Consider the following 55411-nt stretch of genomic DNA (forward strand, 5'->3'; position numbering starts at 1 on the left):
CTACGACGGGCCGTACCGGGACGAGGTGGTCCGCTCCCTGATCACCCTCAAGGCCCTCACCTACGAACCCACCGGCGGGATCGTCGCGGCCGCCACCACCTCGCTCCCCGAGGAGATCGGCGGGGTGCGCAACTGGGACTACCGCCACTGCTGGCTGCGCGACTCCACCCTCACCCTCGGCGCCCTGCTGGCCTGCGGCTACCAGCAGGAGGCCGAGGCCTGGCGCGACTGGCTGCTGCGCGCGGTCGCCGGCGACCCGGCGGACCTGCGGATCATGTACGGCCTGGCCGGTGAACGGCGCCTGCCCGAGTACGAACTGCCGTGGCTGGCCGGCTACGAGAACTCCCGCCCCGTCCGCATCGGCAACGACGCCATCCAGCAGAGGCAGCTCGACGTGTACGGCGAGGTCATGGACTCCGTGACCCTGTCCCGGCGTTCGGGGCTGCCCGCGAAGCCCCAGATGTGGCGGATGCAGTGCACCCTGATGGAGTACCTGCGGTCGGTGTGGCGCGAGCCCGACGAGGGGCTGTGGGAGGTGCGCGGGCCGCGCCGGCACTTCACGCACTCCAAGGTGATGTCCTGGGCGGCCGCCGACCGGGCGGTGCGCACCCTGGAGGACGACCCGGAGCTGTCCGGCGACCTCGACGGCTGGCGCGCGCTGCGGGACGAGATCCACCACGAGGTCTGCGCCCGCGGCTACGACGCCGAACGCAACACGTTCACCCAGTCGTACGGCTCCCGCGAACTCGACGCGTCGCTGCTGCTCATCCCCCGGATGGGCTTCCTGCCGGCGGACGACCCCCGGGTCGTCGGCACCGTCGACGCGATCCGTGAGGAGCTGTGCCACGACGGGTTCGTGCGCCGCTACAGCGCCGACCACCTCTCCTCGACGGCGTCCGTGGACGGGCTGCCGGGCAGCGAGGGCACGTTCCTGGTGTGTTCGTTCTGGCTCGCCGACGCCCTGCATCTGACCGGCCGCACGAAGGAGGCCCGCGAGCTGTTCGAGCGGCTGCTGGGGCTCACCAACGACGTGGGGCTGCTCGCCGAGGAGTACGACCCGGTCGCGGGCCGCCAGCTGGGGAACTTCCCGCAGGCGTTCAGCCATGTCGGTCTGGTGGGCACCGCCCTCGCCCTGTTCGACGGCGACGAGGCAGGATAGGGCCATGGATCTTGGGCTGAAGGACCGTGTCTACATCGTCACCGGCGCGACCCGCGGGCTGGGCAACGCGGCGGCGCGGGAACTCGTCGCCGACGGCGCGAAGGTGGTCGTGACCGGCCGCGAGGAGGAAAGCGTGGTCGAGGCGGCGGCCGCGCTCGGGCCGAACGCGGTGGGGGTGGCCGCCGACAACGCCGACCCGGAGACCGCCGGCCGTCTCATCGCCGTCGCCCGCGAGCGGTTCGGGCGGTTCGACGGTGTCCTCGTCAGCGTGGGCGGGCCCGCGCCCGGTTTCGTCGCGGACAACACGGACGAACAGTGGACCGCCGCGTTCGAGTCGGTTTTCCTGGGCGCGGTCCGGCTGGCGCGGGCCGCCGCCGAGGAGCTGGGCGAGGGCGGTGTCATCGGGTTCGTGCTGTCCGGGTCGGTGCACGAACCGATCCCCGGTCTGACGATCTCCAACGGTCTGCGGCCGGGTCTGGCCGGCTTCGCCAAGTCGCTCGCTGACGAGCTGGGGCCGCGCGGGATCCGGGTCGTGGGACTGCTGCCGGCCCGGATCGACACGGACCGGGTGCGGGAGCTGGACGGGATGTCGGCCGACCCGGAGGCCACGCGCGCCGCGCACGAGTCGCGGATCCCGCTGCGGCGGTACGGGCGGCCGGAGGAGTTCGGGCGGACGGCGGCGTTCCTGCTTTCCCCGGCCGCGTCCTATCTGACGGGCCTCATGCTGCCGGTCGACGGCGGCATGCGGCACGGCTTCTGACTCCTCGCCGGGGTCTCGGTTCGTCGGGGTTTCGGTGACATGCGGGGCTTCGTCAGCTCACGCGTTCCGCTCGGTGTTTGACCCCGCGCAGTCTGACCTCCGCCGGCAGCGCCGCCAGGCCCGCCGAGTCCCTGGCGTGCGCCACGGCCTCGGTGGTCAGGCGGTGCAGGGTGTCGGCGGGGTGCGCGTGGGGTTGGAGGCGGGCGCGGAGCCGGGCCTCGGGGGCGTTGCGGCGGCCGGTGAGATGGGCGTGGGCCCGTTCGACGCCGTCCAGCCGGGCGGCCTCCGTGGTCAGGACGCCCTCCAGGGCGCGGCCCCGCAGCAGCGCGCCCTCGCCGTCGCCGGTGTCGACGAGGACCTCGGTGAGCCGGTGACGGCGCAGTACGGCGGTCAGCCACCACAGGGCGAGCAGCACCAGCAGGGCGAGCACCGCGATGACGGTGGGCCACCACCAGCCCTCGCCGCGCCACCGGGTGCGCTCGGCCTGGCTGAGCAGCACGTCGTGCCGCCCGTCGTGGATCCACCAGGACGGGGGTTCCAGACCGAGCCCGACGGCGAGTACGGCGCCGCCGATCACGAGGAGCACCAGGCCGATGATCCCGAGCAGCACCCTGTTCACGGTCCGCAGCATGGTGTCACCCCTTCCGGCCGGGGCGCCGTACGTGCACGGACAGGGCGGGCGGCCGGGCGAGGCCCAGGCCCCGGATGCCGTCGGTGAGCGTGGCGTCGAGGTCGGCCCGGACCTCGTCGAGTTCCCGGAAGTGGGACACCGCGCGGACGTCGACCCTCTTCCGGCCGACACGGACCCGTACGGACTGCACTCCCGACACCTCCATGGCCCGGTCGCGCAGCACCAGCGCGGCGGCGGGCCGGTGCAGGCCCGCCCGGACGTGGGGGTCGAGGCGGCGCATCGGCAGCACGTCCCGCAGACCGGGGGTGGCGGCCAGCAGGAGCAGCCAGAGGCCGAGGACGGCGGCGACCCCGGCGCCGGTCAGCACCCAGACGTCGTCGAGGGGGCGCTCGGCGAGTTCCCTGGCCAGGGAGCGGCGCCAGGCCATGGCGGGCCGGTCGGCGCGAACGGCGGCGATGTCGTACAGGAGGAGGCCCGCGCCCGCCAGGAGCAGCAGGGCGAGGATGCCGGCGGGGACACGGCGCGCGGACCAGAAGCGCCGGTCGCCCCCGTGCCCGTCCTCGACGGCGGTCGGCGGGTCGTAGGCGGCGGCCGACGCGGACTGATCCGGTCCGTCCGGCCCCTGGCCGGGGGGTGTCTCGTCGGTCTTCTCGATGACGGGCAGGCGTTGCGTGCTGCCGTCGGAGCTCCGGGGTTCGCTCATCGCGTCCTCCCCTGTGCCGCGTCGTGTGCGTGCGCCAGGTGCAGCCGTTCGACCTGGACGGCCACGTCCGATACGTGCATTCCCGCCAACGTCCCTACCCGCTCCATGACGTGGCGACGCACCGCAGCGCATTGGCCACCGATGTCGGAGGGGTAAGGGAGTTCGAGGGCGACGCGGACGCGCGCGGTCTCACGATGGACGACGACCGTCGCGTTGGGGGGCGCGGAGTCCGGCGGCGGTGCTCCCAGTGCCTCGCGCGCCGCCTGGCCGGCGATCTTCGCGACGACGCGGTCGGCGATGCGGGTCGCGCCGCGTTCCGCGGGCGCGACGGGCGTCCCCGTGGCGCGGCCGCTGTCGGCGAGGGTCATCGGCGTCGGTCGTCACGCGGACGGAAGAGGTCGCCGAGGTCCAGGTCCCCCTCCAGGAACCGGCCGACGACGAAGCCGACGGCGCCCAGCGCCGCCACCAACACAAAGGCACCGAATCCGCCGAAGTATCCGGCGAAGGCCAGCGCCATCCCGGCGATCATGCCGATCAGGGCCAGACTCATGCTGTACTCCTAGGGGGTCGGACGCTCCTGTCACTGCAGCCGGGTCTCCGACTCCTCCTCCTCGTCCTCCGGCAGCTTCACGTCGCTGACGGCGATGTTGACCTCGACGACCTCCAGGCCCGTCATCCGCTCGACGGCGGCGATGACGTTCTCGCGCACGGCGTGGGTGACATCGGAGATGGACACGCCGTAGTCGACGACGATCTCCAGGTCCAGGGCGGTCTGCACCTCGCCGACCTCGGCGTTCACTCCCCGGGTGACGGCTTTCGAGCCGCCGGGCACCCGGTCGCGGACGGCGCCGAAGGTCCGGGACATCCCGCTGCCCATGGTGTGTACACCGAGTACGTCGCGTGCCGCGAGTCCGGCGATCTTCTCGACGACGCCGTCGGCGATGGTCGTGCGCCCCCGCGTCGCCGGGTCGCCGCCGCCGCGCCGTACGGCCTTGCGGCCACCGGTCTGTCCGGGCGCCGGGTCCTTGGTGGTGTCGGGGCCCTCCGTCCGGTTCCGCTCCGTGATGTCGCTCATGGCGCACGTTCCTTCCAGTTGTCCTCCTTGCCCACATTAAGCCGGGTTGCGGCACCTTGCGCCGGGAATGCGGCAGTCTGGAGGAATGACGGCGGAGGGCTGGACCAACGCGGTACGACAGCAGCTGGGCCTGGGCCGGGTGCTCCCCCTGGGCGGCCCGCATGACGGCGCGTGGATCACGGAGGCGGCGGCCGAAGCGGTGCTGCGGCGCGCGACGGCCTCGATGCGCGGGGTGCGCCTCGGGAGCCTGCGGATCGCGCTCGCCGAGCCGGCCGAGGCGCAGACCCCGGCCGTTCCCGCTCCTCCGAGCGCCCTCCCGCCGGGCCCCCTGCGGGTCACCGCGGACTTCCTCGCCTCGGCGGTGCCGCCGGCCGAGCCGTTCCCCGTGACGGCGGCCCGGCTGCGGGCGGGTCTCGCCGAGGCCGCGGTGGAACGGCTGGGTCTCGCGGTGGCGGAGATCGATCTGCGGATGACGGATCTGCTGGGGGCCGACGAGCCCGGCGGTCCACCCCCGCCGGCCGCACCCGCGACGGCCGTGCCGCCCGATGACCGTGCTCCCGGCCGACCGGTTCCGCCGGATGACGGCGAGGAGTCCCGGGTGACCGCCGCGGCTCTGGGCGTTCCGGGGGTGAGTCGTCTGACCGGCGCCCTCGGCGGTCCGGGGCGGGCGGTCCACATCGACACCGGGCCCGCGCTGCCCCGCCGTCATGTCCGCGTCGAACTGGCGGTGACGGTGACGGAGGGCAGACGGGCCGCGGACGTCGCACGCGAGGTCCGCGCGAGGGTGGGCGGGGCACTTCCCGACCACCCGTCGGTGGCGGTCCTCGTCACGGCGGTCGAGTGAGTCGCTCCCTCTACGGCCAGTCGGGCTCTCTACGGCCAGTACGGGCGAGTCGCCCTCTTCGGTGGCCGAGTCGGCCACCGCTTCGGCGGCGCGTGGGTCGCCGTTACTCCGCGACGCCGGCGAGGTCCCGCAGGCGGCGGGCCTGGGCGGCCCGCTCGGCGGCGCGCTGCTCCTCGTAGTCCCGGCCGGCGGCGTCGCGCAGCAGCGCCTTGGTCTCGACGACCGCGTCGCGCGGCGCGGCGACGAGCGCGGCGACCAGGTCGCGTACCGCGTCGTCCAGTTGGTCGGCGGGCACGGCGAGGTTGGCCAGGCCGATGCGCTGGGCCTCCTCCGCCTGGACGAAGCGTCCGGTGAGGCAGATCTCCAGTGCGCGGCCGTAGCCGACGAGGCTCACCAGCGGATGCGTGCCGGTGAGGTCGGGCACGAGGCCCAGGCTGGTCTCGAGCATGGCGAACTGCACGTCGTCCGCGACAACGCGCAGGTCACAGGCGAGCGCGAGCTGGAAACCCGCGCCCACGGCATGTCCTTGCACAGCGGCGACGGACACGATGTCGTTCCGCCGCCACCAGGTGAAGGCCTCCTGGTATTCGGCGATGGTCGCGTCGAGCGCGGCGTCGTCACGACGCGCGAGGTCGATGAACGACGGTTCGCCCTCGATGCCCTCGGGAGTGAACATCTGCCGGTTGAGCCCGGCGGAGAACGACTTGCCCTCGGCCCGCAGCAGGACAACGCGGACGGAGCCCGGCACCGACCGCCCGGCCTCGGCGAGCGCCCGCCACAGAGCGGGGCTCTGTGCGTTGCGCTTGGCCGGGTTGGTCAGGGTCACCGTGGCGATCGCGTCGTCGACGGTGAGCCGTACGCCGTCCTTGTCGAGCAGCGGTTCGAGCGAAGCCATGGGGCGCCTCCGATGGGTGCGGTCAGCAGAGCAGAGCTAAGTGACTGCACAGTAACCACCCGGCCGATCAGACGACCGACCGGGTGGCCACCATCGAAGCCGATGGGCCGCCCGGCGTCAGGCCGACGCGGCCTTCTTGCCGCGCGTCGCGCCGCCACGCCCTCGAAGCGTGACGCCCGACTCGCTGAGCATCCGGTGTACGAAGCCATACGAGCGGCCGGTTTCCTCGGCCAGCGCCCGAATGCTCGCACCGGAGTCGTACTTCTTCTTCAGGTCTGCCGCGAGCTTGTCGCGCGCGGCGCCGGTAACCCGGCTGCCCTTCTTCAGAGTCTCGGCCACCCGGTCCTCCTCATGGGAAGTGCGCTCTGGTCTCCTCATGATCACCCCTCTGGCGCGTGATGGCCACCCATTCGGCAAGGTCCGTGGGACAAGCTTGTGACGACAGGAGCACGTCCCCACGAGCGGAACCTGTCATTCCGCACGGGCTTGTCCGTACGGCCGAACGAGTGGATTCGCGAAGTGGCAGGTCAGAGACGCGCGACGGCCGAGCCCTGCACACAGCGGGGCTCGGCCGCGAGATTCATGTACGACACACCCCGGTACGAGGAGATCTCACACAGATGATGGATCACCGATGGGCCGAATGATCCATAGGCCGTTGATCAACGGTTCGGCCGGACCTTCGGCACGGCCAACCGGTCAGGCGAGTGCCACCAGGTCGGCGTAGTCGGCGCCCCACAGGTCCTCGACACCGTCCGGCAGGAGGATGATCCGCTCCGGCTGGAGCGCCTCCACCGCGCCCTCGTCGTGGGTGACGAGGACGACCGCGCCCTTGTAGGTGCGCAGCGCCCCGAGGATCTCCTCACGGCTGGCGGGGTCGAGGTTGTTGGTGGGCTCGTCCAGCAGCAGGACGTTCGCCGACGACACCACCAGGGTGGCGAGGGCGAGCCGGGTCTTCTCACCGCCGGAGAGGACACCGGCGGGCTTGTCGACGTCGTCGCCGGAGAACAGGAACGAGCCGAGCACCTTGCGGACCTCGACGAGGTCCATGTCGGGGGCGGCGGAGCGCATGTTCTCCAGGACCGTGCGGTCCGGGTCGAGGGTCTCGTGCTCCTGCGCGTAGTAACCGAGCTTGAGGCCGTGGCCCTCGATGACCTCACCGGTGTCGGGCTTCTCCACGCCGCCGAGCAGACGCAGCAGCGTGGTCTTCCCGGCGCCGTTGAGGCCGAGGATGACGACGCGGGAGCCCTTGTCGATGGCGAGGTCGACGTCGGTGAAGATCTCCAGCGAGCCGTACGACTTCGACAGGCCCTCGGCGGTGAGCGGGGTCTTGCCGCAGGGCGCGGGCTCGGGGAAGCGGAGCTTGGCGACCTTGTCCTGCATGCGCACCGCTTCGAGGCCGGCGAGGAGCTTGTCGGCCCGCTTGGCCATGTTCTGCGCGGCGACGGTCTTGGTCGCCTTCGCGCGCATCTTGTCGGCCTGCGAGTGCAGCGCGGCGGCCTTCTTCTCGGCGTTGGCGCGCTCGCGCTTGCGACGCTTCTCGTCGGCCTCGCGCTGCTGCTGGTAGAGCTTCCAGCCCATGTTGTAGACGTCGATCTGGGCGCGGTTGGCGTCCAGGTAGAACACCTTGTTCACGACGGTCTCGACCAGGTCGACGTCGTGGCTGATGACGATGAACCCGCCGCGGTAGCTCTTGAGGTAGTCCCGCAGCCAGACGATCGAGTCGGCGTCGAGGTGGTTGGTCGGCTCGTCGAGCAGCAGGGTGTCCGCGTCGGAGAACAGGATGCGGGCCAGCTCGATACGGCGGCGCTGACCGCCGGAGAGGGTGTGCAGGGGCTGGCCCAGCACCCGGTCGGGCAGGTTGAGCGCGGCGGCGATGGTGGCGGCCTCGGCCTCGGCGGCGTACCCGCCCTTGGTGAGGAACTCCGTCTCCTGGCGTTCGTACTGCTTGAGGGCCTTCTCGCGGGTGGAGCCCTTGCCGCTGGCGATGCGCTGCTCGTTGTCCCGCATCTTGCGGATCAGGACGTCGAGGCCGCGGGCGGACAGGATGCGGTCGCGGGCCAGGACGTCGAGGTCGCCGGTGCGGGGGTCCTGCGGGAGGTAGCCGACCTCGCCGGAGCGGGTGACGGTGCCGGCGGCGGGGATGCCGTCACCGGCGAGGACCTTGGTGAGGGTGGTCTTGCCGGCGCCGTTGCGGCCGACCAGGCCGATGCGGTCGCCCTTGGCGACGCGGAAGGTGGCGGACTCGATGAGGACGCGGGCACCGGCGCGCAGCTCGATACCGGAGGCGGAGATCACGGACAGACTCCAGGGGCGGACTTGGGGTGGCGGGTGGGCGGCTGAGGACGTTCCCGCCGTCTAATGCGCGAGGAGAATGGCCATGGGCCGATTCTAACGGGGGGCTGCAAGCGGTTTTCCGCCCGCGTCCCAAGGGATCACGTGGTCTCGGTCACCGCCCGCGCCCGGTCGGCGCCGCCCGACGGCCGTCGGCCGGCGGGGCGTTGTCGGTGCCGGGTGCGAAACTGGGCAGCGGTGTGCGTTCCGGGCGACAGAGAGGTCGTGATCGGTATGGCGGGCAAGAGCGAGGGACGTCCCAGCATCTGTCCGACACTGCTGTACACGGACGCGAAGGCGGCCGTCGCACAGCTCACGGCGGGGCTGGGCTTCACGGAGCTGTCGGTGTACGAGGGCGAGGACGGCACGGTCCACCACGCCGAGCTGGCACAGGGCGACGGTGTGGTGATGCTCGGCTCCCGGGGCACCGGCAGCGCCTTCGACGCGGCGATGAAGGGCGCGGGCCCCGCCGGGGTGTACGTCGTGGTGGACGACGTGGACGCCCACCACCGCCGGGCCGTGGAGCACGGGGTGGAGATCCTCATGCCCCCGACGGACCAGGACTACGGCTCACGGGACTACATGGCCCGGGACATCGAGGGCAACGTGTGGAGCTTCGGCACGTACGCCCCCGAGCTGGGCGGCTGACACCCGGCCGGGCCGGGCGGGGTGTCGCGCTCCGCTCCGGCCCGACCGCCTCCGGACCCGGCTCGGCGTCAGCCGCTTCGGGCCCGGCCCGGACGAACGCGGCTGAGCCGAGGCCGGGCCGGCCTCCGCTCTGCGTAGATCAGCCCCTGCGTCGGCGCAGCCGTCGTGCCGGCCTGACCAAGCGACCTCCGCCCCGTTCTCCGCTCGGCGACTTCGGCCTCGCCACCGGCGCCGCCGGACTTCGGGCCCGGCCTAGGTTCAGCTGCCTCCGGTGTGTACCTGGAAGGCGGCGCGGCGGACGGCCTTGGCGAGGGCCGGGTCGGGGTGGGCGGCGGCGAGCGCGACCAGCACCTGGACGGTGCGGGGGTGGCCGACCGCGCGCACCTCGTCGAGCAGCGCGGGGACGGTGGCCTGCACGGCGGACTCCAGGTGCCGGACGAGCAGCGGGGCCTCGCCGTGGTCGGCGACGGCGGCCGCGGTGTCCACCCAGAGCCAGGTCGCCTCCTCACGGGTGAGCACCTCGTGGGCGTCCTCGGGGTCGGCGCCGTCGTGCTCGGCGAGCCAGAGCAGGGCGTAGGGCCGCAGCGGTGTCTCGTCGGCGACGGTACGCACATCGGGCTCGGCGGGGGCGCCGACGACGCGCAGCGCCTCGAAGGCGAGGCCCCGGATGAGGGCGTCCTCGCCGCGGGCGGCGTCGATGAGTTCGGTGACGGCGGCGCCGACCGTGCGCGCGGCGAGCCAGGCCCGGTACTCGGCGCGGGCCGCGTTCGGGCGGAGCTGGGCGCAGCCGCGGAGCATGTCCTCGGCGGAGACCTCGATGTTGCCGGCGGGGCTCTGCGCGGCGACGCAGATCTGCTCCAGCTTCACCCACACCGCCCAGCTGCCGAGCGGGGTGAGCGTGGCCTGGCCGTCGCCGTAGGTGAGGGCGCCGACGGAGGCGATGGCCCGCAGGGCCCAGTCGAGGAGCGGGCCGAGCGGGGTGTCCTCCGCACCGGCCTCCGCGGCGGGCTCGGCACCCGGCTCGGGCTGCGGGCCGTAGGGGATCTCGCAGCGCTCGGTGCGCAGTTCCGTGACTCTCTGCTCCAGGAGGTCGAGGAGCTGCTCCACGGGAACCGGCCCGGCGGAGAGCTGGAGGAACGACAGCACCTGCGGCATCGCCGAGACGACCTCGGCGACGGCGGCGGGCTCACGGACCCCGGGCTCGGGATGGGCGAGGGACCAGGCGTCGAAGAGGGCCACCCAACCGCGCAGTACGGCACTGTCGTCGCGGTGCCAGGCGCGCAGCCGCCAGCCGGGGCGCGCGCTGTCGCCGTGTACCTCGACGAGCCCTGCCAGGCGTGCCGTGTCCCAGTCGTGGCGGACCTGATCCGGGGTCAGCCCGAGGTCGGCGGCGGCCCGTTCGGCGGTCGCGTCGGAGAGGGTGCCCTTGCCGTCGGAGCCGGCGCCCTCGCGGCCGGGCCGCAGGGCGGCGTCGGCCCAGCGGGCGACACGGGCCGCGTCCGCCAGGACGGTGCGGGCCATCCGGGCCAGTTCCGCGGGCGGCGGGGTGCCCTCCGGGGGCCGGGGGGCCGGTCGGCGGCGCTGGGTCACTGCTGCTCGGGGAGCGGCGGCCAGGGTTCGCGGGCTGACGAGTCGGAGCCTGGAGTCGCGCGGATTACGGGACGTCACGGGGGGCAGTCTTCCGGTTGACGGTCCGAAAACCCAAACGGAATGTCACAGCGGGCGACAGGGGTGGCCAACGCACGGGCTCCGCAGGGGCGTGACGCCGGTGGGGAGCGCCAGGGTCGGACGCTAAGCGGAATGTGGCGTACCTGTCTGCGAGGGGCCCCTCGGCGGGGCGTCGGGACGGGGCACCGGGAGGGGGCGAGGCGGGACCCCTCCCGCCTACATCAGCGGTGTCAGGAAGCGGCGCAGGGTCTCCTCGTAGTGGGCCGGGTCGGCGTTCCACATGGCGGCGTGGGGGGCCTGGCGTACGGCGCTCAGGGTGACCCGGCCGGGGTGGCGGGCGGCGAGTCGGCGGGAGGCGTCCCAGGGGGCGACGACGTCGTCCGGGCCGTGGAAGATCAGTGCCGGTACCGGGAAGCGCGCCGGTTCGACCGCCGCAGCGGCACCCAGTCCCGTGCGACCTTGGGCGGCGCGGACGGCGAGGGGCAGCAGGGCGCCCGGGGTGCGGCGGGCGGCGGCGAGGGCGCGCAGGGTGGCCGTCCAGTCCAGGACCGGCGAGTCCAGGACGAGCCCGGCGACGCGGTCGCGCAGCCCGGAGCGGACGGCGGCGCGCAGCACCATGGTGGCGCCGGTGGACCAGCCGTACAGGACGACTTTCTCCGCGCCGAACCGAACGGCGTGGTGGATGGCCGCGTCGACGTCGCGCCACTCGGTCTCCCCGAGGTGGCTCAGACCGTCCGGGGGGCGGGGTGCGCCGACGTCGCCGCGGTAGGCGAGGTCGAGCACCGGGAAGCCGTGGCGGTGCAGGAAGCCCATGACGTTCATGGGCTGTTCGCGGGTGGCGCCCAGGCCGTGCACGGCGATCACCCAGATGCTCCGGGCCCCGGGCACGAACCAGGCGGGCAGGGTGCCCAGCTCGCCGGGCACCTCGACATCGGTGTGGTCGAGGCCGAGGGCGGTGCGCGGGTCGCCGATGTGGGTGTTGGGGGTGAGCCACACCTTGTCGCCCGGCTCCAGGGTGCCGTCGCTGACGCGTTCCAGGCGGCGCACGACCGTGTCGGGGGCGTGCGGCACGCCGTTCACGACGGCGCCGACGACCGCGTGGGCGCCGGCGCCGGTGAGGCCGTAGGTACCGGGGCGCTGGGAGGCGAAGGCCCTGGTCAGGGTGATCCGGCCGGCCGCGGTGGAGTGCACGGTCAGTCGGGGCTCCGTGGGCAGTGGTCTGCCCGACGTGGTCCTCAGCGCGGCATCGCTGGCCAGTCGGCCGGCGGCGACACTGGCCGCCCCGGCCGCGAACGCGACCCCGACGGCCGCGGCTGCTGCTCTCACTGCACGCACGCATCCAGTGTCCTGGCCGACCCCGTCCGCGGCCAGTGGGCGTGACCCCGGAGCCACCGGCCGGGTGGTGGCCGACCGGATGCTCCGGAGGCCCGCCGCTACGTCGGCTGGCCGTATCCCCGCAGCCGCTCCCCCGCCTCCGCCAGCTGGTCCGGGGTGAGCAGGTGCGGGCTCAGGCCGGGCACCGTGGAGGCCGTCAGCCAGACCCTGCACATCCATTCGAGCTGGGCGGTGCGGTCGAAGGCCTCGGAGAGACTCCGTCCGTAGGCGATCGTGCCGTGGTTCTGGAGCAGACAGGCCGTGCGTCCCGTCAGGGCGCGGAGCATGTTGTCGGCCAGCTCACGGGTGCCGTAGGTCGCGTAGGGGGCGACGCGGACCTGTCCGCCGAGGGCGCCGGACATGTAGTGGATCAGGGGCAGCTCCTCGACGAGGGTCGAGACGGCGGTCGCGTGGACGGCGTGGGTGTGGACCACGGCACGGGCGTCGGTCGTGGTGTGGATCGCCAGGTGCATGGGCAGTTCGCTCGTCGGCCGGAGGGTGCCCAGGCTCTGGCGGCCCGCGAGGTCGACGCCGGTCACGTCGTCGGGGGTGAGGCGGTCGTAGGGGACGCCCGTCGGGGTGACCAGGACGGTGTCGCCGACGCGTACGGAGACATTGCCGGACGTGCCGACGACCAGACCGTCGGCCACCGTCCGGCGGGCCGTGGCGACCAGTTCGTCCCAGGCCCGCGCGATGTCGTCGGCGACCGCGTCGCCGGCAGCCGCCTCGGGCGGCCCGCCCTCCCTGTGCCGTGATTGCCCACCCGCGTCCCGCGGATCCCGCGCGCTCCACCTCTGCTCAGCCATGCCGCGATCCTGCCAGGAGGCCCGCCCGGCTCGGCTTCGCATACAACCCGTACGGCAAGTGGAGGGAGACCGGTCCCGCCGCGTGACCGGAATCCGTTCACCGGCTCCGCGGGGCCGGCGGGCGGGCGTTCACCCGGCGCCGGCGCGGATCACGCTCGGAGGCCAGGGCTCCGTTTCAGTTCGAGGGGATCGGGGAAGGCGCGCCCTCGGCCCGCCCGAGGACGCCTCCGTCGACACAAGCGGAACCTCGACAACCCGATCGCTACACCCATCGGTACTCCCGAGTTCATCTTCCGTTCACCCAGGTTGCCTACGGTCCATGTGCCACTGACATCCAAAAGAAGCTCGGGTAAATGGAAAACTTCTCGCTGATCCTCGCGATCGTGGTCATCACCGCGCTCGCGTTCGATTTTACGAACGGTTTCCACGACACCGCCAACGCGATGGCCACCACCATCTCGACCGGCGCCATGAAGCCCAAGGTCGCGGTGGCCATGTCCGCCGTGCTCAACCTTGTCGGCGCGTTCCTTTCCATCGAGGTCGCCAACACCATTTCCAAGGGGCTCGTCGACGAGTCCGGGATCCAGCCAGAGGTCATCTTCGCGGCGCTCGTGGGCGCCATCCTCTGGAACCTGCTGACCTGGCTGGTGGGGCTCCCCTCCAGCTCCTCGCACGCCCTGATGGGCGGCCTGATCGGCGCCACGATCGCCTCGGTCGGCACGGGCGCCGTGCACGGGGACGTGCTCGTCACCAAGGTGCTGATCCCCGCCGTCGCGGCCCCCCTGGTCGCCGGCATCGCGGCGATGTTCGCCACGCGGCTGACGTACAAGCTCGGGAAGCACACGAGCGAGAAGGCCGCCGGCAAGGGCTACCGCGCCGGTCAGATCGCCTCCGCCGGTCTGGTCTCGCTGGCCCACGGCACGAACGACGCCCAGAAGACGATGGGCATCATCACCCTGGCCCTGGTCGCCGGCGGCGCTCTCGCGCCGGACTCCGACCCGCCGGTCTGGGTCATCGTCTCCGCCGGTCTGGCCATCGCCCTCGGCACCTACCTGGGCGGCTGGCGCATCATCCGCACCATGGGCAAGGGCCTGACCGACCTCCAGCCGCAGCAGGGCTTCGCCGCCCAGACCAGCGCGGCCACGGTCATCCTGGCCTCCTCGCACCTGGGCTTCTCCCTCTCCACCACGCACTCGGTCTCCGGTGCGGTCATGGGCGCGGGCCTGGGCCGCAAGGGCGGCGTGGTGCGCTGGTCCACCGCCACCCGGATGTTCGTGGCGTGGGGCCTGACCCTGCCGGCCGCGGCGCTCGTCGCCGCGCTCGCCGAGTGGGTGACGTCCCACGGCACGTGGGGCACGGCCGTCGTCGCGGTCTTCCTCATCGCCTCCAGCGCCGCGATCTGGGTGATCTCGCGCCGCGAGGTGGTCGACCACACCAACGTGAACGACGCCGAGGAGCCCCCCGGCGTGGTGACCACGGCCATCGCCGCGGTGACCCCGCCGCCGACCGTCGCCGTGGCCGAGGAACTCGCGGCGACGATCCCGGCCCCCGCGGCCGTGACGGCCGGCGCCGAGACCCCGACCGGCCCCTCCGCCCCCACACCGGCCGTCTGAGCCGGCGCCCCTAGGAAGACACCACCATGCACATCGACTGGGCAGCACTCGGCTCCGTCTTCGGAGTCAGCCTCGTGGTCACCGTGGCCCTCGTCGGCCTGTTCACCCTGGGGATCGTCGGCCTCTCCAAGCGGGAGACGGCGACCGCCTCCGGCGGCTCGGCCGCCCTCGCCACGACAACGGCGTACGCCTGCTTCGCGGCGTGCGCGGCGGCGGTGGGCTACGGGATCTACCTGATCATGGCCTGAGTTCACGGGCCCCCACCTCCCGCAGGACACCACGACGACCCCCTGTGCCGGTCACCTCGGCGCAGGGGGTTCGTCGTCCTCGTTCACGGCGTCCGGTGACCGGGGTTCAGGCCCCACCAGAGGCCCGCTCCCGTGGCGACGAGGGTCGTCACCGCCATCCAGACGACGGCCCGCGCCTCCGCCCCCGGCACCCACAGCGCGGCGAGGGCGCCGACGCCGACGGCGAGCACCCCCGCCACGGTGCTGAACAGCACCAGCGGGGCGGCGGCCGCCACCAGCGTCCGCCGGTCCCACCAGGCCCCCGCGCGCGCCTGCGCGGCCGTCTCGGTCCGGTCTTCCATCGCGTGCACCTCCCGTCCCCCGGACGGGCCTTCACGAGCCGTCCGCTCCCGGGTCCCCGAGCTCCGCCAGAAAACCACAGCACGCCGTGTGACGGAAGAAGCGCAGAGCGTTCTGATACCTGTTCGAGCACACACAGGGCCGGGGGGCCGGGAATGAGCACGGAAAGCGCCGATTCGGGCGACTGACGCCGTTTCAGCGATGTGGGGCTCAGCACACCGCTGCGCCGCAGGTCAACAGCAAGTTGACGGGTCTTCCGGGGCCGTGGTGGACTGCCGGGGCCATCCACGACGGCAGGAGAGGAAGCCGGTGCGAGTCCGGCGCGGTCCCGCCACTGTCACCGGGGAAGACCCTTCCCCGGGAGCCAGGAACTCTCGTCGTCGGTCTCGTCGAACCAGGGCGTGGACACCCTGAGTGAGGACATATCGCCATGCGCGGCTGCCATGTGAGACTCAGCATCCGGTCCTTGCCCGACCCCGCGATCGGCTGAACGCGTGCGTGCCGATCGCGTCTTCGCGTACGGCGCCACCGCCGGACTCCTCGGTGACCTGTTGCTCGGCGATCCCCGCCGAGGGCATCCCGTCGCCGTGTTCGGACGGGCCGCGGGCGCCGTGGAGCGGGTGTTGTGGCGGGACCACCGAGGGTGGGGCGCGCTGCACACCGTGGTGTGCGCCGGAGGCGCCGTGGCGCTGGGGGCGGTGGCCGCCGCTGCGGCACGGCCGTCCCGTGCGGCGTCCGTCGCGCTGACCGGCGCGGCCACCTGGGCCGTCGTCGGGGGCACCTCCCTCGCGCGGGAGGCCCGCACCGTCGGGCGGGCGTTGGAGGCCGGCGACGTCGAGGCCGCGCGGGCGCGGCTGCCGCATCTGTGCGGACGGGACCCGCAGGCGCTGGACGCGGACGGGATCGCCCGGGCCGTGGTCGAGTCCGTCGCCGAGAACACCTCGGACGCCGTGGTCGGGGCGCTGGTGTGGGGGGCGTTGGGCGGTGTGCCCGGCCTGCTCGGGTTCCGCGCCGTCAACACGCTGGACGCCATGGTGGGGCACAAGTCGGCGCGTCACCGGCGGTTCGGGTGGGCGTCCGCCCGCCTCGACGACGTGGCTGGCTGGCCGGGGGCCCGGCTCACCGCCCTGCTGGCCGCCGCGGCCGGCGGGGACGCCCGGGGGGCCGTACGGGCCTGGCGGGCGGACGCGCGGAAGCATCCGAGCCCCAACGCGGGGCCCGTGGAGGCGTCGTTCGCCGGGGCGCTCGGCGTCCGACTGGGAGGCACGTTGTCGTACGGGGGGCGGGTCGAGCACCGGCCCGTGCTGAACACGGAAGGGCGGGCCGTCGCCGTGGGGGACATCGAGCGGGCCGTGCGGCTGTCGCGGCGCGTGAACTGGCTTGCGCTCGGCGTCAGCGCGGGCGCGTCACTGCTGCGGGACCGCGTCGGGCGGGGCCCGGCACGGAAGTCGACCACGGGCCGCTCCCGGCGGTCGAAGGGGGCGTCATGACGGGCGGCGGACTGCTGGTCGCCGGCACCACCTCCGACGCCGGCAAGAGCGTCGTCACCGCCGGGATCTGCCGGTGGCTGGTCCGACAGGGCGTCAAGGTCGCGCCGTTCAAGGCGCAGAACATGTCCCTCAACTCGTTCGTGACGAGGGAGGGCGCCGAGATCGGGCGCGCCCAGGCCATGCAGGCGCAGGCCTGCCGGGTGGAGCCGACGGCGCTGATGAACCCGGTGCTGCTCAAGCCCGGCGGGGAGCAGAGCAGTCAGGTCGTGCTGCTCGGCAAGCCGGTCGGGGAGCTGAGCGCACGGGGCTACCACGGGGGACGGCAGCAGCGGCTGCTGGGCACCGTGCTCGACTGTCTTGCCGAGTTGCGGGGCACGTATGACGCGGTGATCTGTGAAGGGGCCGGGAGTCCCGCCGAGATCAATCTCCGGCGGACCGACATCGTCAACATGGGGATCGCCCGCAACGCCGGGCTCCCCGTGGTCGTCGTCGGCGACATCGACCGCGGTGGTGTGTTCGCCTCGTTCTTCGGGACGGTGGCGCTGCTGTCGCCCGAGGACCAGGCGCACATCGCCGGGTTCCTCGTCAACAAGTTCCGCGGGGACGTCTCCCTGCTGGAGCCGGGGCTCGACATGCTGCACGGGCTGACGGGGCGTCGGACGTACGGGGTGCTGCCGTTCCGGCACGGTCTCGGCATCGACGAGGAGGACGGCCTGCGGGTGTCCCTGCGCGGAACGGTCCGCGAGTCGAACGTGTCGCCGCCCGTCGGCGAGGACGTGCTGCGGGTCGCCGTCTGCGCGATCCCCCTCATGTCGAACTTCACCGACGTGGACGCGCTCGCCGCCGAACCCGGTGTCGTGGTGCGGTTCGTGGACCGGCCCGAGGAACTGGCCGACGCGGACCTGGTCGTCGTGCCGGGCACCCGGGGCACCGTACGGGCGCTGGACTGGCTGCGCGAGCGGGGTCTCGCCGACGCGCTGCGGAGCAGGGCCGCCGAGCACCGGCCCGTGCTCGGCGTCTGCGGCGGCTTCCAGGTCCTCGGCGAGCACATCGAGGACGACGTCGAGAGCCGCCGGGGACAGGTGGACGGGCTCGGCATCCTGCCCGTACGGGTGCGGTTCGCGCGGGAGAAGACCCTCACCCGGCCGGAGGGCGAGGCCCTCGGGGAGCACGTCACGGGGTACGAGATCCACCACGGGGTCGCCGAGGTCGACGGCGGTGAGCCCTTCCTGGACGGGTGCCGGGTCGGCCAGACCTGGGGCACGCACTGGCACGGGTCGCTGGAGTCGGACGGGTTCCGGCGGGCCTTCCTGCGCGAGGTGGCGGCCGCCGCGGGCCGTCGTTTCGTGCCGGCCGCCGACACGTCGTTCGCGGCGCTGCGCGAGGAGCAGCTGGACCGGCTCGGCGATCTGATCGAGGAACACGCGGACACGGACGCGCTGTGGCGGCTCATCGAGTCGGGCGCGCCGCAAGGACTGCCTTTCATTCCACCGGGAGCGCCCGCATGAGCACTGGCACTGTGTTGTTGTTGTCGACCGCCGACACGGATCTGCTGGCGGCCCGGGCCGCCTCCGGCGCCTCGTACCGGATCGGCAACCCGACCCGCGTCGACGTGAGAGAGGAACTGCCCGCTCTGCTCGACGGCGCGGACATCGCCGTCGTACGGCTGCTGGGCGGCAAGCGGGCCTGGGAGGACGGGCTCGCCGCGCTGAAGGCCGCCGGGATCCCGACCGTGCTGCTCGGCGGTGAGGCCGTGCCGGACGCCGAGCTGATGGCCGAGTCGTCAGTGCCGGCCGGTGTGGTCGCGGAGGCGCTCAAGTACCTCGTCGAGGGCGGGCCCGACAACCTCACCGAGCTGGCCCGGTTCCTGTCCGACACCGTGCTGCTGACCGGCGAGGGGTTCGTCGAACCGCGGAAGATGCCCGAGTACGGACCGCACGGGGAGCGGCCCTTCGTCGAGGGGCGCCCCACGGTCGGGGTGCTCTTCTACCGGGCGCACGAGCTGAGCGGCAACACCGCGTTCGTGGACACGCTGTGCGACGCGATCGTGGCGAAGGGCGCCAACGCCCTTCCCGTGTACTGCGGTTCCCTGCGCGGCGCCGACGCCGGGCTGTACGAGCTGCTCGCGAGGGCGGACGCGCTGGTCGCCACCGTCCTCGCCGCCGGCGGTACGCACGCCTCCGAGGCGTCGGCCGGCGGCGACGAGGAGGCATGGGACATCGGCGCGCTCGCCGAGCTGAACATCCCCGTCCTCCAGGGCCTGTGCCTGACCTCGTCGCACGCCGCGTGGGACGAGTCGGACGCCGCCCTCTCCCCCATGGACGCGGCGATGCAGGTCGCGATCCCCGAGTTCGACGGACGGCTCATCACGGTGCCGTTCTCGTTCAAGGAGCAGGGGCCGGACGACGTGCCGGTGTACGTCGCCGACCCCGAGCGGGCCGCGCGGGTCGCCGGGATCGCCGTGCGGCACGCGGCGTTGAAGCACAAGCCGAACGCGGAGAAGAAGCTCGCGCTGGTCTTCACCGCCTACCCGACCAAGCACTCGCGGGTCGGCAACGCGGTGGGCCTCGACACGCCCGCCTCGGCGGTACGGGTCCTCGACGCCCTCAAGGCGGCCGGGTACGGGGTCACCGCGTATCCCGACAACGGCGACGAGCTGATCCACCGGCTCATCGAGGCCGGCGGCCACGACGTGGAGTGGCTGACGGAGGAGCAGCTGGCGTCCGCGCCCGCGCGGGTGCCGCTCGCCGACTACCGGGCGTGGTTCGACAAGCTGGACCCGGAGCTGCGGGACGGCATGCTCGAGGCGTGGGGCGAGCCGCCGGGCTCGCTGTACGTGGACGGGGACGACATCGTGCTCGCCTCCCTCCAGTTCGGGAACGTCGTCGTGATGATCCAGCCGCCGCGCGGCTTCGGGGAGAACCCGATCGCGATCTACCACGACCCGGACATGCCGCCGTCGCACCACTACATGGCCGCCTACCGGTGGCTGGAGAACAGTTTCGGCGCCGACGCGATCGTGCACATGGGCAAGCACGGCACGATGGAGTGGCTGCCGGGGAAGGGCCTCGGGCTGAGTGGGGGCTGTGCCCCGGACGCCGTGCTCGGCGATCTCCCCCTCGCCTACCCGTTCATCGTCAACGACCCCGGCGAGGGCACCCAGGCCAAGCGGCGCGGGCACGCCACCGTCGTGGACCACCTCGTGCCGCCGATGGCGCGCGCCGACACCTACGGCGACCTGGCGAAGCTGGAGCAGCTGCTCGACGAGTACGCGCTGGTGTCCGACCTGGACCCGGCGAAGGCGCCGGCCGTGCGGGCGCAGATCTGGACGCTGGTGAAGGCGGCCGAGCTCCACCACGACCTGCATGTGGACGAGCAGCCGGGCGACGACGACTTCGACGAGTTCGTCATGCACATCGACGGCTACCTCTGTGAGATCAAGGACGTGCAGATCCGCGACGGTCTGCACATCCTCGGCGGCGGCCCGGTCGGTGAGCCGCGCGTCAACCTGGTGCTGGCGGTGCTGCGCGCCGCGCAGGTGTGGGGCGGGCAGGCGAACGCGCTGCCGGGCCTACGGGCGGCGCTGGCGACCCACTTCGGCCTGGTCGAGAAGGAGTTGCTGGCCGAGCCGGGCGCGCCGGTGAAGGTGCCGGTCGAGCTGAGCGACCTGGTGGACGGCCCCGCCCGTACCGCCGCCGACGCCGTCGACCTCCTTGAGCAGCTGTGCCGGCGGGTCGCCGAGGGCATGGAGGCACGGGACTGGGACGTCACCGTGGTCCCGGCGCTCGTGCGCGGTGTGCTCGGCACCGAACTGCCGGAGGCCGTCGCGGTGCTGGAGTTCGCGTGCAGGGAGGTCGTGCCGCGGCTCGCCCGCACCACCGACGAGATCGGGCACATCCTCAAGGCCCTCGACGGCGGTTACGTCCCGGCGGGTCCGTCCGGTTCGCCGACGCGCGGCCTGGTCAACGTGCTGCCGACGGGCCGCAACTTCTACTCCGTCGACCCCAAGGCCATCCCGTCCCGGCTCAGCTGGGAGGTCGGACAGTCGCTCGCCGACTCGCTGGTGCAGCGGTACCTGGCCGACACCGGGGAGTACCCCAAGTCCGTCGGGCTCACGGTGTGGGGCACGTCCGCGATGCGCACCCAGGGCGACGACATCGCCGAGATCCTGGCGCTGCTGGGCTGCCGGCCGGTGTGGGACGACGCGTCGCGCCGCGTCACCGGGTTCGACATCGTGCCGCTCGCGGAGCTGGGGCGGCCGCGCATCGACGTCACGGTGCGCATCTCCGGTTTCTTCCGGGACGCGTTCCCGCACGTCGTCGGGTTGATCGACGACGCGGTACGGGCCGTCGCCGAGCTGGACGAACCGGCCGAGCAGAACTTCGTGAAGGCGCACGCCGACGAGGACACCGCCGAGCACGGCGACCGGCGGCGGGCGACGGCCCGGGTGTTCGGCTCCAAGCCGGGCGCGTACGGCGCCGGGCTGCTGCCGCTGATCGACGCGCGGAACTGGCGCAGCGACGCCGACCTCGCCGAGGTGTACGCCGTCTGGGGCGGCTACGCGTACGGGCGCGGCCTCGACGGGCGGGCGGCGCGCGGGGACATGGAGACGGCGTTCAAGCGGATCGCGGTGGCGGCGAAGAACGTCGACACCCGCGAGCACGACCTCGTCGACGCCGACGACTACTTCCAGTACCACGGCGGCATGGTCGCCATGGTGCGCCATCTGACGGGCGCGAGCCCCGAGGCGTACGTCGGCGACTCCGCGACACCGGACCAGGTCAAGACGCGCACGCTCGGCGAGGAGACGCACCGGGTGTTCCGCGCCCGCGTGGTCAACCCGCGCTGGATGGCGGCCATGCGGCGCCACGGCTACAAGGGCGCCTTCGAGATGGCGGCGACCGTCGACTACCTCTTCGGGTACGACGCGACGGCCGGGGTCGTCGACGACTGGATGTACGAGAAGCTCAGCGCGGAGTACGTCTTCGACGCGGAGAACCGGGACTTCATGAAGAAGTCCAACCCGTGGGCGCTGCGCGGGATCACCGAGCGGCTCCTGGAGGCCGCCGACCGCGGCCTGTGGGCCGAGCCGGACGCCGACACGCTGGAACGGCTGCGGGCCACCTACCTGGAGCTGGAAGGCGATCTGGAGGGCGAGGACAAGTGAGTGTTCCGTTTCCGTTCACGGCCGTCGTCGGGCAGGACGACCTGCGGCTCGCGCTGCTGCTGAACGCCGTGTCCCCGGCGGTCGGCGGGGTGCTGGTGCGTGGCGAGAAGGGCACCGCGAAGAGCACCGCCGTGCGGGCGCTGTCGGCGCTGCTGCCGGAGGTGGACGTCGTCGCCGGGTGCCGTTTCTCGTGCGACCCCGCCAAGCCGGACGCGGCGTGCCCGGACGGGCCGCACGAGCCGGGGCCGGGCACCAGCCGCCCCTCCCGGATGGTCGAGCTGCCCGTCGGCGCCTCCGAAGACCGGCTCGTCGGTGCCCTCGACATCGAGCGGGCGCTCGCGGAGGGCGTGAAGGCGTTCGAGCCGGGCCTCCTCGCCGACGCGCACCGGGGGATCCTCTACGTCGACGAGGTCAACCTCCTCCACGACCACCTCGTCGACCTGCTGCTGGACGCGGCGGCGATGGGTGCCTCGTACGTGGAGCGCGAAGGTGTCTCCGTACGGCACGCGGCGCGTTTCCTGCTCGTCGGCACCATGAACCCTGAGGAGGGCGAGCTGCGGCCGCAGCTCCTCGACCGGTTCGGGCTGACCGTCGAGGTGGCCGCCTCGCGGGAGCCCGACCAGCGGGTGGAGGTCGTCCGGCGGCGGCTCGCCTACGACGACGACCCGGCCGGGTTCGCGGCCCGCTGGGCGGACGAGGAGGCGGCGGTACGGCAACGGATCGTCGCCGCGCGGGAGTTGCTGCCGTCGGTGCGGCTCGGGGACGGGGCGCTGCGGCAGATCGCGGCGACCTGCGCCGCCTTCGAGGTCGACGGTATGCGGGCCGACATCGTGATGGCCCGGACGGCGACCGCGCTGGCCGCGTGGGCCGGGCGGACCGACGTGCTCGCGGAGGACGTGCGGCAGGCGGCGCTGCTCGCGCTGCCGCACCGGCGGCGCCGCAACCCGTTCGACGCGCCGGGCCTGGACGAGGACAAGCTCGACGAGACGCTGGAGGAGTTCGGCCCCTCGTCCGAGGACGAGGACCCGGACCCGGATCCCGGCCCGGACGGGCCCGGTGGTGGCGGGCAGCCGCCGTCGTCGGACCCGGAGGGGCCGCAGGGCGGGGACACCGGAGCGCGGCCCGAGGCCGGGGAGGGCGGGGCGCCGCAGCCCTCCGGGGCGGGCGCGGGCGAGCAGTCCGCCGTCCGGGCCGCCGAACCCTTCCGGACGAAGGTGCTGAGCGTGCCGGGCCTCGGTGAGGGCGCCGCCGGGCGGCGCTCACGGGCCCGGACCGAGCAGGGGCGCACCACGGGGGCGCGTCGGCCGCGGGGCACGCTGACCAAGCTGCACCTGGCCGCCACGGTCCAGGCCGCGGCGCCGCACCAGCGGGCGCGCGGGCGGTCCGGGCCGGGGCTCGTCGTCCGGCGTGACGATCTGCGGCAGGCGACCCGTGAGGGGCGTGAGGGGAACCTCGTGCTGTTCGTGGTGGACGCCTCCGGGTCGATGGCGGCGCGGCAGCGGATGAGCGCCGTGAAGGGCGCCGTGCTGTCGCTGCTGCTGGACGCGTACCAGCGGCGGGACAAGGTGGGGCTGGTGACGTTCCGCGGGTCGGCGGCGGAGGTGGCGCTGCCTCCGACGTCGTCGGTGGACGCGGCGGCGGCCCGGCTGGAGTCGCTGCCCACGGGTGGGCGGACGCCGCTCGCCGCCGGGTTGCTGCGGGCCCACGAGGTCCTGCGCGTGGAGCGGCTGCGGGACCCGGCGCGGCGCGCGCTGGTCGTCGTGGTGACCGACGGGCGGGCCACGGGCGGGCCGGAGCCGGTGGCGCTGGCGGGGCGGGCGGCCCGGCTGTTCGCGGCCGAGGGCGTCGCCTCCGCGGTGGTGGACTGCGAGTCGGGGCCGGTGCGGCTGGGGCTCGCCGGGCAGCTCGCGGGTGAGCTGGGTGGTACGGCCGTGACGCTGGACGAGTTGCGGGCGGACTCCATCGCCGGGCTGGTCAGGGATGTGCAGGGGACGTCGAGGAGGGCCGCGTAATGCCGCAGGGACAGCCGAGTGTGGTGCCGGACGACGGGCTGACGACACGGCAGCGGCGCAACCGGCCGCTCGTCGTCGTGCACACCGGCATCGGCAAGGGCAAGTCCACCGCCGCGTTCGGGCTGGCGCTGCGGGCCTGGAACCAGGGCTGGCCGATCGGAGTGTTCCAGTTCGTCAAGTCGGCGAAGTGGAAGGTCGGCGAGGAGAACGCGCTGCGGGTGCTGGGCGCCAGCGGTGAGGGCGGCTCCGTCGACTGGCACAAGATGGGCGAGGGCTGGTCCTGGGTCCAGCGCGACGCGCAGATGGACAACGAGGAGAAGGCCCGCGAGGGCTGGGAGCAGGTCAAGCGGGACCTGGCGGCCGAGACGTACAAGCTGTACGTGCTCGACGAGTTCGCGTACCCCATGCACTGGGGGTGGGTCGACACCGACGAGGTCATCGCCGTGCTGCGCGACCGGCCGGGGACCCAGCACGTGGTCATCACCGGGCGGAACGCGCCGGAGAAGCTGATCGACTTCGCGGACCTCGTGACCGACATGTCGAAGGTGAAGCACCCCATGGACGCGGGCCAGAAGGGCCAGCGGGGCATCGAGTGGTGAGGCCGTCGTGAACTCCTCGTCGTCCGTCCCCCGGCTGGTCGTCGCCGCGCCCTCCTCGGGCAGCGGCAAGACCACCGTCGCCACGGGGTTGATGGCCGCGCTCACCGCGCGGGGGCTCGCCGTGTCCCCGCACAAGGTGGGGCCGGACTACATCGACCCCGGGTACCACGCCCTCGCCAGCGGGCGGGTGGGGCGCAACCTCGACGCGTACCTGTGCGGGCCGGAGCTGATCGCGCCGCTGTTCGCCCACGGGACGCGGGGGTGCGACCTCGCCGTCGTCGAGGGCGTGATGGGGATGTACGACGGAGCCGCCGGCGAGGGCGAGCTGGCGTCCACCGCGCACGTGGCCAAGCTGCTGCGGGCGCCGGTGGTGCTGGTCGTCGACGCGTCGTCGCAGTCGCGGTCGGTGGCGGCGCTGGTGCACGGGTTCGCGTCCTGGGACCCCGAGGTGCGGGTCGGGGGCGTGATCCTCAACAAGGTCGCGTCGGACCGGCACGAGGAGTTGCTGCGGGAGGCGCTGGACTCGGCCGGCGTTCCGGTGCTGGGTGTGCTGCGGCGGGTTGCCCAGGTGGACACGCCGTCCCGCCATCTGGGGCTGGTGCCGGTCGCCGAGCGGCGGTCGGCCGCGGTGGAGGCTGTGGCGGCGATGGGGGCGCAGGTGGCCGCCGGATGCGACCTGGAGTCGTTGGTGGCGCTGGCGCGGAGCGCGGGGGCGCTGCCGGGCCCGGCGTGGGACGCGGCGGAGGCCCTGGCTTCCTCGCCCCCGCCGCCCTCGCCCGTCCCGTCCTCGGCCCCGGTCGTCGCCGTCGCCGGCGGGCCCGCGTTCACCTTCTCCTACGCCGAGCACGCCGAGCTGCTCACGGCCGCCGGGGCCGAGGTCGTGACCTTCGACCCGCTGCGCGACGAGCGGCTGCCCGAGGGGACCCGGGGGCTGGTCGTCGGGGGCGGGTTCCCCGAGGTGTACGGCGCCGAGCTGTCCGCCAACGAGGCGCTGCGCAAGGAGGTCGCCGAGCTGGCGCTGGGCGGGGCGCCCGTGGCGGCGGAGTGCGCGGGGCTGCTGTATCTGTGCCGGGAGCTGGACGGGCGCCCCATGTGCGGGGTGCTCGACGCCACGGCCCGGATGGACGCGCGGCTGACGCTCGGTTACCGGGACGCCGTGGCCCTCGGCGACAGTGTGCTGGCGCCCGCGGGGACGCGGATGCGGGGCCACGAGTTCCACCGGACGGTCGTCGAACCGGGCGCCGGGCCCGCTCCCGCGTGGGGGATCCGCGGCGCTCAGCGGCGGGTCGAAGGTTATGTACAGCGCGGTGTGCACGCGAGCTATCTGCACACGCACTGGGCGTCCGAGCCCGGTGTCGCCCGTCGGTTCGTGGAGAGGTGCCGGACGTCATGAGCAGCAGGCTGATCGGAGTGGGGGTCGGCCCCGGTGACCCGGAGCTGGTGACCGTCAAGGGCGTCAACGCGCTGCGGGACGCCGACGTCGTCGTCGTACCCGTCATGGACACCGGGGAGCGGGGGCGCGCCGAGGCGACCGTACTGCACTACGTGGGCGCGGAGAAGATCGTCCGGGTCGTGTTCGCGCTCAACGAGCGGACCGACCGGGGGCGGCGCGAGGCCGCCTGGGACGCCGCCGGGGAGCGGGTCGCCGAGCTGCTGAAGGCGCACTCCGCCGTCGCGTTCGCCACCATCGGCGACCCCAATGTGTACTCGACGTTCACCTATCTCGCCCACACCATCGGCGAGCTGGTGCCGGGGACCGTCATCGAGACGGTGCCCGGGATCACCGCGATGCAGGACCTCGCCGCGCGCTCCGGTGCCGTGCTGACGGAGGGGACGGAGCCGCTCACGCTGGTGCCCGTGACGGCGGGGTCGGCCGTGCTGAAGGACGCCCTCGGCGGGCCGGGGACCGTGGTGGCCTACAAGTTCGGGCGGCAGGCGCAGGCCGTCGTCGAGGCGCTGCGGGAGACCGGGCGGCTCCAGGACGCCGTGTGGGGGTCCGCGCTGGGCCTTCCCGAGGAGTCCATCCAGGCCGCCGACGCGCTCGACGGCGGCCCCCTGCCGTACCTGTCCACGCTGATCGCGCCCGCCCCGCGCGACGGCGGGCGCGGCGGCAAGCTGTGAGCGGAGCCCTCGGGTCCGGCCGCCGCTCACTCGGCCACGCCCACCACCACCCAGATGAACGCCGCCCCGGCGATCGTGCACAGCAGTGTGGAGCGCGCCGGGTGCGCGTGATGGGCCTCGGGGAGGATCTCGGCGGCCGCCAGGTACAGCAGAGCGCCGCCGAAGAAGCCGAGGTAGCAGCCGAGCGGGCCCTCGGGGATCGTGAACAGCAGCGTGGAGGCGGCGCCCAGGACCGGCGCCACCGCGTCCGCGACGAGCATGGTGATCGCCCGGCGGCGGGCGTTGCCGTACACGCTCGTCAGTGTGTACGTGTTGAAGCCGTCCGCGAAGTCGTGGGCGATCACCGCGAGCGCCACGGCGAGGCCCATGCCCTCGCCGACCTGGAAGGCGGCGCCGATGGCGACGCCGTCCATGGCGCTGTGGCCGACCATCGCGGCGGCCGCCGTGAGACCGACCTGTGGGGTACGCCCGTCGTGCTCCCCCGCGCCGTGCGCCGCCTGACGGGCCGCCAGCAGGCGTTCCACCAGGTGGGCCGCGAGGAAGCCGGCGACGAACAGCAGCAGCGCCGCCGGTACGCCGAACACCTCGTCCCCGGCGGCCTCCAGCGCCTCCGGCAGCAGGTCGAGGCCGACCACGCCCAGCATCAGTCCGCCGGCCAGGCCCAGCACCAGGTGACGGCGGTCGGTGACGCGCCCGGCCGTCCAGCCGCCGATGAGCGTCATGAGGAACGCGCCGAGCGCCACGAACACCGCCATGGGTCCTTGCTACCGGAAGAGCGGGGCCTCTTCGGCGCGGCGCCCCGAGACCCCAGCCGGGTTCCGGGGTCCGGCACCGCTCCGGCGGGCCCGGGCCCGAAGGGGCACCGCCCCGCATCACCCGTGCGTGCCGCACACCCCGTACCGCCTTCGCGCCCCGTACAGCCTTTGAGAGAGGAACGATGACTTCCATGGCCGATGCCCCCACCGGCAAGGTGACCTTCGTCGGTGCCGGGCCCGGCGCCGCCGATCTGCTGACGTTCCGGGCCGCCCGGGCGATCGCGGAGGCGGACGTCGTGATCTGGGCGGCCAGCCTGGTGCAGGCCGAGGTGCTGGACCACGCCCGCGCGGAGGCGGAGATCCTCGACTCGGCCGCCATGTCCCTGGAGGACGTCGTCGCCGTGTACGAGCGGGCCCTCGCTGAGGGATTGAAGGTCGCCCGGATCCACTCCGGTGACCCGGCGCTGTGGGGCGGCACCCAGGAGCAGCTCGACCGGTGCCGTGCGCTGGGCATCGAGACCGAGGTCGTGCCGGGCGTGTCGTCGTTCTCCGCCGTCGCCGCGCTCGCCCAGCGGGAGCTGACGATCCCGGAGGTCGCGCAGTCGGTGATCCTGACCCGGCTCGGCGGGGGCAAGACGCCCATGCCGCCGGGTGAGGAGGTACGGGAGTTCGCGCGGCACGGCACGACGATGGCGATCTTCCTGTCGGCCGCGCGCAGCGGTCAGCTGGTGCGGGAGCTGCTGGAGGGCGGCTATCCGACCGGTACCCCGGTGGTCATCGCCTACCAGGCGACCTGGCCGGAGGAACTGGTCGTGCGGTGCACCGTCGAGACGCTGGAGGAGACCGTCAAGGAGCACAAGCTCTGGAAGCACACCCTGTTCCTGGTGGGTCCGGCCCTCGACGCGCAGGGCACCCGCTCGCACCTGTACCACCCCGGCCACTTCCACGGGTACCGCAAGGCCGACCCCGAGGCGCGCAAGGCGCTGCGGGAGGCGCGCGGCCGGGGCGGCACGCCGTGATCACCGTCATCGGTACGGGCACGGGGACGCCCCTCCCCCCGGACGCCGAGGCCGCCCTGGCCGGGGCGGCGCTCGTCGTGGGCGGCCGCCGGCATCTGGCGGCCGCCCCGCTCCCGGCGACGGCCGAGCAGGTCGTCCTCGGGCCGCTGGCGCCCGCCCTCCGGGTGATCGAGAAGTACCGGGACCGGCGGGTCGTCGTCCTGGCCTCCGGTGACCCGGGGTTCTTCGGGATCGTGCGGGCGCTCGCCGAACGCTTCGGCGCCGGGGAGCTGGACGTCCGGCCGGGGGTGTCGTCGGTGGCCACCGCGTTCGCCCGGCTGGGGCTGCCCTGGGACGACGCGGTCGTGGTGAGCGCCCACGGGCGTGCGCTGCGGACCGCGCTGAACGTGTGCCGGGCCCGGCCGAAGACGGCGGTGCTGACCGGGCCCGGCAGCGGGCCCGCCGAACTGGGGGCGGGGCTGCTGGACAGCCGGCGGACCCTCGTGGTGGCGTCCGCGCTGGGCGACCCGGAGCGTGAGCGGGTGGAGCGGGTGACACCGGCGGAGGCCGCCGCGCGCGACTGGGGTGCCGAGGTCAGCGTCGTGCTGTGCCTGGACGAGGCGCACACGGTGTCCGCCGTGCGGACCGTCGCCGGGGCCCCGGCCGCTCCGGAGCGGTGGGCGCTGGACGAGGACGCGTTCGCGCACCGCGACTCGATGATCACCAAGTTCGAGGTGCGGGCACTCGCGCTGGCCCGGCTCGGCCCCCGTCTCGGGGACCTGGTGTGGGACGTCGGCGCGGGCTCCGGCTCGGTGGCCGTGGAGTGCGCGCGGCTCGGCGCGGCCGTCATCGCCGTCGAGCGGACGGCGGACGGTGTCGAGCGGGTCCGCGCCAACGCCGCCGCGCACGGCGTCGACGTACACGTGGTGCAAGGGGCCGCGCCGGACGCGCTGGCCGGGCTCCCGGACGACCCCGACGCCGTGTTCGTCGGCGGCGGGGGGCGCGAACTGCCCGCGATCGTCAGCGCGTGCGCGCGGCGGGCCCGGCGGACCGTGGTGGTCGCCATGGCCGCGCTCGATCGGGTCCCCGCGGCCCGCGAGGCGCTCGTCGCGGCCGGGCTGACCTGTGACGGCGTCCTGCTGCAGGCGTCCCGGCTCGCGCCGCTGCCGGGGGACGTGACCCGGCTCGCGGCGACCAATCCCGTTTTCCTGCTGTGGGGCGTGAGGCCCCCGGCGCACTGTGAAGGAGTTGACCGGTGATCGGCCTGATCTCCGCGACCGCCGCGGGGGCCGTTGCCGCCCAGCGGCTCGCCTCGGCGTGGCCCGAGCGGACCCGTGTGTACGAGGGGCCCGTACGGGACGCCGTGGGGCGCGCGTTCGGCGAGTGCGAGCAGGTGGTGTGCTTCCTCGCCACGGGGGCCGTGGTGCGGCTGATCGCGCCGCTGCTGGCGGACAAGGGCACCGATCCGGGCGTCGTGTGCGTCGACGAGGGCGGGCGGTTCGCCGTGTCGCTGGTCGGCGGGCACGCGGGGGGCGCCAACGCGCTCGCCGTCGAGGTCGGCGAGGTGCTCGGTGCCGAGCCGGTCGTGACCACGGCCACCGACGCGGTCGGGGTGCCCGGCCTGGACACGCTCGGGATGCCGGTCGAGGGGGACGTCGCCGGGGTCTCCCGGGCCCTGCTCGACGGGGAGGCCGTGGAGCTGGACCTGGGGATCGCCTGGCCCCTGCCCGCGCTCCCGCCGAACGTACGGCGTCCGGCGCCGGACGCGCCGGCCGGGCGCGGGGGGCCGGCGATCGTGGTGACCGACCGGGTGCTCGACACCGGCGCTCGCCCCACCGGTGACGCACGCGTGGTACTCCGCCCGCCGTCCCTCGTGGTGGGCGTCGGGGCGTCCAAGGGCGCCCCCGTCGACGAGGTGTTGTGCCTGATCGGGAGCGCCCTGCGCGACGCCGGGCTCTCCCCCCGGTCCCTCGCCGAGCTCGCCACCGTCGACGCCAAGGCCGACGAACCCGGTCTCGTCGAGGCCGCCGCGCGTCTCGGTGTCCCGCTGGTCACGCACTCCGCCGAGGAGTTGGCCTCCGTCGAGGTGCCGAACCCGTCGGACGCGCCGCTCGCCGCCGTGGGCACCCCTTCCGTCGCGGAGGCCGCCGCACTCGTCGGCGGGGGTGAACTCCTCGTCCCCAAGCGGAAGTCGGAGCGGGCGGACGGCAGGCCCGCGATGGCGACCTGTGCCGTCGTACGGCGGCCGGCGCGGGGGCGGCTCGCGGTGGTGGGACTCGGACCGGGCGCCCGGGACCTGCTGACGCCGCGCGCGAAGGCCGAACTGCGGCGGGCCTCCGTGCTCGTCGGGCTGGACCAGTACGTCGACCAGATCCGGGATCTGCTCCGGCCCGGCACCCGGATCCTGGAGTCCGGGCTGGGCGCGGAGGAGGAGCGGGCGCGGACCGCGGTGGCCGAGGCCCGCCGGGGGCAGGCCGTGGCGCTGATCGGGAGCGGCGACGCCGGGGTGTACGCCATGGCCTCGCCCGCGCTCGCCGAGGCGTCCGACGACATCGACGTGATCGGCGTGCCCGGGGTGACGGCCGCGCTCGCGGCCGCCGCGATCCTCGGGGCGCCGCTCGGGCACGACCATGTGTCGATCAGTCTGTCCGACCTGCACACGCCGTGGGAGGTCATCGAGCGGCGGGTGCGGGCGGCGGCCGAGGCCGACATCGTGGTGACGTTCTACAACCCGCGCAGCCGGGGCCGGGACTGGCAGCTGCCGAAGGCCCTCGCGATCCTCTCCGGGCACCGTGAGCCGACGACGCCCGTCGGGGTCGTACGGAACGCCTCGCGGCCGGACGGGTCGCACCGGTTGACGACCCTGGCGGCGCTCGACCCGGCGACGGTCGACATGATGACCGTGGTGACCGTGGGCAACACGGCGACCCGTGAGATCGCGGGCCGCATGGTGACGCCGCGCGGCTACCGCTGGCAGGAGAACCCGGAGGGCGCCGAGTGAACCATGTGGTCCACCCGACCGAGCCGTTTCGGCGACCGGCCGCCCACCGGCCCGCCTCGTACACCGAGGTGACCGTGACGGGCGGGCCGGCGCCGGCCGCCGCGCCCGTCGCCCCGCAGTACCACCCCGTTCCAGACTCCGAGGAGAAATCGTGACCACCCCGCCGCCCGCCCTGCTCATCGCCGGTCATGGCACCCGGGACGATGCCGGAGCCGAGGCGTTCCGCGACTTCGTCCGGGAACTGGGGCGCCGCCACCCCGAACTGCCCGTCGCGGGCGGCTTCATCGAGCTGTCCCCGCCGCCGCTGGGCGAGGCCGTGGCCGACCTGGTGGAGCGGGGTGTACGGCGGTTCGCCGCCGTCCCGCTGATGCTGGTGTCCGCCGGGCACGCCAAGGGCGACATCCCGGCGGCGCTGGCCCGTGAGAAGGAGCGGCACCCGGGGATCTCGTACACCTACGGCCGTCCGCTCGGCCCGCACCCGGCGCTGCTGAGCGTGCTGGAGCGGCGGCTGGACGAGGCGCTCGGCGGCGCGGGCCGCAGCCCCGAGGACCGTGCCGACGTGACCGTGCTGCTGGTGGGGCGCGGCTCGACCGACCCGGACGCCAACGCCGAGGTGTTCAAGGCGGCCCGGCTGCTGTGGGAGGGGCGCGGATACGCGGGCGTGGAGACGGCGTTCGTGTCGCTGGCGGCGCCGGACGTGCCGAGCGGTCTCGACCGTTGTGTGCGGCTCGGTGCCAAGCGGATCGTGGTGCTGCCGTACTTCCTGTTCACCGGCATCCTGCCGGACCGGGTGCGGCAGCAGACCGAGGGCTGGGCTGCCGCGCACCCGGAGATCGAGGTACGGTCGGCCGATGTCATCGGGCCGGAACCGGAGTTGCTCGACCTGGTCATGGAGCGCTACCGGGAGGCCCTGGAGGGCGATCTGCGGATGAACTGCGACTCCTGCGTCTACCGGATCGCACTGCCCGGGTTCGAGGACAAGGTGGGGATGCCGCAGCAGCCGCACTTCCACCCGGACGACGACGGGCACCACCACGGCCACCACCATCACGGGGGACACACGCACTCCCATGCACACTGAACACCGGAGCGGTTCCCGGCGAGCGGGGCACGACCTGCGGCATCACGGTGACGCCGAGGTGCGGGACGACGGGGCCGGGCTCACCGACCTCGCCGTGAACGTCCGCGCCGGCACGCCGCCCGCCTGGCTGCGGGAGCGGATCGCCGGGTCGCTGACCGGGCTGGCCGCCTACCCCGACGGGCGGTCCGCCCGCGCGGCGGTGGCCGCCCGGCACGGGCTGCCCGCCGAGCGGGTGCTGCTCACGGCGGGCGCCGCCGAGGCGTTCGTGCTGCTGGCGCGGGCCCTGAAGGTCCGTCGGCCGGTGGTGGTGCACCCTCAGTTCACGGAGCCGGAGGCGGCGCTGCGGGACGCCGGGCACAGCGTGGACCGGGTGCTGCTGAAGGCGTCGGACGGCTTCCGGCTGGACCCGGAGGCCGTGCCCGAGGACGCGGACCTGGTCGTCGTCGGCAACCCCACCAACCCGACGTCGGTGCTGCACCCGGCGGGGGCGATCACGCGGCTGGCCCGGCCCGGGCGGACGCTGGTGGTGGACGAGGCGTTCATGGACGCGGTGCCGGGCGAGCGGGAGGCACTGGCCGGGCGGACGGACGTGCCCGGTCTGGTGGTGCTGCGCAGCCTCACCAAGACGTGGGGCCTGGCCGGGCTGCGGATCGGCTATGTCCTCGCCGCGCCGGAGACGATCGAGGAGCTGGAGCGGGCGCAGCCGCTGTGGCCGGTGTCGACGCCGGCGCTCGCGGCGGCCGAGGCGTGCGTCTCCGAGCGGGCGCTGGCGGAGGCGGCCGACGCGGCGTACCGCGTCGCCGCCGACCGGGCCCATCTGGTGGCGGGGCTCAAGGAGTTCGCCCCGGACGGACTGACCGTCGCCGAGCCCGCCGAGGGGCCGTTCGTCCTCGTCAGCCTGGATCGCGCGCCGGCCGTGCGCCGCCATCTGCGGACCCTGGGCTTCGCGGTGCGTCGGGGCGACACCTTCCCCGGCCTGGACGAGAACTGGCTGCGGCTGGCGGTCCGTGACCGTACGACGGTCAACAGCTTCCTCCAGGCGCTGGACCAGGCGATGACGCTGGCGGACCGTTGAGCGGAGGGGGCCCGACGGTCCGCCGGCGGATCGTGCGGGGCGGGGGCTACCGGGTCAGCACAGCGAACTGTGCTTGCAGTGGAGCTTCACGCCCCTCTTGTGGCTGAAGTCCTGCCACTTGCCGCGGGCGAAGGACTTGTCGACGCCGTCGGGCACGCTCGGCTTGGCGACGTGGGCCCACGGTGAGCCGGGAATTGCCCCTTCGGCCACCGCCCTTGAGGCCCTGTCACGCGCACGCCCGCCCGACCGCCGTCGCCGCGGTCGTCGCCGGGCGGACCGGCGTGCCCGGGGGAGCGGGTGTCAGGCGGTGATCGTGCCGTTCAGCACGACCCGCAGGGGCGCCGCCAGGGCGCGGACGTCGTCGCGGGGGTCCTCGCCGTAGACGACCAGGTCCGCCGGGGCGCCCTCCTCCAGGCCGGGGCGGCCGAGCCAGCTCCGGGCGTCCCAGGTGGTCGCGGCGAGGGCCCGGAGCGGGGGGATGCCGGCCTTGACCAGTTCGGCCACCTCGTCGGCGACCAGGCCGTGCGGGAGGCTGCCGCCGGCGTCGGTGCCGACGAAGACGGGGATACCGGCGTCGTAGGCGTTGCGGACGGTGTCGTAGCGGCGCTCGTACAGGTTCCTCATGTGGGCGGACCAGACGGGGAACCGGGCCTCGCCGCCCTCGGCCAGCTTCGGGAACGTGGCGATGTTGACCAGGGTGGGGACGATCGCGACGCCGCGGGAGGCGAACAGCGGGATCAGGTCGTCGGTGAGGCCCGTGGCGTGTTCGACGCAGTCGATGCCCGCCTCGACGAGGTCGCGCAGGGAGGACTCGGCGAAGCAGTGGGCCGTGACGCGGGCGCCCAGGCGGTGGGCCTCGGCGATCGCCGCCTCGACCGCGCCACGCGGCCAGCACGCCGTGAGGTCGCCCACCTCGCGGTCGATCCAGTCGCCGACCAGCTTCACCCAGCCGTCACCGCGCCGGGCCTCCCGGCCGACGTACGCGACGAGGTCGTCCGGCTCGATCTCGTGGGCGTAGCCGCGGATGTAGCGGCGGGTACGGGCGATGTGCCGACCGGCGCGGATGATCTTCGGGAGGTCGTCGCGGTCGTCGACCCAGCGGGTGTCGGACGGGGAGCCCGCGTCACGGATCAGGAGGGTGCCGGCGTCTCGGTCGGTCAGTGCCTGCTTCTCCGCGGTGCCGGCGTCGACCGGACCGTGCGCGCCGAGGCCGACATGGCAGTGGGCGTCGACCAGGCCGGGCAGCGCCCACCCCTCCACGGTCCGCACGTCCCGCGCGCCGGCGGGACGGTCGTAGGAGACCCGGCCGTCCACGACCCACAGCTCGTCCCGGACGTCGTCGGACCCGACGAGGACCCGCCCCTTCACACGCAGCACAGCACGCTCGTTCATACCCGCACCCTAGCCAGACGCTTCCGCTGTGGCTCAGCGTTGTCGGGTGCGGGTGAGCGGGGGCTGGTCGCGCGGTTCCCCGCGTCCCTGAAAAGCGACCGGGGCCGCGCCCCGTGCTTTTCAGGACGAAGGGCGGACCGCAGGCCGGTTCCCTTCAGGGACGCGGGGCGGTGACACATGCGGCTCCGCCGCGTGGGCGCGAACGGCCCCCACCCACCCGCGCCGACGAACGAACCCTTTCAGTCGCTCTTGCCCACCTGGTCCGACGTCTCCTCCTCGACCTCCGCCATCGCGGGGTCGAGGAGACGGGACAGGAAGTGGCGGGTGCGCTCGTGCCGGGGCGCGCCGATGACCCGGGCGGGGGCGCCGTCCTCGACGATCACGCCGCCGTCCATGAAGACGACACGGTCGGCGACCTCGCGGGCGAAGGTCATCTCATGGGTGACGACCATCATCGTCATGCCCTCCTCCGCGAGCCTGCGCATCACCGCCAGGACGTCGCCCACCAGTTCCGGGTCAAGGGCCGACGTCGGCTCGTCGAAGAGCATGACCTCGGGGCCCATGGACAGGGAACGGGCGATCGCCACGCGCTGCTGCTGGCCGCCGGAGAGGGAGGAGGGGTAGGCGTCCGCCTTCTCGGCGAGTCCGACCCGTTCCAGGTTCTCGGCGGCCACCCGTGCCGCCTCCGCCTTGCCCCGTCTGAGGACCCGGCGCTGCGGGAGCGTGAGGTTCTCGGTGACCGTGAGGTGCGGGAAGAGGTTGAACTGCTGGAAGACCATGCCGATGCGTCGGCGTACGGCGTCGATGTCGACGTCCGGGTCCGTCAGTTCGGTGCCCCCGACGAAGACCTGGCCCTTCGTGGGTTCCTCCAGGAGGTTCACACAGCGCAGCAGGGTCGACTTGCCGGAGCCGGACGGGCCGATGACGCAGACGACCTCGCCGCGGCCGATCTCCAGGTCGATGCCCTTGAGGACCTCGTTGTCGCCGAACGACTTGTGCAGGGCGCGGACCTGGATCTCGGGGTGTCCGCCCAGCGTCTTCGCGGTCATTTCACGGCCTCCTGGGCCTTGGCCTCCATACGGCGCACGACGAAGCCGAGCGGGATGGTCACCAGCAGGTAGCACAGGCCGGCGACCAGGATCGGCGTGGAGTTGGCGGTGGTGCTGGCCAGGTCCCGCCCGAACTTGGACAGTTCGCGCTCCTCCAGGGTGACCCCGAGGAACAGCACCAGCGAGGAGTCCTTGAAGAGGAGGACGAGTTCGTTGGTGAGCGGCGGGAGGATGATCCGGAACGCCTGCGGGATGATGATCGAGACCATCGCGCGGGCGGGCGAGAACCCCAGTGAACGGGCCGCCTCCATCTGCCCCTTGGGGACGGCCTGGATGCCCGCGCGGATCGTCTCCGCCATGTACGCCGCCGCGACGAGGCCCAGCGCCAGGGCGACCTTGCCGTAGGTGCCGCCGACGATCTCCGTGCCCGGGAAGGCCAGCGGGACGGCGACCCCGATGAAGATGAAGATCAGCAGGGCGGGCAGACCGCGGAAGATCTCGATGTACACGCCGGCGAACCAGCGGTACGGGCCGACCGACGACAGCCGCATCAGGGCGATCACCATGCCGAGCACCAGGCCGACGGCGAAGCCGGACAAGGTGTAGAGCACGGTGTTCTTCAGCGCCAGCGTGATGACGTCCGGGAACATCTGCTCGGCGATGTCCGCCTGCGCGAACTGGTTCTTCAGCCGGCCCCAGTCCGCCGAGACCGCGAAGGCGATCACGGCGGCGACGAAGACGGCGTACTGCGCGCCGCGCGACAGGCTGCGCTTCTGCCGCCGGGTCAGCCCCTTCTTCCTGGGCTGGACCACCGCGTCCGTGTCGGCCATGGGTCAGGAGGCGGACGCGGACGGGGAGGCGGAGGCGGCGCTCTCGTCGTACGGCCCGATCCACTTCTCGTACAGCTCGCGGTACGTCCCGTCTGACTTGGCCTCGGAGAGCGCCTTGTTGACGGCGGCGAGGAGCTTGGTGTTGCCCTTCTTGACCGTGAAGCCGTACTGCTCACCGGTGTTGATGTTGTCCGCGACCTCGAAGGCGTCGGCGTTGGCCTTGTCCTTCAGCCAGCCCTGGACGACCGGGTAGTCGATGACGACGGCGTCGACCTGGCCGGAGCGCAGTCCGTTGAGGACGGCGTCGGAGGACTCGAAGGAGACCGGGTCGAGGCCCTGGCTCTTGGCGTAGTCCTCGCCGGTGGTCTGCGCCTGGGCGCCGACCTTCTTGCCCTTGAGGTCCGCGAAGGAGCTGATACCGGCGCCCTTGTCGGCGAGGACGGCCTGGGTGGCGTCGAAGTACGGATCGGAGAAGTCGACGTTCTTCTTGCGCTCGTCGGTGATCGTCATACCGGCGGCGGCGAGGTCGCACTCACCGGAGTTCAGGAAGGCGCCCGTCTTGAAGTTCTCGAACGGGGTGTCGCGGATCACCTGCTTCACGCCCAGGTCCTCGGCGACGAGGTCGATCAGCGCGACGTCGAAGCCCTGCACCTTGCCGTCGATCTCCGACTGGAACGGCGGGTACGGGAGGTGGGTGCAGGTGGTCAACTGGCCCGCCTTGACCAGTTCGACCCCGCCGGCGGCCGTCTTGGTGCCGCCGCTGCCGCCGTCGTCGGTCGAGGTGCAACCGGCCACGAGCAGCAGTCCGGCCGCAGTGGTGGTGGCGGCCAGGATGCGGGTCCGGCGTGCGAGGACCGAGTTCACGGGGAGACCTCCTGTGGGGAACGTAGGCATCCGATTATAAGGAGATGTTTGACTTACTCAAACCAATCCGATGGTCACTGGGCCGTTCGGCCTCAGAAGTCATCGGTGCGGGGCGGCAGATGCGCTTGGATTCCGGGGGCGGGGATCGTCGGACGGTGCTGCCGGACGCGCCGATTACGCTCGACGTCCGTCGACCGGTGTCGGCCCACCCTGGACACCATCTACCCCAGTGAGCGAAGAGAGCACCCTGTGACGCACCCGTTTCTGGATCTGGCCCCGTTGACCGCGGCGCGCTTCGCGTCGATCGAGGACCGGGTGGCCCGGCTGCTCTCCACGGAGCAGGACGTGGTGATCACCCAGGGCGAGGCGCTGCTGCCGCTGGAGGGGGCGATCCGCGGGGCCGCCGGGCCCGGGACGACCGCCCTGAACGTGATCACCGGCCCCTACGGACAGACCTTCGGCGACTGGCTCCGCGACTGCGGGGCGACCGTCGTCGACCTGGCCGTGCCCTTCCACACGGCGGTCACCGCCGAGCAGATCCGGGACGCCTTCGCCGCGCACCCGGCCATCGACTTCGTCTCCCTGGTGCACGCGGAGGCGGCGACCGGCAACACGAACCGTTCCTAAAGACTGAGCGGGAGTGGGTCCTGCTGCCAGGACTCATGCTCAGTCGGACGCCCCGAACGGTGTTGGGTGTCCTGGTCGCCCGCGTTCGCTCCGCGTCCGGCGCGTACGGATCGTGTCCGTGGTCCGGGAACGCGGGGGCGGGGTCCCTCACACCCTCGGATGCCCGGTGGGGCCTGGACGGTCCGATGCCCCTGCTCATCACTCCGGTGAGCAGGGGGCGGTGCCGTCCGTCGCCGGACCGGGTGTCCCAGGGCGCGCCTTCCGATCGCCACGGCTGCCGCGTCGTGGCGGGTGGTCTTCCTTGTCTTGCTGGTGAGGGGTTGTTGCCAGTGCTGGGCGCCCCAGCGGCTGGTGTAGGCGGGGTCGACGGCGACGACGGGAATGCCGAGTTCGGCGGCCATCGACACCAGCCGGGCCCGCAGCCTGGCCACGGGCATACCGGAGACCAGCCTGCGGAACCGCTTACGGCGGCCGTGTTTCTCGCGGGTCGTCTCTGCGGTGAAGTCGAGGTCCTCGACGGCGAGGGCGAGGTCATGGCGGCGGGCCCAGTGCAGCAGGCGGATCAGGGCATGCCGGACCTGCGCGTCGTGGTGGGCGGCGCTGCCCGACAGGTCGTAGCCGAACCGTCTGGGTGCGCCGACGGGGTTGCCGTGGGTGTCCAGGCGCCAGGCGGCCAGGTGGTCGGCGTTGGTGTCGACCCCCACCAGGCCGCCCGCGCGGACCGTGGCCAGCGGCACGTTCTTGACCGGCGGGGTTGTCCAGGAGGCGGTGAGGTACCAGCGGCCGCGTGCGGTGTCCTCGTGGATGCGGTAGGCCACAGCCCGGTTCGCGTGGATGCGGTCGGCCCACTGCTCACCCCGGTGCGCGAACACCACCCTCGCGGCGAGGACATAGCGGCCGTGCGGGGCGTTCGCCAGATACGCCAGCGGGGCGGGGAGCTTGAGGGAGACCTCGCCCTCGGGGGTGACACGGATGGTCTCGTTGCCGAACCGTTTGCCGGACTCACCGTCGGCCTGAAGGAAGCGCCGCTCGGCCTGCCACCGGGTGCGCCACTGCTCTTCGGTGAGCCGGGCGGCGTCCAGGTGGTGGCGGGTGTTCAGCAGCCGCTTCCCCCCGCGCACCACGTACACGCGCCCGGCTTCCCAGTCCGCCCGGAGGGCTTGGAGCCGGTCGGTGAGCAGGTGCAGACGACGCGCCTTCGCATGCCACTCCCGCCTGCTCGGATAACCCCCTGGAGCATGCTTGCCGCCCTTCTCCCCCACCGGCAGCGACAACCGGTGCGCGATCATCCGCACACCTGCTTCCAGCCGCTGGATGTGCGCCAGCTGACTCCGCCGGGCAAGCGCCCACTGATCATGCGTGGCCTTCGTGATCGAACCGGCCCAACGGGAGGACGACACCGCCGTCACAGCCCGCTTACGCCCGGCCCACCCCCTCGGCGTCATGGTCCAGCCCTACCGCGCACCGGGCCTTCAGATCGCGGGAGGCGACAGTGCCCAGGTGATCGCCGACCAGACGCAGTACGGTCTCGTCCTCGGCGGTCAGGTGCTTGAGCCGGTCACGGACCGCCACACCGGACGGGCCGACCGCGACGAACGGCGCCGCCAACTCCCGCAGCCCACCCATCCCAGATCACCCCACCGTCCCCGCACCGGCCGAACCCTCACCATGCTCCTCAACGACCCACACGGGCGAAGGTCACACATTCGACCGAGGAACCTCCGTTCACACCCATCAGGTCACGAGCGAAGCAGCCCGGACACTCACTCATACGCGGTAGAACATGCTTTGCGCAGTCAACCCTGGGCAGTTCACAACCCCGTCGCCGCGATCGGCGAGGTCGTCCGTGGGCAGGGCGCGCTCTTCTACCTGCACCCGGTGGCCTCCGTCGGCGCCGAGCCGGTGCTGCCGGACACGTGGGGAGTCGACCTGTGTGTCATTGGGGCACAGAAGGCGATGCGCGGTCCGGCCGGCGTCTCCCTGATCTCAGTGAGTTCGCGGGCGTGGGCGCCCTCAGAAGGCCTTCTGGCGGGTCAGGAACTCCCGTACCTGAGCCAGGGGTTCGGTCGCGTCGTCGAGTCCCCTCGCCACCGCCGTGGCCAGCCATGCTCCGCCTCCTCCGGCAGCTCCCTGTTGGCGAGCAGGGCGCCGAGATTGAGCCCGGCGCGGGAGTGCCCGGCCTCGGCGGTCCTGCGGCACCAGAAGTCGACGTGCGCGGCCTCGCCATCCCTTTCGGCCAGGTAGCCGGCGAAGTCGAACGCGGTGTCCGCGTCCGCCTCCTGCCCGGCCCGCCGCCACCAGCGCGCGACCTCCGCGTGGTCACCGGGTGCGGCGAGGAGCGCGACCCCCAACAGGAAGGCCGCTTCGGGATTCTCCTCGGCAAGGGGACGGAGCCGCTCCGCCGCGACGCCGGGCCGCCCGGACGCGAGGAGTCAGTGCCGCCCACAACTGCTCCGGCATCCTCGCCCCCTCCCCCACCGCCGACCTCGCCAGAGCCGTGTCACCCGCTCCGGGTCCGCACAGCGGTGTCGGTGGAGAACTGCCCGCCCGGGGCGGTGTCCAGGAGCGGGGGAAGTGGCCGGAATCGGCGAATCGGCGGAAAAGGGGGTCGCTTTTCCAGCAGAAAGGGACCTACAATTCCATGGGTAGGACCCCGTATTCTTCTGCCCGCTTCAACCTTCTCTAAACGCAAAGGTTTCGCGAACAACAAGGGGCGCGTTCCGGGCGGGTTCCGTGAGGGTTACGCGCATGTGACGGACTCCACAGTGCGCCCTTTTTGCAAGGGTATTTCCGGGCAAAACCGCACAGGTCAACCACCTGCTTGCGCGCCCGCTCGCGCCCGCGTGATAACACAGGCGGCGCTCATTCGTAACCCCGAGCGGCGATGCAATTCGAAATTCCGCTGGGTAAATTCAAGCCGTATGACTGCCGCACAAGCAGACCTGCACATCGCACACCTGGAATCACAACCGGAAATCGCCGAGGGGATCCGGATCGACCGCCCGGACGTGTCGGACGGCAGCGCGCTGTGGCGTATCGCCGGGGACTCCAAGACCCTCGACCTGAACTCCTCGTACAGCTATCTGCTGTGGTGCCGGGACTTCGCGGACACCTCGGCGGTGGCCCGTGACGAGACGGGGGAACCGGTCGGTTTCGTGACCGGGTACGTGCGGCCGGAGCGGCCGGACACCCTCCTCGTGTGGCAGGTGGCCGTCGACGAGGCGCACCGCGGGCGCGGACTCGCCGGTGCGCTGCTGGACGGACTCGCCGCACGGGTCGCGCGACAGCACGCGCTGACCACCGTCGAGACCACCATCACGCCGGGCAACACCGCCTCCGAGCGGCTGTTCGCCGCGTTCGCCGAACGCCACGGCGCGACCGTCGAGCGCACGGTCCTGTTCGAGGCGGGGGACTTCCCCGACGGTCCGCACGAGCCCGAGGTGCTGCACCGCATCGGCCCGCTGTCCCCCTGAGCACCACCGGCCCCCGCCGGGCCGCCCCCTCTCCCCCACTCCCGCACACCCGCACCCCCCACGCATCGAGGAGCGATCTGCCGTGACCATCACCCAGCCCGACCTGAGCGTCTTCGAGACCCTGGAGTCCGAGGTGCGCAGCTACTGCCGCGGCTGGCCCACCGTGTTCGACACCGCGCAGGGCAGCCGGATGCGCGACGAGGACGGCCACAGCTACCTGGACTTCTTCGCCGGAGCCGGTTCGCTCAACTACGGCCACAACAACCCGGTGCTGAAACGGGCTCTGATCGACTACCTGGAGCGGGACGGCGTCACGCACGGCCTCGACATGTCGACGGGCGCCAAGCGGGCGTTCCTGGAGTCCTTCCAGAACCTGGTGCTGCGGCCCCGCGACCTGCCGTACAAGGTCATGTTCCCGGGCCCGACCGGCACCAACGCCGTGGAGTCCGCGCTGAAACTGGCGCGGAAGGTGAAGGGGCGCGAGGCGATCGTGTCGTTCACCAACGCCTTCCACGGCATGTCCCTGGGCTCCCTCGCCGTGACCGGCAACGCCTTCAAGCGGGCCGGCGCTGGCATCCCGCTGGTGCACGGGACGCCGATGCCGTTCGACAACTACTTCGAGGGCCAGGTCCCCGACTTCCTGTGGTTCGAGCGGATCCTGGAGGACCAGGGGTCCGGGCTGAACAAGCCCGCCGCCGTGATCGTGGAGACGGTCCAGGGCGAGGGCGGCATCAACGTCGCCCGCCCGGAGTGGCTGCGCGCGCTCGCCGAGCTGTGCGAGCGGCAGGACATGCTGCTGATCGTCGACGACATCCAGATGGGCTGCGGCCGTACGGGGGCCTTCTTCTCGTTCGAGGAGGCGGGCATCACCCCCGACATCGTCACCGTCTCCAAGTCCATCAGCGGCTACGGGCTGCCGATGTCGCTGTGCCTGTTCAAGCCCGAGCTGGACATCTGGGAGCCGGGCGAGCACAACGGCACCTTCCGCGGCAACAACCCCGCCTTCGTCACCGCGACCGCCGCCCTGGAGACGTACTGGTCGGACGGCTCCGCCATGGAGAAGCAGACCCGTGCGCGCGGCGAGCAGGTCGAGCAGGCGCTGATCTCCATCACCGAGGAGAACCTCGCCGATGTGAAGGAGTACCGGGGCCGCGGGCTGGTGTGGGGCCTGGAGTTCCACGAGAAGGCCCGCGCGGGCCGGATCGCCAAGCGGGCCTTCGAACTCGGGCTGCTGATCGAGACGTCCGGCCCGGAGAGCGAGGTCGTGAAGCTGCTGCCCGCCCTCACCATCACCCCGGACGAGCTGGACGAGGGCCTGCGCGTCCTCGCCCGCGCCGTGCGGGAAACCGTCTGACGACCATCTGGGGAAGACCCACAAGGAGGCCTGGAACCACCGTGATCGTCCGTTCTTTCAAGGATCTGGAAGGCACCGACCGGCACGTCAAAGCGGCGTCCGGCACGTGGGAGAGCAAACGCATCGTCCTCGCCAAGGAGAAGGTCGGCTTCTCCCTGCACGAGACGATCCTCTACGCGGGCACGGAGACGTCGATGTGGTACGCGAACCACATCGAGGCCGTGGTGTGCGTCGAGGGCGAGGCCGAACTGACCGACAACGAGACCGGGCGGACGTACACGATCACGCCCGGGACCATGTACCTCCTCGACGGCCACGAGCGGCACACGATGCGGATCAAGGAGGACTTCCGCTGCATCTGTGTGTTCAACCCGCCCGTGACCGGACGGGAGGACCACGACGAGAACGGCGTCTACCCGCTGCTCACCGAGCCCGAGGAGGTGTGACATCACCATGACCACGACCACCACGATGAACACTGCCACCAGCGTGCCCGACCTCTACCCCAGCCGCGGCGCCACCGAGGTGTCGGTCCCGCGCCAGGACCCGGTCGTGTGGGGCGCCCCCGGCACCCCCGGCCCGATCTCCCTCACCGACCTGCAGACGTACGAGCGGGACGGCTTCCTCGCCGTGGAGGAGCTCATCACGCCGGACGAGGTCGCCGTGTACCGGCAGGAGCTGGAGCGGCTCGTCACCGATCCGGCGGTCCGCGCCGACGAACGCTCGATCATCGAGCCGAAGTCGAAGGAGATCCGGTCCGTCTTCGAGGTGCACCGCATCAGCGAGGTGTTCGCGCGACTCGTCCGGGACGAGCGGGTCGTCGGCCGGGCCCGGCAGATCCTCGGCTCCGACGTGTACGTGCACCAGTCGCGGATCAATGTGAAGCCGGGCTTCGGCGCTTCCGGGTTCTACTGGCACTCCGACTTCGAGACCTGGCACGCCGAGGACGGGCTGCCGAACATGCGGACGGTGTCCGTCTCGATCGCCCTGACCGAGAACTACGACACCAACGGCGGTCTGATGATCATGCCGGGGTCGCACCGGACGTTCCTCGGCTGCGCGGGCGCCACCCCGAAGGACAACTACAAGAAGTCGCTGCAGATGCAGGACGCGGGCACCCCGTCGGACGAGGCGCTGACGGCGATGGCCTCCGAGTACGGCATCAAGCTGTTCACGGGCAAGGCCGGCTCGGCGACCTGGTTCGACTGCAACGCCATGCACGGCTCCGGCGACAACATCACGCCGTTCCCGCGCAGCAACGTCTTCATCGTCTTCAACAGCGTGGAGAACGCGGCGGTCGAGCCGTTCGCGGCTCCCGTACGGCGGCCGGAGTTCATCGGCGCGCGGGACTTCACCCCCGTGCGGTGACCCCGATCCCGACCTCGCCGTCACGATGACCGGACCGGGTGGTCCCCGCCCCCTGAGGGACCGCCCGGTCCGCCGTGTGTGCGCTCCTCGGGGGCGGCCGCTACAACCAGGCCAGCGACGCCGCCGTGGCCAGGACGTTCCGTGCGGCGCGCTCGTCGCCCGTGAGGCCCCTCGGCACCTCGTCCGGGGCGTAGCGGCCGCCCACGAGCAGACAGAAGTCCACCGGGTCCAGGGTCAGTTCGGCGGCCACGGGCTCGGCGTCCGAGCCGAGGACCCAGCCGGTGCCGGGGGCGGTACCGGTGACCTCGACGAGGACGGGCGGCGCGTCGTGCAGCGCCAGGCCGAGGATGCGGACGGCGAGCCGGACCAGCTGCTCCAGGTGCTCGTCGGGCGGCGGCGGTACGGCGACGCCGAGCGCCCGGCCGATGTCGTCGGCGTGGATCCACGCCTCGAAGGCGCGGATGACGAAGTGGTCGGCGACGGGCAGTCTGAGGCCCATCACCGTCGCCGCGCGGGCGGCGAGACCGGCGTCGCGGGCCTCGGGGGTCGCCAGAAGGTCGGTGGCCTGCGCGGCCCAGGTGGCGACGGTCTCCTCGGGCGTACGGGCGTGCTCGTGGGCGATGGCGTCGGCGGTGCGCAGCTCCCACGCGTGCGCGGCGGGCGTCCCGGCCGGGATGCGGGAGGCCGGCAGCCGGGCGCCGACCCCGAGCGCCACGGCGAGGTGTTCGTCGGCGGCGACGAGATGGGCGACGGTGGCGTGCGCGTCCCAGTCGTGCACCACCGGGGTGCCCCAGCGGCCCGGCAGCTCCCGGAGCAGCGCCTGGAGTCCGGCGACGGCGGCGGCGTACGGCGCCGCGTGCGGGGCGACACCCGGCGTACGGGGACGGCGCGAGCGCAGGGCCGACCCGAGCACCCCGTCCGCACCACCGCCCCTCTCACGCGCGGCCCCGTCGCGCGCGTCACCGGGGGCGCCAGCCGCCCCCGCGTCCGGGCCGGGGGCGCCGTCCAGCAGCCGTACGGTCGCCCGGAGTCGTTCGGCCTCCGCCGCGCAGGTCGCGCACGCGGCGAGATGGAGCGGGACGGCCCTGGCGTCGGCGGGTGGCAGCGCGCCGACCGCCCAGGCGGCCAGCAGCTCCCGTACGCCGTCGTGGTCGTTGGTCATCGCGCGCCGCCCTTTCGCCGTGCCGCTGCCACGATACGCAGGGCCCGCACGGCCCCGGCTGTGCGGTGAGGGGCCGCCATCACGCGCCCCTCGCCGCTGCCGGGTCCGGTGGATCCGCGAGGGACTCCGCCAGCTTGCGCAGGGCCGAGCGGAGCCGGGTCTTCGCGGTGCCCTCGGGGATGCCCAGCTCCACGGCGGCCTGGCGGTAGGTGCGGCCCGCGAAGTAGGCGAGGTGGACCACCTCCCGCTGGCTGCGGGGGAGTTCGGCGAGGGCGGTGTGCAGCAGCAGGGAGCGCTCGCGGTCGACGACCGTCTCGTGCGGGCCGGGTCCGGCATCGGGGATGGCGTGCAGCGCCGAGTCGTCCGCCTGGGCGTCCTTGCGGTGCCGGGCCTCGCTGCGCACCCAGTCCACGGCCCGCCGGTGGGCGAGCATCGACAGCCAGGTGCGCAGGGAGCCGCGCCGCGCGTCGAAGCCGTACGGGCTGGTCCACAGCTGGGCGAAGACCTCCTGGGCCACGTCCTCGGCCGCCGCCTGACTGCGGGTGACCCGGACGGCCACCCGGCGCACGAGTGCCCCGTACGCCGCGTACGCCTCACGCAGCGCGGACTCGTCCCCGTACACCAGCCGCCGATGCAACTCCACATCGATGGACGGCTGTTCGAGCGTCGGCTCCACCGGCACCACCATCCCTGACGCCCTTCCTAGCGTCCCGGCCGGGCTTCGCGCCAGTGGTTCAGGAAGACAGCGCGTCCAGGACCCGGTCGACGTCCGCCACCGTGTTGTAGAGGTGGAAGGAGACGCGCAGGTTGCCCGCGCGGTCGGAGACCTGGATACCGGCCGCGCTCAACTCGGGCTGCCGCACGCCCAGTCCGGGCACGGAGACGATCGCCGAGCCGGGCGCCGGCACGGGCTCGTGGCCGAGAGCGGCGAGCCCCGCGCGGAACCGGTCCGCGAGGGCGAGGTCATGGGCGTGGACGGCGGCCACGCCGAGTTCCTCGACGAGCGCGAGGGAGTGGCGCAGCCCGGCGTAGGTGAACAGGGGCGGGGTCAGGTCGAAGCGGCGGGCGGAGCGGGCGAGTTCGGTGACGGGGCCGTAGCAACTGTCCCAGGGGTTCTCCCCCGCGACCCAGCCGGCCAGCATCGGGGTCAGCCCGCCGAAGTCCTCGGGCACCACGAGGAAGGCCGCGCCGTGCGGGCCGAGCAGCCACTTGAAGGTCGTGCAGACGGTGTAGTCGTACGCGCCGGCCTCCATCGGCAGCCATCCGGCGGCCTGGGAGAAGTCGACGTAGGTGCGCGCCCCGTGCTCCCGCGCCGCCTCGCGCAGCGCGGGCAGGTCGGCGATCCGGCCGTCGGCGGACTGGGCGGCGCTGACCGCGACGAGCGCGGTGCCGGGGCGGACGGACTCGGCGAGCCGCTCCAGCGGCACGGCCCGCACCTTGAGGTCGCACCGGACGTGGAACGGGTTGAGGACGGAGGTGAAGTCGTCCTCGGCGGTCAGCACCTCGGCGCCGGGCGGCAGCGACGCGGCGACCACCCCGGTGTGCGCGGCGACCGACGTCCCGGCCGCCACCCGCCCGGCCGGCACTCCGGCCAGCCGGGCGAACGCGGCCCGCGCGGCCTCCACGTCGTCGAACAGCGGGTCCAGCGGCCGGCCCTCGGCCCGCAGCAGCGCGGCCCGCCCCAGCGCGGCCACCGTCCGGGCGGGCAGCAGACCGCTGCTCGCGGTGTTCAGATAGGTGTTCTTCGGCGCGAACTCGGCACGGACGAGGCTCTCGAAGGTCTCCATGCCACCACTGTGGGGCCCGAAGACCTCCCCGTCCATTGAGAGGTTTTACACGATCACCCAAAGCACCGCTTATACATAGCGGCCGACCAGCACATCACCACCGTCAAGGGGTGCGGGGGACTGCGCGAGCACCGCCCCGCGCAGCCGCGGACCGCAGATCACCGCACCTTCGCGGCGCTACCGCACCCCGGTCACCGGGCCTGCGGCACCGCGCACCCGTCGGGCCCGCACGTCTCCGCGGTGTCCTCCTGGATCACCTGGAGCGGTGACCGCTCGCCCCACGCCTGTGTGAGCGCCCGCTCGAACACCTCGGCGGGCTGCGCGCCGGACACCCCGTACTTGCGGTCCAGCACGAAGAACGGCACTCCGTTCGCGCCCAGCTCGGCCGCCTCCCGCTCGTCCTCGCGGACGGCGTCCGCGTACGCGGCGGGGTCGGCCAGCACCTGGCGGGCGGCGCCCTCGTCGAGCCCGGCCTCGACGGCCAGCTCGATCAGGAACTCGTCCGCGTCGGCGTACACGGACCGCTCCTCGGCGAAGTTCGCCCGGTACAGCAGCTGGAGCAGTTCGTCCTGCCTGCCGTGCTCCTTGGCGAGGTGCAGCAGCCGGTGCATGTCGAAGGTGCTGCCGTGGTCGCGGCCCTCCGCCCGGTAGTCGAGGCCCTCGGCGCCGGCCTGCGCGCGGAGGTTGTGCTCGCCGGCCTGGGCCTGCGCCTCGCTCATCCCGTACTTCTTGCTCAGCATGGTGAGGACCGGCTGGACGTCGTCCTTGGCGCGGCCGGGGTCGAGCTCGAAGGAGCGGTGCACCACCTCGACGTCGTCGCGGTGCGGAAAGGCCGCGAGCGCCTTCTCGAAGCGGGCCTTGCCCACGTAGCACCAGGGGCAGGCGATGTCGCTCCAGATCTCGACGCGCATGTGTCAGCTCTCTTCGGTCGTACGGGTACGGGTGGACGGAGGCGGCGCGCTCCGCTTCTGCGATGGGTGAACGTTCAAGCAGCCCGTCTCATTCCCACGCCCCGCCCCCGCTCCGGCTCACCCCTCGGTGACCGCGTAGCTGAGGAGCAGATGGTGGTCGTCCGGGGCCGGCGGGTGCTCCGGGTCCGGGGTCCAGCCGAGGCGGGCGTAGAAGGCCCGCGCCCGGTGGTTGTCGACGTGGACGGTGAGCGTGGCCGTGCGCTTGCCGTCGGCCCGCCACTCCTCCACGCAGGCCGCGTGCAGGGCCCGGCCGGTGCCGCGGCGCCACTGGTCGGGGTCCACATGAAGCTGGGCGAGGAACACCGTGTCGGCGGGGCCGTCCTCCGCCGTGCGGAAGGAGGCGATGCCGGTGATCCGGCCGTGCTCCACCGCGCAGAGCACACGGCCGTCCGGTCGCTCGACGGCCCGCCGCCAGCCGGCGAGCCAGTCCGTGCCGTCGTCGGGGACGCCGTCCGGGTAGTACGTCGCGCGGGCGCGGGCGTGCAGCGCGACGACGTCATGGAGTTCGGCGGGGAGCACGGTCCTGATCACACGCGCTCCGGTCACTCGTTCCACACGGTCCTTGATCATGCGGAGGAGGACGAGCGCGACGCCGCGGCGGTTCCGGCCGGGGGTGACACCGGGCGCCGGGCTCGGGCCGCCCGCGCCCCTCAGCTGCCGTTTCTCAGGTCCTCGGGCCAGTTCGGACGGAACTCCATGCCGTCGTACGTCACCACACAGCCCTCCCCCATCGGGGACTGGGTCATGAACCCGACCAGGGCGGCCCCGCTCTCCCGCTCCCCGGCGAGCGTGAACAGCCGGACGAACGTCCAGTGCTTGCCGTCGCGGGAGGCGTGGAAGGCGAACGCCCGGCCTGTGCGACTGACCCGCAGCCAGACCGAACTCCCCTCCACGGTGAAGGAGTTGGCGTCATCGGAGTGTCCACGGGTGACCACCGTGCAGACGGTGGGAACATCCGGCGAGTACTCCAGGCACAGCTTCGCCCAGGCCCGCTCCCCGACGTGCACGTACAGCACGCCCGCGTCGAACCCGGCGGCGAAGCCGACGGTGACGCGGGCGATCAACTGGAAGTCCCCCTCCGGCGCCCCCAGCAGCCTGGGCGCGTCCGTGACGGGGTCCAGTCCCTCGTCCGTGGGCGGCACGAACCGGTCCTGCCGGGCGCCGGCCCACCCGGTGAGCACCCCGTCCTCATAGGACCAGTGCCCATCGGGCCCATATGTACGAAGAGGGAAAGGAAGTTCGGGAAGTTCGAGATCCATTGGGGGATTCTTACAGCCCGCGCCCCTGACGGCGCTACCGCTCCAGAACGCCGTTGAACCTGCGCGGCAGCCCCAGCGGGTTGTCGTCCCGCAGCTCCGGCGGCAGCAGCGCCTCGGGCGCCCCCTGGTACGCGACCGGCCGCAGCCACCGCTCGATGGCCGTGCCGCCCACGGACGTGGACGTCGACGTCGTCGCCGGGTACGGCCCGCCGTGGTGCTGGGCCGCGGCCACGGCCACACCCGTCGGCCAGCCGTTGACGAGCACACGGCCGGCCAGCGGCGTCAGCTCCGCGAGCAGCTCCGGGCCGCGCCCCTCACCGGCGGCCTCCTCACCGGACAGGTGCACCGTGGCGGTGAGGTTGCCCGGCAGCCGGGACAGCACCGACTTGGCCTCGTCCTCGTCCTCGTAGCGCGCGACGACCGTGAGCGGCCCGAAGCACTCCTCCAGGAGCAGGTCGTGCTCACCCTCGGACGCCAGCTTTCCGGCGGGGACGGTGAGGAAGCCGGGGCTGACGGTGTGCTCGCCGCCCGCGCCCGCCGTCACCGGCGACTCCACGTCCGGCAGCTCCGCGCGCTCTGCGACACCGGCGAGGAAGTTGTCGCGCATCCGGTGGTCGAGCAGGACACCCGCGTCGACGTCGCTGACCGCCTCCGTGAGCGACTTGACCAGCCGGTCGCCGGCGTCGCCCGCCGGCGCCAGCACCAGGCCCGGCTTCACACAGAACTGGCCGACGCCGAGGGTCATGGAGCCCGCCAGACCCGTACCGATCGCCTCGGCGCGCTCGGCCGCCGCGGCCTCGGTGATGAGGACGGGGTTCAGGGAGCCCAGCTCGCCGTGGAACGGGATCGGCACCGGCCGCGCGGCCGCCGCGTCGAACAGGGCACGGCCGCCGCGTACGGAGCCGGTGAAGCCGGCGGCGGTCACCAGCGGGTGCTTGACCAGCTCGACGCCCGCCTCGAAGCCGTGGACGAGGCCGAGGACGCCCTCGGGGATGCCGTGCTCGGCGGCGGCGCGGCGCAGCACGATCGCGACCAGCTCGGACAGCGCCGGGTGGTCGGGGTGGGCCTTGACGACCACCGGGCACCCGGCGGCCAGCGCGCTCGCGGTGTCACCACCCGGCACGGAGAAGGCGAAGGGGAAGTTGGAGGCCGAGTAGACGGCGACGACGCCCAGCGGGACCTTGTAGCGGCGCAGGTCGGGGATGGGCGGGGTCGCGGTGTCGTCGGGGTGGTTGATCACCACGTCGAGGAAGGCGCCCTCGTCGACGATGTCGGCGAAGGCCCGCAGCTGGTAGCAGGTGCGGGCGAGTTCACCGGTGAGCCGGACCGGGCCGAGCGCGGTCTCCGCGTCGGCGACCTCGACGAGCTGTTCCTTGGCCGCCTGGAGCTGGTCGGCCGCCGTGCGCAGGAACGCCGAGCGGACGGTGCGGTCGGCCAGGGCGCCGCGGGCCGCGTGGGCCGCGCGGACGGCGGCGTCCACCTCCTGGGCCGTGGCCTCCACCGCAACCTGCTCGCGCTGCTTCCCGGTTCGGGGGTCGACACTCCAGACTGGTGCTGCTGCCACCGCGGGTCCCTCCACGTATTTCTGGGTCATTCCCAGGGGTATTGTCTGGGTCATTCACCAAGGCTGTTCGATATGCTGAACGCCGTCCTGAATGATGAATACGGTGTTGGAGACTATTTCCCGTCGAACGAAGGGGTCAAGGGCGATGTCGGCAGTCGAGACGGGCGGCGGAGCGCAGGTCAAGTCGGCGGTGCGGACCGTCGAACTGCTCGAATACTTCGCCGGGCGCCCCGGAATGCACTCCCTCGCGGCGGTGCAGGAGGCCGTCGGCTATCCCAAGTCCAGCCTTTATATGTTGCTCCGCACCCTGGTGGAGCTCGGCTGGGTCGAGACGGACGCGACGGGCACGCGGTACGGCATCGGCGTTCGGGCCCTCCTCGTGGGCACCTCGTACATCGACGGGGACGAGGTGGTGGCGCTGGCCCGCCCCACGCTCGACCGGCTCTCGGACGACACCACGGAGACCATCCACCTGGCCCGCCTCGACGGCACCAACGTCGTCTATCTGGCCACCCGGCAGTCGCAGCACTATCTGCGGCCCTTCACCCGGGTCGGCCGGCGGCTGCCCGCCCACTCCACCTCGCTCGGCAAGGCGCTGCTCGCCACCCACACCGACGAGCAGGTCCGCAAGATGCTCCCGGAGACCCTCCCGGCGCTCACCGAGAACACGATCACCGACCGGGAGCAGCTCATCGAGGAGCTCCACCAGGTCCGTGAGCAGGGCTTCGCCGTCGACCGCGAGGAGAACACCCTCGGTCTGCGCTGCTTCGGCGTGGCGATCCCGTACCGCACCCCGGCCCGTGACGCGATCAGCTGCTCCGTGCCGGTGGCCCGGCTCACCCCGGCGCACGAGCAGCTGGTCAAGGACGCCCTGTTCGACGCCCGCGACCGGCTGACGCTGGCGACCCGCAGACTCTGACCAGGACGCACGGCCACCTCGGCGGACGACGGACGGACCGCCTCCGGGCACATGAAGACCTCATGAGAACCGGGACGGAAGGGAACGACCGACCGCGTTCCGCTCGTCCGTCCGGGTGCGATGAACAAGACGATCAGGCGCAGCGCCGTCTTCAGCCTGCTCCTCGTGCTCGCCCTGCTGGTGCGGGCGACGTGGGTGCAGTTCTACGAGGGCACGGCGCTCGCGGAGGACAAGGACAACCGGCGGAACGCGATCGAGACGTACGCGGCGCCGCTCGGGAACATCATCGTGGGCGGTGACGCGGTCACCGGCTCCGCGCGGACGAAGGGCGGCGACCTCGCCTACAAGCGCACCTACAAGGACGGTGAGCTGTACGCGGCGGTGACGGGGTACGCCTCGCAGAGTTACGCGCCCACGCAACTGGAGGGCATCTACCAGGACCTGCTCAACGGCACGGACCCCCGGCTGAGGACGGTGCTGGACACCCTGACCCGCGAGCGGTCCGACCCGGGCGACGTGATCACGACGATCGACCCGTCCGTGCAGAAGGCGGGGTACGAGGCGCTCGGCGACAAGAAGGGCGCGGCCGTCGCGATCGACCCGGCGACCGGGAAGATCCTGGCGGTGGTGTCGACGCCGTCGTACGACCCCTCGTCGCTCACGGACGCGAACACGGCGGGCGCGGCCTGGAAGAAGCTCACCGCGGACCCGGACAAGCCGCTGACCAACCGGGCGCTGCGGCAGCCGCTGCCGCCGGGGTCGACGTTCAAGCTGGTCGTGGCGGCGGCCGCGCTGGAGGACGGGCTGTACCCGTCGGTGGACGTGAAGACGGACAGCCCCGACCCGTACACCCTGCCGGGCACGACGACCGAGTTGAGCAACGAGAACCCGAACGCGCCCTGCGAGAACGCCTCCATCCGTACGGCGCTGCAGTACTCGTGCAACAACGTGTTCGCGCGGATGGCCGTCAAGCTGGGCCAGGACAAGGTCAGGGCGATGGCCGAGAAGTTCGGCTTCGACGACACGGAGCAGGACGTGCCGGTGCGGGCGTACACCAGCGTGTACCCGTCCGACATGGACGAGTCGTCCACGGCGCTGACCGGGATCGGGCAGTACGACGTCACCGCGACGCCGCTGCAGATGGCCATGGTGTCGGCGGCCATCGCCAACGACGGCAAGCTGGTGGCGCCGCACATGGTGGCGCAGATCACCGACGGCGGCGGCGACGTGCTGGAGGACTACGACTCCGCGGCCGGCACCGAACAGGTGGTGAGCGCCTCCACCGCGAAGCAGCTGCGGTCGGCGATGGAGACGGTCGTCGAGGACGGCACGGGCACGAACGCGCGGATCGGCGGGGCGACCGTGGGCGGCAAGACGGGTACCGCCCAGCACGGCGAGAAGAACAGCAAGACGCCGTACGCCTGGTTCACGTCGTACGCGAAGGCCGACGGCAAGGAGGTCGCCGTCGCGGTGGTCGTGGAGCAGTCGAACGCGGCCCGCTCCGAGGTCAGCGGCAACGGGCTGGCGGCGCCGGTCGCGAAGGCCGTGATGCGGGCGGCGCTGAAGGACTGAGGGCACCGGTCGAGGGCCGGACGCGGACGAAGGGCCGCCCCTTTGCCCCCGGGGGGGCGGCCCTTCCTTCATGGCGTCCACCGCATGGCGTCTACCGCACGCCGAACAGCTGCTGGATCGGGTTGATCGCGAAGTACACCAGGAACAGCGCCGAGGTGCCCCACAACAGCCAGTGGATCTCCTTGGCCCTGCCGAGGACCGTCCTGATGAGGACGAAGGCGAGGAAGCCGGCGCCGATGCCGTTGGTGATGGAGTAGGTGAACGGCATCACGGCGATCGTGAGGAACGCGGGGATGGCGATGTCGTACCGGTCCCAGTCGATGTTCTTGACCTGGGTCATCATCAGGAAGCCCACGGCGACCAGTGCGGGGGCGGCGGCCTGCATCGGGACGATGGTCAGCAGCGGGGTGAGGAAGAGGGCGACCGCGAAGAGGCCGCCGGTGATCAGGTTGGAGAAGCCGGTGCGGGCGCCCTCGCCGACGCCCGCCGCGGACTCGATGTAGGAGGTCGCGGAGGACGAGGAGGAGGCGCCGCCGGCGACCGCCGCGGCGCCGTCGATGAGCAGGACCCGGCCGAGGTTCGGGACCTTGCCCTCCTCGTCGAGCAGACCCGCCTCGGCGCTGACGCCGACGACGGTGCCCATGGTGTCGAAGAAGTCCGAGAGCAGCAGGGTGAAGACCAGCAGGACGACCGTGATGACGGTGGTCTCGCCGAACGAGCCGAAGAGGCTGAAGTCGCCGATCAGTCCGAACTCGGGGGCGGCCACGAGGTCGTCGGGGACCTTCGGCGTGGTCAGGCCCCAACTCTTGATGTCGGCCACCGAGTTGATCACGATCGCAACGACCGTCATCGTCAGGATGCTGATCAGGATCGCGCCCCTCACCTTGCGGGCGAGCAGGCCGATGGTCAGCAGGACACCGAGGCAGAAGACCAGGATGGGCCAGCCGGACAGCGAACCGGTCGCGCCGAGCTGCACCGGAACCGTGGTGTTCGCGACGTCCGGGATGCGGCTGACGAACCCGGCGTCGACGAAGCCGATGAAGGCGATGAACAGGCCGATGCCGACGCTGATCGCCTGCTTGAGCGGCTGCGGTATGGCGTGCATGACGGCCTCGCGCAGGCCCGTGACCACCAGGACGCAGATCAGCAGACCTTCGAGGACGACCAGGCCCATCGCGTCGGGCCAGCTCATCAGCGGGGCTATCTGGAAGGCGACGACCGCGTTGAGTCCGAGGCCCGCGGCGAGCGCGAGCGGCAGGTTGCCGCCGACACCCATGATGATCGTCATCACGGCCGCCACGAGGGCGGTGGCGGTGACGAGTTCGGCGCCGTCGAGGGTGTGGCCGTACTTGTCCTTGGCGCTGCCCAGGATGATGGGATTCAGGACAAGGATGTATGCCATCGTGAAGAACGTGGCGAGGCCGCCGCGGATCTCACGGGCGAAAGTGGATCCCCGGGCGGTGATGGCGAAGAAGCGATCGACGCTGTTCGCCCCCCTTGGCGGGGTGCTCGGCCGGTCGGCCACCTTCTGTGCCTCGGACATGGGCGGTGCTCCTAGTGACGTGTGCGTACGACGCGCGGGTGCTGGCTGGATTGTTCCTTCGCTGAACCCGGTTCAGGTTTTCTCCGTGTTACGGAATCGGCGTTCACCCCGTAAGACCGCGTTCGAAGGCTCGTACGAAGTTCGTTCACGATCACTGCTACTCTTCCGGATCTCGCGGGGGGAAGCCCCGGAGGATCACGTGTCGTTCACACGACACGCACAGGCACCCGGTCCCGGTGCCTCCAGCCGAAGCGAGGAGAGAGGTCGCCCGTGGGCACGGT

52 protein-coding genes, 3 pseudogenes and 1 riboswitch (2 of these 56 cut by a window edge) are annotated in these 55411 nt (G+C 72.8%); of the genes and pseudogenes, 27 read left to right on the forward strand and 28 right to left on the reverse strand.

Annotated features, from left to right (window positions below; translation table 11 throughout):
* A protein-coding gene (locus ACZ4Z3_RS04175) for a glycoside hydrolase family 15 protein (protein ID WP_468499582.1) crosses the window boundary here: on the forward strand, nucleotides 1–1159 show its 3' portion. Its footprint begins 638 nt before the window's first position; only the last 1159 of its 1797 coding nucleotides appear in the window; its start codon lies off the left edge, out of view; its stop codon occupies nucleotides 1157–1159.
* 4 nt (nucleotides 1160–1163) lie between these two features.
* On the forward strand, nucleotides 1164–1919 hold the full coding sequence (locus ACZ4Z3_RS04180; RefSeq protein ID WP_468499583.1) for an SDR family oxidoreductase: 756 nt from the start codon (nucleotides 1164–1166) through the stop codon (nucleotides 1917–1919).
* Nucleotides 1920–1971: 52 nt separating this feature from the next.
* On the opposite strand, the gene amaP is transcribed toward ACZ4Z3_RS04180, so the two are convergent.
* Genes amaP through ACZ4Z3_RS04205 form a run of 5 tightly spaced genes read right to left on the reverse strand, consistent with a single transcriptional unit; the run spans nucleotide 1972 to nucleotide 4328 of the window.
* The gene (gene amaP / locus ACZ4Z3_RS04185; RefSeq protein WP_468499584.1) at nucleotides 1972–2550 is read right to left on the reverse strand and encodes an alkaline shock response membrane anchor protein AmaP; all 579 of its coding nucleotides are present in this window, start codon (nucleotides 2548–2550) and stop codon (nucleotides 1972–1974) included.
* Nucleotides 2551–2554: 4 nt separating this feature from the next.
* Nucleotides 2555–3253: a DUF6286 domain-containing protein gene (locus tag ACZ4Z3_RS04190; RefSeq protein ID WP_468499585.1), complete on the reverse strand. Its 699-nt coding sequence runs from the start codon at nucleotides 3251–3253 to the stop codon at nucleotides 2555–2557.
* Complete coding sequence (locus ACZ4Z3_RS04195; protein ID WP_468499586.1) at nucleotides 3250–3621, reverse strand: Asp23/Gls24 family envelope stress response protein; 372 nt, start codon at nucleotides 3619–3621, stop codon at nucleotides 3250–3252. Before ACZ4Z3_RS04195 ends, ACZ4Z3_RS04190 begins: the two co-directional genes overlap by 4 nt.
* Entirely contained in the window at nucleotides 3618–3803 is a 186-nt protein-coding gene (locus ACZ4Z3_RS04200) for a hypothetical protein (protein ID WP_468499587.1), read from the reverse strand. The genes ACZ4Z3_RS04195 and ACZ4Z3_RS04200 overlap by 4 nt, the downstream gene beginning before the upstream one ends.
* A 30-nt stretch (nucleotides 3804–3833) precedes the next feature.
* Nucleotides 3834–4328, reverse strand: a complete 495-nt coding sequence (locus tag ACZ4Z3_RS04205) for an Asp23/Gls24 family envelope stress response protein (RefSeq protein ID WP_468499588.1) — start codon at nucleotides 4326–4328, stop codon at nucleotides 3834–3836.
* 85 nt (nucleotides 4329–4413) lie between these two features.
* On the opposite strand from ACZ4Z3_RS04205, the gene ACZ4Z3_RS04210 reads away from it, so the two are divergent.
* Entirely contained in the window at nucleotides 4414–5172 is a 759-nt protein-coding gene (locus tag ACZ4Z3_RS04210) for an Asp23/Gls24 family envelope stress response protein (protein WP_468499589.1), read from the forward strand.
* A 103-nt stretch (nucleotides 5173–5275) separates the two neighbouring features.
* Here ACZ4Z3_RS04210 and ACZ4Z3_RS04215 read toward each other — a convergent pair whose 3' ends face one another.
* The 3 genes from ACZ4Z3_RS04215 to ACZ4Z3_RS04225 form a co-directional block, all read right to left on the reverse strand.
* Entirely contained in the window at nucleotides 5276–6067 is a 792-nt protein-coding gene (locus ACZ4Z3_RS04215) for an enoyl-CoA hydratase/isomerase family protein (RefSeq protein WP_468499590.1), read from the reverse strand.
* Between the two features lie 117 nt (nucleotides 6068–6184).
* Nucleotides 6185–6406, reverse strand: coding sequence for a helix-turn-helix domain-containing protein (locus tag ACZ4Z3_RS04220; protein ID WP_006123601.1), 222 nt, complete (start codon nucleotides 6404–6406; stop codon nucleotides 6185–6187).
* Between the two features lie 360 nt (nucleotides 6407–6766).
* Complete coding sequence (locus tag ACZ4Z3_RS04225; protein ID WP_468499591.1) at nucleotides 6767–8365, reverse strand: ABC-F family ATP-binding cassette domain-containing protein; 1599 nt, start codon at nucleotides 8363–8365, stop codon at nucleotides 6767–6769.
* Nucleotides 8366–8635: 270 nt separating this feature from the next.
* On the opposite strand from ACZ4Z3_RS04225, the gene ACZ4Z3_RS04230 reads away from it, so the two are divergent.
* On the forward strand, nucleotides 8636–9049 hold the full coding sequence (locus ACZ4Z3_RS04230; RefSeq protein WP_099968682.1) for a VOC family protein: 414 nt from the start codon (nucleotides 8636–8638) through the stop codon (nucleotides 9047–9049).
* Nucleotides 9050–9307: 258 nt separating this feature from the next.
* Here ACZ4Z3_RS04230 and ACZ4Z3_RS04235 read toward each other — a convergent pair whose 3' ends face one another.
* From ACZ4Z3_RS04235 to ACZ4Z3_RS04245, 3 genes are all read right to left on the reverse strand, one after another.
* On the reverse strand, nucleotides 9308–10717 hold the full coding sequence (locus ACZ4Z3_RS04235; protein ID WP_468499592.1) for a hypothetical protein: 1410 nt from the start codon (nucleotides 10715–10717) through the stop codon (nucleotides 9308–9310).
* A 216-nt stretch (nucleotides 10718–10933) separates the two neighbouring features.
* Complete coding sequence (locus tag ACZ4Z3_RS04240; RefSeq protein WP_468499593.1) at nucleotides 10934–12052, reverse strand: alpha/beta hydrolase family protein; 1119 nt, start codon at nucleotides 12050–12052, stop codon at nucleotides 10934–10936.
* Between the two features lie 98 nt (nucleotides 12053–12150).
* On the reverse strand, nucleotides 12151–12897 hold the full coding sequence (locus ACZ4Z3_RS04245; RefSeq protein ID WP_468499594.1) for a class II aldolase/adducin family protein: 747 nt from the start codon (nucleotides 12895–12897) through the stop codon (nucleotides 12151–12153).
* Nucleotides 12898–13250: 353 nt separating this feature from the next.
* Here ACZ4Z3_RS04245 and ACZ4Z3_RS04250 point away from each other — a divergent pair, with 353 nt between their 5' ends.
* Complete coding sequence (locus ACZ4Z3_RS04250) at nucleotides 13251–14510, forward strand: inorganic phosphate transporter (protein ID WP_468499595.1); 1260 nt, start codon at nucleotides 13251–13253, stop codon at nucleotides 14508–14510.
* Between the two features lie 26 nt (nucleotides 14511–14536).
* Nucleotides 14537–14758: a hypothetical protein gene (locus ACZ4Z3_RS04255; RefSeq protein WP_468499596.1), complete on the forward strand. Its 222-nt coding sequence runs from the start codon at nucleotides 14537–14539 to the stop codon at nucleotides 14756–14758.
* A gap of 83 nt (nucleotides 14759–14841) precedes the next feature.
* On the opposite strand, the gene ACZ4Z3_RS04260 is transcribed toward ACZ4Z3_RS04255, so the two are convergent.
* Nucleotides 14842–15099, reverse strand: coding sequence for a hypothetical protein (locus ACZ4Z3_RS04260; RefSeq protein ID WP_468499597.1), 258 nt, complete (start codon nucleotides 15097–15099; stop codon nucleotides 14842–14844).
* A 249-nt stretch (nucleotides 15100–15348) separates the two neighbouring features.
* Nucleotides 15349–15491: riboswitch (cobalamin riboswitch) on the forward strand.
* A 100-nt stretch (nucleotides 15492–15591) separates the two neighbouring features.
* Here ACZ4Z3_RS04260 and ACZ4Z3_RS04265 point away from each other — a divergent pair.
* From ACZ4Z3_RS04265 to cobI, 7 genes are read left to right on the forward strand one after another with little or no spacing between them, the layout of a single operon-like run.
* The gene (locus ACZ4Z3_RS04265) at nucleotides 15592–16587 is read left to right on the forward strand and encodes a cobalamin biosynthesis protein (protein WP_468499598.1); all 996 of its coding nucleotides are present in this window, start codon (nucleotides 15592–15594) and stop codon (nucleotides 16585–16587) included.
* The gene (locus tag ACZ4Z3_RS04270) at nucleotides 16584–18095 is read left to right on the forward strand and encodes a cobyric acid synthase (protein WP_468499599.1); all 1512 of its coding nucleotides are present in this window, start codon (nucleotides 16584–16586) and stop codon (nucleotides 18093–18095) included. Before ACZ4Z3_RS04265 ends, ACZ4Z3_RS04270 begins: the two co-directional genes overlap by 4 nt.
* Entirely contained in the window at nucleotides 18092–21754 is a 3663-nt protein-coding gene (gene cobN / locus ACZ4Z3_RS04275) for a cobaltochelatase subunit CobN (RefSeq protein WP_468499600.1), read from the forward strand. Before ACZ4Z3_RS04270 ends, cobN begins: the two co-directional genes overlap by 4 nt.
* Nucleotides 21751–23766, forward strand: coding sequence for a putative cobaltochelatase (locus ACZ4Z3_RS04280; protein WP_468499601.1), 2016 nt, complete (start codon nucleotides 21751–21753; stop codon nucleotides 23764–23766). Before cobN ends, ACZ4Z3_RS04280 begins: the two co-directional genes overlap by 4 nt.
* Complete coding sequence (cobO, locus tag ACZ4Z3_RS04285; protein ID WP_099968692.1) at nucleotides 23766–24365, forward strand: cob(I)yrinic acid a,c-diamide adenosyltransferase; 600 nt, start codon at nucleotides 23766–23768, stop codon at nucleotides 24363–24365. The genes ACZ4Z3_RS04280 and cobO overlap by 1 nt, the downstream gene beginning before the upstream one ends.
* Nucleotides 24366–24372: 7 nt before the next feature.
* A complete protein-coding gene (locus ACZ4Z3_RS04290) occupies nucleotides 24373–25758 on the forward strand; it encodes a cobyrinate a,c-diamide synthase (RefSeq protein ID WP_468499602.1) in 1386 nt (461 codons plus the stop codon).
* The gene (gene cobI / locus ACZ4Z3_RS04295) at nucleotides 25755–26486 is read left to right on the forward strand and encodes a precorrin-2 C(20)-methyltransferase (RefSeq protein WP_468499603.1); all 732 of its coding nucleotides are present in this window, start codon (nucleotides 25755–25757) and stop codon (nucleotides 26484–26486) included. Before ACZ4Z3_RS04290 ends, cobI begins: the two co-directional genes overlap by 4 nt.
* A gap of 26 nt (nucleotides 26487–26512) precedes the next feature.
* Here the strand turns inward: cobI and ACZ4Z3_RS04300 are convergent, their stop codons facing one another.
* The gene (locus ACZ4Z3_RS04300) at nucleotides 26513–27241 is read right to left on the reverse strand and encodes a ZIP family metal transporter (protein WP_468499604.1); all 729 of its coding nucleotides are present in this window, start codon (nucleotides 27239–27241) and stop codon (nucleotides 26513–26515) included.
* 191 nt (nucleotides 27242–27432) lie between these two features.
* On the opposite strand from ACZ4Z3_RS04300, the gene cobM reads away from it, so the two are divergent.
* From cobM to cobC, 5 genes are all read left to right on the forward strand, one after another.
* Nucleotides 27433–28260 carry a precorrin-4 C(11)-methyltransferase gene (gene cobM, locus ACZ4Z3_RS04305; RefSeq protein WP_390953217.1) on the forward strand — a complete coding sequence of 276 codons (828 nt, stop codon included), beginning with the start codon at nucleotides 27433–27435 and terminating at the stop codon, nucleotides 28258–28260.
* On the forward strand, nucleotides 28257–29498 hold the full coding sequence (gene cbiE, locus ACZ4Z3_RS04310; protein ID WP_468499605.1) for a precorrin-6y C5,15-methyltransferase (decarboxylating) subunit CbiE: 1242 nt from the start codon (nucleotides 28257–28259) through the stop codon (nucleotides 29496–29498). Before cobM ends, cbiE begins: the two co-directional genes overlap by 4 nt.
* Nucleotides 29495–31240 (forward strand): precorrin-3B C(17)-methyltransferase, encoded by a 1746-nt coding sequence (gene cobJ, locus ACZ4Z3_RS04315; protein WP_468499606.1) that lies wholly within the window; start codon nucleotides 29495–29497, stop codon nucleotides 31238–31240. Before cbiE ends, cobJ begins: the two co-directional genes overlap by 4 nt.
* 151 nt (nucleotides 31241–31391) lie before the next feature.
* Nucleotides 31392–32321, forward strand: a complete 930-nt coding sequence (locus tag ACZ4Z3_RS04320) for a sirohydrochlorin chelatase (protein ID WP_055716373.1) — start codon at nucleotides 31392–31394, stop codon at nucleotides 32319–32321.
* On the forward strand, nucleotides 32311–33396 hold the full coding sequence (gene cobC / locus ACZ4Z3_RS04325) for an Rv2231c family pyridoxal phosphate-dependent protein CobC (protein WP_468499607.1): 1086 nt from the start codon (nucleotides 32311–32313) through the stop codon (nucleotides 33394–33396). The genes ACZ4Z3_RS04320 and cobC overlap by 11 nt, the downstream gene beginning before the upstream one ends.
* A gap of 54 nt (nucleotides 33397–33450) precedes the next feature.
* Here cobC and ACZ4Z3_RS04330 read toward each other — a convergent pair whose 3' ends face one another.
* The 5 genes from ACZ4Z3_RS04330 to ACZ4Z3_RS04350 all read right to left on the reverse strand — a co-directional run bounded on the left by ACZ4Z3_RS04330 (nucleotide 33451) and on the right by ACZ4Z3_RS04350 (nucleotide 37531).
* Complete coding sequence (locus tag ACZ4Z3_RS04330; RefSeq protein ID WP_468499608.1) at nucleotides 33451–33606, reverse strand: hypothetical protein; 156 nt, start codon at nucleotides 33604–33606, stop codon at nucleotides 33451–33453.
* A gap of 90 nt (nucleotides 33607–33696) precedes the next feature.
* Nucleotides 33697–34788 (reverse strand): amidohydrolase family protein, encoded by a 1092-nt coding sequence (locus tag ACZ4Z3_RS04335; protein WP_468499609.1) that lies wholly within the window; start codon nucleotides 34786–34788, stop codon nucleotides 33697–33699.
* 239 nt (nucleotides 34789–35027) lie between these two features.
* Complete coding sequence (locus tag ACZ4Z3_RS04340) at nucleotides 35028–35837, reverse strand: amino acid ABC transporter ATP-binding protein (RefSeq protein ID WP_468499610.1); 810 nt, start codon at nucleotides 35835–35837, stop codon at nucleotides 35028–35030.
* The gene (locus ACZ4Z3_RS04345) at nucleotides 35834–36667 is read right to left on the reverse strand and encodes an amino acid ABC transporter permease (protein WP_468499611.1); all 834 of its coding nucleotides are present in this window, start codon (nucleotides 36665–36667) and stop codon (nucleotides 35834–35836) included. The genes ACZ4Z3_RS04340 and ACZ4Z3_RS04345 overlap by 4 nt, the downstream gene beginning before the upstream one ends.
* 3 nt (nucleotides 36668–36670) lie before the next feature.
* Nucleotides 36671–37531, reverse strand: coding sequence for a transporter substrate-binding domain-containing protein (locus tag ACZ4Z3_RS04350; protein WP_468499612.1), 861 nt, complete (start codon nucleotides 37529–37531; stop codon nucleotides 36671–36673).
* Nucleotides 37532–37780: 249 nt separating this feature from the next.
* Here ACZ4Z3_RS04350 and ACZ4Z3_RS04355 point away from each other — a divergent pair.
* Nucleotides 37781–38149 (forward strand): annotated as a pseudogene (locus ACZ4Z3_RS04355) (alanine--glyoxylate aminotransferase family protein); the annotation flags it as partial.
* A 5-nt stretch (nucleotides 38150–38154) separates the two neighbouring features.
* Here the strand turns inward: ACZ4Z3_RS04355 and ACZ4Z3_RS04360 are convergent.
* A pseudogene (locus ACZ4Z3_RS04360) lies at nucleotides 38155–39784 on the reverse strand (IS200/IS605 family accessory protein TnpB-related protein).
* A gap of 189 nt (nucleotides 39785–39973) precedes the next feature.
* Here ACZ4Z3_RS04360 and ACZ4Z3_RS04365 point away from each other — a divergent pair.
* A pseudogene (locus ACZ4Z3_RS04365) lies at nucleotides 39974–40168 on the forward strand (aminotransferase class V-fold PLP-dependent enzyme); the annotation flags it as partial.
* Nucleotides 40169–40191: 23 nt separating this feature from the next.
* Here the strand turns inward: ACZ4Z3_RS04365 and ACZ4Z3_RS04370 are convergent.
* A complete protein-coding gene (locus ACZ4Z3_RS04370; RefSeq protein WP_468500232.1) occupies nucleotides 40192–40509 on the reverse strand; it encodes a hypothetical protein in 318 nt (105 codons plus the stop codon).
* Between the two features lie 570 nt (nucleotides 40510–41079).
* Between ACZ4Z3_RS04370 and ectA the strand changes: the two genes are divergently transcribed.
* The 4 genes from ectA to thpD all read left to right on the forward strand — a co-directional run bounded on the left by ectA (nucleotide 41080) and on the right by thpD (nucleotide 44353).
* On the forward strand, nucleotides 41080–41631 hold the full coding sequence (ectA, locus tag ACZ4Z3_RS04375) for a diaminobutyrate acetyltransferase (protein WP_468499613.1): 552 nt from the start codon (nucleotides 41080–41082) through the stop codon (nucleotides 41629–41631).
* An 82-nt stretch (nucleotides 41632–41713) separates the two neighbouring features.
* The gene (gene ectB, locus ACZ4Z3_RS04380) at nucleotides 41714–42985 is read left to right on the forward strand and encodes a diaminobutyrate--2-oxoglutarate transaminase (protein ID WP_468499614.1); all 1272 of its coding nucleotides are present in this window, start codon (nucleotides 41714–41716) and stop codon (nucleotides 42983–42985) included.
* Between the two features lie 41 nt (nucleotides 42986–43026).
* On the forward strand, nucleotides 43027–43431 hold the full coding sequence (locus tag ACZ4Z3_RS04385; protein WP_468080832.1) for an ectoine synthase: 405 nt from the start codon (nucleotides 43027–43029) through the stop codon (nucleotides 43429–43431).
* A gap of 7 nt (nucleotides 43432–43438) precedes the next feature.
* Complete coding sequence (gene thpD, locus ACZ4Z3_RS04390; RefSeq protein WP_468499615.1) at nucleotides 43439–44353, forward strand: ectoine hydroxylase; 915 nt, start codon at nucleotides 43439–43441, stop codon at nucleotides 44351–44353.
* A 100-nt stretch (nucleotides 44354–44453) separates the two neighbouring features.
* Here the strand turns inward: thpD and ACZ4Z3_RS04395 are convergent, their stop codons facing one another.
* The 7 genes from ACZ4Z3_RS04395 to ACZ4Z3_RS04425 all read right to left on the reverse strand — a co-directional run bounded on the left by ACZ4Z3_RS04395 (nucleotide 44454) and on the right by ACZ4Z3_RS04425 (nucleotide 51096).
* On the reverse strand, nucleotides 44454–45515 hold the full coding sequence (locus ACZ4Z3_RS04395; protein WP_468499616.1) for a maleylpyruvate isomerase family mycothiol-dependent enzyme: 1062 nt from the start codon (nucleotides 45513–45515) through the stop codon (nucleotides 44454–44456).
* A 79-nt stretch (nucleotides 45516–45594) separates the two neighbouring features.
* Nucleotides 45595–46203, reverse strand: a complete 609-nt coding sequence (locus ACZ4Z3_RS04400) for an RNA polymerase sigma factor (RefSeq protein ID WP_468499617.1) — start codon at nucleotides 46201–46203, stop codon at nucleotides 45595–45597.
* Nucleotides 46204–46249: 46 nt separating this feature from the next.
* Entirely contained in the window at nucleotides 46250–47302 is a 1053-nt protein-coding gene (locus ACZ4Z3_RS04405; RefSeq protein WP_468499618.1) for an aminotransferase class V-fold PLP-dependent enzyme, read from the reverse strand.
* Between the two features lie 191 nt (nucleotides 47303–47493).
* A complete protein-coding gene (locus ACZ4Z3_RS04410) occupies nucleotides 47494–48213 on the reverse strand; it encodes a DsbA family oxidoreductase (protein ID WP_468499619.1) in 720 nt (239 codons plus the stop codon).
* A 117-nt stretch (nucleotides 48214–48330) separates the two neighbouring features.
* On the reverse strand, nucleotides 48331–48843 hold the full coding sequence (locus ACZ4Z3_RS04415; RefSeq protein ID WP_468499620.1) for a GNAT family N-acetyltransferase: 513 nt from the start codon (nucleotides 48841–48843) through the stop codon (nucleotides 48331–48333).
* An 80-nt stretch (nucleotides 48844–48923) separates the two neighbouring features.
* A complete protein-coding gene (locus ACZ4Z3_RS04420; RefSeq protein WP_055540105.1) occupies nucleotides 48924–49532 on the reverse strand; it encodes a DUF1349 domain-containing protein in 609 nt (202 codons plus the stop codon).
* A gap of 34 nt (nucleotides 49533–49566) precedes the next feature.
* A complete protein-coding gene (locus ACZ4Z3_RS04425) occupies nucleotides 49567–51096 on the reverse strand; it encodes an aldehyde dehydrogenase (NADP(+)) (protein WP_468499621.1) in 1530 nt (509 codons plus the stop codon).
* A gap of 145 nt (nucleotides 51097–51241) precedes the next feature.
* Between ACZ4Z3_RS04425 and ACZ4Z3_RS04430 the strand changes: the two genes are divergently transcribed.
* Together ACZ4Z3_RS04430 and ACZ4Z3_RS04435 are read left to right on the forward strand one after the other, a co-directional pair.
* Nucleotides 51242–52015 carry an IclR family transcriptional regulator gene (locus ACZ4Z3_RS04430; protein ID WP_055514882.1) on the forward strand — a complete coding sequence of 258 codons (774 nt, stop codon included), beginning with the start codon at nucleotides 51242–51244 and terminating at the stop codon, nucleotides 52013–52015.
* Nucleotides 52016–52135: 120 nt separating this feature from the next.
* Complete coding sequence (locus ACZ4Z3_RS04435; protein WP_468499622.1) at nucleotides 52136–53587, forward strand: peptidoglycan D,D-transpeptidase FtsI family protein; 1452 nt, start codon at nucleotides 52136–52138, stop codon at nucleotides 53585–53587.
* A 91-nt stretch (nucleotides 53588–53678) separates the two neighbouring features.
* Here ACZ4Z3_RS04435 and ACZ4Z3_RS04440 read toward each other — a convergent pair whose 3' ends face one another.
* Nucleotides 53679–55130 (reverse strand): NCS2 family permease, encoded by a 1452-nt coding sequence (locus ACZ4Z3_RS04440; protein WP_468499623.1) that lies wholly within the window; start codon nucleotides 55128–55130, stop codon nucleotides 53679–53681.
* 270 nt (nucleotides 55131–55400) lie between these two features.
* Between ACZ4Z3_RS04440 and ACZ4Z3_RS04445 the strand changes: the two genes are divergently transcribed.
* On the forward strand, nucleotides 55401–55411 hold the start of the coding sequence (locus ACZ4Z3_RS04445; protein ID WP_468499624.1) for a SigE family RNA polymerase sigma factor. The gene runs 592 nt beyond the window's last position; 11 of the gene's 603 nt are visible here — the first part of the coding sequence; the start codon lies at nucleotides 55401–55403; the stop codon falls past the right edge of the window.

It is taken from the genome of Streptomyces sp. NPDC030296, from assembly GCF_055572815.1.

Bases quoted from the DNA above. Each gene is read 5' to 3' on its own strand.
- ACZ4Z3_RS04180 (WP_468499583.1), top strand. From the start codon at position 1,164: ATGGATCTTGGGCTGAAGGACCGTGTCTACATCGTCACCGGCGCGACC.
- amaP (WP_468499584.1), bottom strand. From the start codon at position 2,550: ATGCTGCGGACCGTGAACAGGGTGCTGCTCGGGATCATCGGCCTGGTG.
- ACZ4Z3_RS04190 (WP_468499585.1), bottom strand. From the start codon at position 3,253: ATGAGCGAACCCCGGAGCTCCGACGGCAGCACGCAACGCCTGCCCGTC.
- ACZ4Z3_RS04195 (WP_468499586.1), bottom strand. From the start codon at position 3,621: ATGACCCTCGCCGACAGCGGCCGCGCCACGGGGACGCCCGTCGCGCCC.
- ACZ4Z3_RS04200 (WP_468499587.1), bottom strand. From the start codon at position 3,803: ATGAGTCTGGCCCTGATCGGCATGATCGCCGGGATGGCGCTGGCCTTC.
- ACZ4Z3_RS04205 (WP_468499588.1), bottom strand. From the start codon at position 4,328: ATGAGCGACATCACGGAGCGGAACCGGACGGAGGGCCCCGACACCACC.
- ACZ4Z3_RS04210 (WP_468499589.1), top strand. From the start codon at position 4,414: ATGACGGCGGAGGGCTGGACCAACGCGGTACGACAGCAGCTGGGCCTG.
- ACZ4Z3_RS04215 (WP_468499590.1), bottom strand. From the start codon at position 6,067: ATGGCTTCGCTCGAACCGCTGCTCGACAAGGACGGCGTACGGCTCACC.
- ACZ4Z3_RS04230 (WP_099968682.1), top strand. From the start codon at position 8,636: ATGGCGGGCAAGAGCGAGGGACGTCCCAGCATCTGTCCGACACTGCTG.
- ACZ4Z3_RS04245 (WP_468499594.1), bottom strand. From the start codon at position 12,897: ATGGCTGAGCAGAGGTGGAGCGCGCGGGATCCGCGGGACGCGGGTGGG.
- ACZ4Z3_RS04250 (WP_468499595.1), top strand. From the start codon at position 13,251: ATGGAAAACTTCTCGCTGATCCTCGCGATCGTGGTCATCACCGCGCTC.
- ACZ4Z3_RS04255 (WP_468499596.1), top strand. From the start codon at position 14,537: ATGCACATCGACTGGGCAGCACTCGGCTCCGTCTTCGGAGTCAGCCTC.
- ACZ4Z3_RS04260 (WP_468499597.1), bottom strand. From the start codon at position 15,099: ATGGAAGACCGGACCGAGACGGCCGCGCAGGCGCGCGCGGGGGCCTGG.
- ACZ4Z3_RS04270 (WP_468499599.1), top strand. From the start codon at position 16,584: ATGACGGGCGGCGGACTGCTGGTCGCCGGCACCACCTCCGACGCCGGC.
- cobN (WP_468499600.1), top strand. From the start codon at position 18,092: ATGAGCACTGGCACTGTGTTGTTGTTGTCGACCGCCGACACGGATCTG.
- cobO (WP_099968692.1), top strand. From the start codon at position 23,766: ATGCCGCAGGGACAGCCGAGTGTGGTGCCGGACGACGGGCTGACGACA.
- cobI (WP_468499603.1), top strand. From the start codon at position 25,755: ATGAGCAGCAGGCTGATCGGAGTGGGGGTCGGCCCCGGTGACCCGGAG.
- ACZ4Z3_RS04300 (WP_468499604.1), bottom strand. From the start codon at position 27,241: ATGGCGGTGTTCGTGGCGCTCGGCGCGTTCCTCATGACGCTCATCGGC.
- cobM (WP_390953217.1), top strand. From the start codon at position 27,433: ATGGCCGATGCCCCCACCGGCAAGGTGACCTTCGTCGGTGCCGGGCCC.
- cobC (WP_468499607.1), top strand. From the start codon at position 32,311: ATGCACACTGAACACCGGAGCGGTTCCCGGCGAGCGGGGCACGACCTG.
- ACZ4Z3_RS04335 (WP_468499609.1), bottom strand. From the start codon at position 34,788: ATGAACGAGCGTGCTGTGCTGCGTGTGAAGGGGCGGGTCCTCGTCGGG.
- ACZ4Z3_RS04340 (WP_468499610.1), bottom strand. From the start codon at position 35,837: ATGACCGCGAAGACGCTGGGCGGACACCCCGAGATCCAGGTCCGCGCC.
- ACZ4Z3_RS04345 (WP_468499611.1), bottom strand. From the start codon at position 36,667: ATGGCCGACACGGACGCGGTGGTCCAGCCCAGGAAGAAGGGGCTGACC.
- ectA (WP_468499613.1), top strand. From the start codon at position 41,080: ATGACTGCCGCACAAGCAGACCTGCACATCGCACACCTGGAATCACAA.
- thpD (WP_468499615.1), top strand. From the start codon at position 43,439: ATGACCACGACCACCACGATGAACACTGCCACCAGCGTGCCCGACCTC.
- ACZ4Z3_RS04395 (WP_468499616.1), bottom strand. From the start codon at position 45,515: ATGACCAACGACCACGACGGCGTACGGGAGCTGCTGGCCGCCTGGGCG.
- ACZ4Z3_RS04400 (WP_468499617.1), bottom strand. From the start codon at position 46,203: ATGGTGGTGCCGGTGGAGCCGACGCTCGAACAGCCGTCCATCGATGTG.
- ACZ4Z3_RS04405 (WP_468499618.1), bottom strand. From the start codon at position 47,302: ATGGAGACCTTCGAGAGCCTCGTCCGTGCCGAGTTCGCGCCGAAGAAC.
- ACZ4Z3_RS04410 (WP_468499619.1), bottom strand. From the start codon at position 48,213: ATGCGCGTCGAGATCTGGAGCGACATCGCCTGCCCCTGGTGCTACGTG.
- ACZ4Z3_RS04415 (WP_468499620.1), bottom strand. From the start codon at position 48,843: ATGATCAAGGACCGTGTGGAACGAGTGACCGGAGCGCGTGTGATCAGG.
- ACZ4Z3_RS04420 (WP_055540105.1), bottom strand. From the start codon at position 49,532: ATGGATCTCGAACTTCCCGAACTTCCTTTCCCTCTTCGTACATATGGG.
- ACZ4Z3_RS04430 (WP_055514882.1), top strand. From the start codon at position 51,242: ATGTCGGCAGTCGAGACGGGCGGCGGAGCGCAGGTCAAGTCGGCGGTG.
- ACZ4Z3_RS04435 (WP_468499622.1), top strand. From the start codon at position 52,136: ATGAACAAGACGATCAGGCGCAGCGCCGTCTTCAGCCTGCTCCTCGTG.
- ACZ4Z3_RS04440 (WP_468499623.1), bottom strand. From the start codon at position 55,130: ATGTCCGAGGCACAGAAGGTGGCCGACCGGCCGAGCACCCCGCCAAGG.